The following is a 54,543-nucleotide window of genomic DNA, read 5'->3' on the forward strand; positions in this document are numbered from 1 at the left end:
CCGCCACCCCCGCCGCCACCTCCGCCTCCACCGCCACCACTTCCGCCGCCGGCATCACGCATGGAGGAGCTGTAGCGCGGGTCGATCTGCTTCATGTAGGTCGGCGACGTATCGCGGTCGACCCGAACGACGTGACGCCGGGCGGGCGGTGGGTCCGGCAGCGGGATGATGCCGCAGCCTCCGAAGAAATCGACGTCGCAGCGATAGGTATGGAATTGCACCGCATTGGCGCTGGTTGCAGTGAACGCGGTCGTGGCAACGAACGCTGTCAAAGCAAGTTTGGGCAATGTGAGTTTCATCGGAAATCTCCAGCCTCGGTTCGGCGAGACCGGAACGGCTCGCTCGATCCTTCGACGGAGGCTGATCGAAACCAGTTCGAGGGTTGGCTTCACGCCCGCGTGAGGCCGCGTGCGGGGAGGGGCAGCTGCTCGGCAAGCTCGCGCAGCATGTAGATTGCGCCTGCGCCGTAGGACGTCAGTTTGTCGCGCAAGGCCGCATCCGGTCCGACGGCGTGGAAGCCGAGACGCTCCCACAGCACGCGCGTATCGTAGACCGAGACCAGCGCAAGCATCGTGATGCCGGATGATCGCGCGAGCTGTTCAATGTCGGCGACATAGCCGCGCGCCACGCCGCCGCGGGCGTCGGGCAGCACGGCGACGTCGTGTATGTAGAGACAGTCGGCATGTTCAGGCAATTGGCCGAGGAAACCGTCGAGGGGCGGGATCTGTTGCTGCATCCAGGGATGCGCCAGGCCATAGCCCGCGATCCCGTCGCCTGCAGCGAGCACGCGGCAGCCATCCGGATAGAGCCGCATCTTTTCCGCGAGCACGTCGGGCCGCTCGGGCAGATCGGGATGGATCCGCGCCGCGATCACACTGATCGCTGCGAGATCGGTGGCGTGCGCGCGGCGCCATCGAGGCTTGCTCATCTGTGCTGCTCCGTATTGTCAACCGCAATTTATTCCGCCGCCTTGATGCGCGCAGCCAAAAATATCTTGGCCCGCTTGCGAGGAATAGTGCGTGGGCCGCGGCGTCCTACCTCGTGCAAGCCATCTGCATGACAGGAGACACCATGACGACATCCTCGATCCGCCTCGTGCTCGCGTTCGCGGCAACGCTCGCGCTCGCCTCTGCGGCGCTCGCCGCACCGCCGACCAAGACCGGCAAGACCGACAAAGGCAGCGTGCTCACCGACGCCAAGGGCATGTCACTCTACACGTTCGACAAGGACATGGACGGCAAGTCGGCCTGCAACGGCCCCTGTGCGACGAATTGGCCGGCGCTGAAGGCCGAGGCCAGCGACACGCCCGGCGATGGCTACACCATCATCACCCGCGACGACGGCTCGAAGCAGTGGGCGTACAAGGGCAAGCCGCTCTACACCTTCGCCAAGGACACCAAGCCCGGCGACGTCACCGGCGACGGCTTTCTGAATGGCGCCTGGCATCTGGCGATGCCGTGATGGATCGATGATGCGGCCGGGCATCGCTTGTGCGGGCGATGTCCGGCGCAAGCTTGCGCCGATCTCAAGTTGGCGCATGCGATTGCAGCAACTTCAAAGAGGCGCGATGCAGTCATGCGCCGCTTCGCCGCATGATTCGAATAAAATCAAGCGAAGAGTCTGAAAGCGAACCGAAGCTTCCACTGTCGTTGGCCATAGTTGGCTTCGGCAGGGGGGCGGCGGCGGTCCAGCCGCAGTGGCATCCCACCAACATGAGAGCAAGGGTACTGGTGTCCTGGTGCAGCAAGCACCTGGACGCGTCGGGGAGTCTTAAATCCATTATCTAGTTTCGCTTGAAAGGATGAAAGCCCGTGAGTGATGCCAATCTGAACGCCGAAACGAATGCTGCTCTGCAAAACGGAGGAACCGACGGAAGTGCAAAGCGCCAGTTCGACGTCCCGTTCTTCAACATGCAGACGATCTTCGGCAATCTCGCCGAACAGGGCGCATCACGGGCCCAGGCAAATTTTGCGCAGATCAAGTCGACCTCGGAGGAGATGACCGCAGCTCTCTGCGATGCCTGCTCGACCAATGCCCAGCGGGCCGCCGACTACCGCACCAAGGTCATCGAAATATCCCACGCCAACACCACGTCCACGCTGGAATTTTTTTCCCAGCTTGTCGATGCGAGGTCGTTTGCCGATCTCGTAGATCTCTCCACCGCTCATAGCCGCAAGATGCTTGAAACAGCTTCGGCCCAGAATCGCGAGCTATGGGACCTCGCCCAGAGGGTTGCGACCGAAACGGCTGAGCCGATCAAGCAGAGCTTGGATCGCGTATTGCGTAGCGCTGCTTGAGTCGAAGCGGTTGGCCGCGCGGACCGGCTGGGTGAGCGTCTTCGCAAGAAAAGATGCCATCCAGCCGGTGCGGCCCCCTCATAGTCGAGGTGATGCCAAGCTGGAGGAAATCGGGATGGGTATGGTGATGATCAAGTGCCCGGAAACGGGAAGGGTCATTTCGACGGGCATCGAGATGGATCGCGAAAGGTTTCGGTGCACTGCGGTGTTCTTCTCGCGGACCTATTGCAAGATGTGCGCGGCGACGCACGAGTGGTTCGCCAAGGAAGCCTGGGTCTACGAGTCGGCCTTGGCGAACGGGACGTCCGGCGGCAGGGAATCGTTCGGCGGCGGCGCGGCGTGAAGCACCTTCAAGGCATCCTGCGAAACGATCCGGTCGATCCTGCGGCTCATCACCTTGTAGCACTCGCATGCGACGACTTCGAGGCGCCGCCTGTCGATCTCGAGTTGACCGCGCCGGCTGGATTTCAGCGCCCTTGACGTCCGAAGGGCCCCAATGACGTGCGTGACCGTGGTACGCCGGACGCCGAGCAATTCGGACAGCGTCTCTTGCGTCAAGGGCAGGACGTCACCGCCATCGGTCCGATCGTGGATGTGAAGCAGCCAGCGGGCTAGGCGGGCTTCGACGGAGTGCAGCGCGTTGCAGGCTGCGACATGCTGGATTTGCGTCATCAGCGCCCTGGAGAGAAGCTGAACCAAACCTCTGAGAGCGGGGCTGCGTTCGAGCGCCGTCTGAAATCGCGTGGGTGATATCTGCAACGCCGCGCCGGCGACGCGCACGACCGCGGTCATGGGTGAGCGGAGCGGCCCTAGCGCCGTCATGAGGCCGATGGCGGCGTCGTTGCCGACCACGGCGGTTGCGGCGGTCTGTCCGTTCGGCAGCTCCATGATGAGGGCGATTGCGCCGCTACAGGGGAAGTAGATGTGATCGATCCGGTCGCCCGATCGAACCAGGACTGCGTCGTGCTGGAGCGGTACTTTCCGCAAATGCGGCGCAAGCAAAGCAAAATCGGCTGGCGGTAACGCAGCTAGCAGGCGATTACCAACTCTGGTCGCGCGCTCCATCACGGGTAGTTACCCCTCGACGGAAGCGGCTGGGAAACGCATCGTCTCAGCCGAGCCGCGTTGCCGCGCAGATACTCGCGCGGCAAGACAGACAAACGTATCCTAGCAGGTAAGGTTCCGTTGATCGATCGCAAGCCTTGGGCCTTGAGCCGTCGTCTCTGATCGTCATCTGATTCAGAAAACGATCGTCAGGCCGTTTTCACACGCTGCGCGCACGGCGCGATCGTTGCTCTACCTTAGCCCCTCATACACCATCAATCCGCGGGCGATCTGCAGTTTGCGGATCGCGCGCGGCAGCAGTTTCTCCGGCTGGTGCAGGTAGCGCCAGGAGATGACGGTGAACGGGCCGAGCGCGCCGCATTCATCGTCGAACGGCGCGAGCACGCCGGTCACGCTGACAGGCGTATGCGGGCGGGCGTTGAAGGGCAGCAGCAGCAGCTCGAGATGCGCCTTGCTGCCGTCCTCGCGCTGCGCGGTGAGACCTGCGATCGCGCCTAAGGTCTCGTCGGCGACGATGGTCGTGATCTCCTCGATCTCGCCGCGGCTCGCGTCGGTGAACAGCGCGGCAAAGCCCTGGTCCTTGAGATCGCGGCCGGCCAGCGCGCAGACCCGCGTGCCGGCGACGCGGAACGGAAAGCCAAGTTTTTGCTCGCAAGACAGCACGAAGATGTCGCCGAGCAGCTCGCGCACCGCGGCCGGGTCGATATCGGCCCGGTCAGGGGCCCGCGCGCTGCCGCGCTTGTTGTCCCAATACGCGAAGAATGCGCGGCTCGATGGATGTTTCATGTTCGACGCTTACCCTCGGCGCAACCTCATGGGACAAAGCTGTCCCGCTTCAGCGCACCTGAGATCCCTTTGATGTTGTGCAGGAGGGGAATTGCAGCGTCCATGCCGCGGGCGTGTTTTTGGCATCGGCAGCGATGTCTTTGCGTCGTTAACGTTAAATTAACTATGCGCTTTGCCCGTCCGGCACGCCTGCTATGGTGATCCCGGTCGCAAGCCTCGCCGCTTTCTCCAGGTTCTCGGCGAGGCCTGTACACGGGCGTCAAACAGTTTGGTCACTGGCCGCGGGGAGGGGTGGGGATACTCCTTGTTCTCCCGTCGCGTCGGAAAGGCCGACACGGACAGGCAGGGCTTTCCCAGGGCCCTGCCTTTTCCTTTGGTACACTTGCGCAAGGCCGGTAAAGGCGACTATCTCCAGATCCCTTGCTTCGAGAAGCCCTCTGCCTCGATCGCGCCTGAAAGCGAAACCGCCTTGGATTCCCCGTCACAACCCCCGTCGGACCATCAGGTCGTCGAAGAGGCCCCGCGCGAGCCGATCCTGACCCTGCCGTGGCCGCTGACGGCCTATGTCGCCCTGCTGGCGCTGATCCATCTGCGGGTGCTGCTGCCGCCGGAGCTGGAGAACTGGACTATCGACGTCTTCGGCTTCATTCCGAAGCGCTACGATTCCTCGCTGGTCAATCTGCAGTTCGAGGGCGGCGCCGGCGCCAAGGCCTGGACCTTCGTCACCTATTCGCTGCTGCACGCCAATCTCACCCATCTCGCCTTCAACGTGTTGTGGCTGCTGCCGTTCGGCAGCGCGCTGGCGCGGCGCTTCGGGGCTTTGCGCTTCTTCGTGTTCCTGGCGGTGACGGCGGCGGCCGGCGCGCTTGCCCATCTCGTCACCCACGAGCATGCGGTGGTGCCGATGATCGGCGCCTCGGCCTCGGTCTCGGGCGCGATGGCGGCGGCGATCCGCTTCGCCTTCGTGCGCGGCAGCTTCCTGTCGTTCAGCCGTTCGGATGCCGATACCGCCGCAAAAGTTCCGGCGCTGCCGCTGTTTCGGGCGCTGCGCGATCGACGGATCGTCGGCTTCCTCGCCGTATGGTTCGCCCTCAACATCATCTTCGGCGTCGGCGGGATCGGCGTCGAAGGCGACAGCGCAGGTGTCGCCTGGGAAGCGCATATCGGCGGCTTCTTCGCAGGCCTGTTGCTGTTCACGCTGTTCGATCCGGTGCCGCGCGTGCGAAGCCATGATGCTGCGGATGCGTCATCACAGGACATTTCAGACGGTATTTGAAGCGGCGCTTGCGGCGCAGCCCGAATTCATCCATCATTTGCGGGAAGAATGTTCCGAAGCAGCAAGCTGATGGAGGCTGCACTTCGCAAAGCGCTCGAGCCTGCAACCGGCGCTGAAACTGTTAGTTGAAGACTCGCGAACAAGTCCGGACCGCGCAAAGCGGACGGATCCGATTCAGGGAGGCAACAATGACGGTACGTTCCATTCTCAATACCAAGGGCCACCAGATCATGAGCGTCGCGCCCGACGCCAAGCTCGCCGCCGCCGTCAAGCTGCTCGGCGAGAAGAAGATCGGCGCGGTGCTGGTGATGGACCAGAGCCGGCTCGAGGGCATCCTGTCCGAGCGCGACATCGTTCGCGTGCTCGGCGAGCGCGGCGCCGGCGTGCTGGACGAGCCGGTCTCCCAGGTCATGACGCGCAAGGTCGTGACCTGCAAGGAGGCCGACACGGTCGCCGAGCTGATGGAGATGATGACCACAGGCAAGTTCCGCCACTTGCCGGTCGTCGACAACGGCAAGGTTGTCGGGCTGATCTCGATCGGCGACGTCGTCAAATGGCGCGTGCGCGAATACGAGTCCGAACAGGAAGCCCTGCGCGACTACATCAAGACGGCTTGAGGAGCTTGATCCGGAAAAGTGCGCAGCGGTTTTCCGAAAAGATCATGCTCAAACAATAACCTGAAGCGCGCTGACGATCCCTGATCTCAACGCGCGTCGGGTCTTATTCGACCGCTTTCGGCGCGGCGCCTTCGGGCGCGGGCGCCAGCACCTGGATCGTTTCCTGGATCTGTTCGAGCGCGCGCTCGGCGGCGCGCGCGCCGAGCGCGATCAGGTCCTCGGCACGATGAAAGTCGAACCAGCCGAACTGGCCGACCCGCGGCGTGATCAGAAAATCCGGCGGATCGCCGGCGAGCCGCGCCCGGGTGATGCGGTCCTGCATGATGTTGAAGGCATCGATCATGACCGACGAGATGCCTGGACGGCCGGCAGTGCCGAAAAACTCGCGCTTGACGGTTCTCTCCGCCGAGAAGATGCGCGGAAAACGCCGCTTGGCGGGGGTCTCTTCAGTGACAGGGGTGGCGACAGGCACGGGCATCGCCCCATGCGCATGGATCGTCGTCGAATGGGTGAAGATGTCGGTGGACAGATTGACCGCGATGACGATTTCGGCACCGAGCGCCCGCGCCGCCGACACCGGCACCGGGTTCACCAGCGCGCCGTCCACCAGCCAGCGATCGCCGACCATTACGGGCGCGAAGATGCCGGGCAACGCATAGGAGGCGCGCATCGCCTCGACCAGACGGCCGCGTGTCAGCCAGATCTCATGGCCGGTCCGGACCTCGGTCGCGACCGAGGCATATTTCATCGGCAGGTCCTCGATCAGGGTTTGGCCGATCGATTGCTCCAGCCGGCTTGCGAGCTTCTCGCCGCCGATCAGACCCGAGCCGTTGAGCCGGATGTCGAGATAGCCGAGGATGTTGCGCACGCCCTGCAGGCTGCGGGCCCAGTCTTCCAGCGCGTCGAGCCGGTCGGCCGCATAGGCGCCGCCGACCGCGGCGCCGATCGAGGTGCCGACCACGACATCGGGCACGATGCCGTTGGCCAGCAGCGTTCTCATGATACCGATATGGGCAAAACCGCGCGCCGCGCCGCCGCCGAGGGCAAGACCGATAACGGGCCGGCGGATACTGCCGAGACCGACTTTCTCGCCATTTGCGCCGTTCACACCCCGACCTCTCAACATATCCAGCACCGAAACTCTCCTACTCCGGGCCTTCCTCACTCCAGAGTAGGCGCCGCGCTTCCGCTTCGCCAGAAACAGGGCAAAGCATGGTTTATAGCGTTCGGGACGCAGGGGGCAGGAGTGTGGCGAGAGCCCGTTGCCTGAGATCTAATCACGCAGGCGTCAACCGGGTTCCACAGAACCGTAATCCATGGGATTTCAGAGGCTTGAATTTGCCGCGTTTTCGGTGAAAAGCAGGAAGCATGACTCCAGGGGGTGACGGCATCATCAGATGGCGGCGCGGCGGCAGGCTGCTGCCGGCGCTTGTCTTTGCCGCATCCTTGGCCGCGTGCCTCGTTACCTCGGGCCAAAACGCTGCGCGGGCGCAGCTTTTCTCCGATCGTCCGCCGCCGGTGCCGCCAGCCTCGGTGCCCGATCCCGGCGGCGCCGTCAGCCTCGCCCCGCCGTCCGGTCCCGGCGCCGGTCCCCCGAGCCTGCCGCCGACCCTGACCCAGCCGAATACGCCGAGCATGCCGCCACCGGCCGTGTCGACGGTGCCGCCGTCCGCGCCGCTCAACGCGGCCGTGCCGGGCCAGGGTGTGCTGTCGCTGACCGCGAGATACGGCAAGGATTCTCCGGCGATCAACGGCGGCCTGGTCTGGCGCGTCTTTTCCGACCGTCCCGACGAGAACGGCACCTTCAGGCTGATCAAGGAGGACCGCAGCGCCACCCCCAGCATCGTGCTGCCGCCCGGCAATTACGTCGTGCACGTCGCCTTCGGCCTCGTCAGCGCGGTGCGCACCGTCAGTCTGAAGGCCGAGACCGACCGCGAGTCCTTCGTGCTGCCGGCCGGGGGCCTGCGCATCGAGGGCCGCGTCGGCACCAGCCGCATTCCGCAGAACCAGATCTCGTTTGCGATCTACAAGGGCAGCCAGTTCGAATCCGGCGAGCGCGCCGCGTTGGTGCCGAACGTCGCCGCCGGCGACGTCGTGCTGATCCCGGAAGGCACCTACTACATCATCTCCAATTACGGCGACGCCAATTCGGTGGTGCGCTCGGACATCCGCGTCCAGACCGGCAAGCTCACCGACGTCACCATCACCCACCGCGCTGCCGTGATCACGCTCAAGCTCGTCAGCGACAAGGGCGGCGAGGCGCTCGCCAACACCGCCTGGTCGGTGCTGACGCCCGGCGGCGACGTCATCAAGGAATCGATCGGCGCCTTCCCGCGCGTCGTGCTCTCCGAAGGCGAATACCGCGCCATCGCCAAGAACGAGGGCAAGGTCTACGAGCGCGGCTTCAACGTCGTCAACGGCGTCGACGGCGAGGTCGAGGTCGTGGCGCGGTAGTTGCGGCTTCCGCAACATCGCACCGCGCTTCTCATCCAGCGCATCTCCAGACGCGAGTTGGCCGCTAACATTTGTTGTGAACGTCCGGTGAGCGTCTGCTTACCGCGCGTTTCCACTGTGTTTTGATTTGAATACCGCTGTGAGCGCCGCGCAGCGAAGCGAAGGAAATAGGAAACACCGGCGGCATCGGCTTATTCCAGCCTCACCGCGACGTCGTCACAACCTTTGCAAGATACGCATTTCCGATAATCAATTTCATTCGCTTTCCGTCCTGCTGGGTTATATGTCGGGCATCCGTCCAATGGGGACGCCGGCGCGGCCTCGGGTAGGCTCGCGTGGCCGGCAAGGAGCAGGGGACCAAGCGCGTCGGCATGTTCGAAGTGATCCTCACCAGGCGCAAACGGCTCGGTTGGCGGTGGCAGGTCTGCGATCAGTCCGGCAAGGTTTTTGCCGATGGTTTCGAGCGCACGCGTCCGTCAGCCAAATATCACGGCGAGCGGGCCCTGTTTTTCCTGTTGTCGCAGGCCTATCTGCGCAACCGCTCGGCGGCGTCGAGCGAGGATTAGCGCCAGTTCTGCGGCGCTAGATATCGACCACCAATTTGCCCTTGGCGGCGTGATCCCTGATCAGCGCATAGGCCTCGCCGACGCTCTCCATCGTGAAGCGCCTGGCATCGAGCAACGGCACCAGCTTGCCGGCCTCGGCGAGGCGCGTGGCTTCCGCCATGATCTCCCCGTGATGCGCACGGCCTTCGCCTGACAGCAGCGGCAGCAGCGTGAACACGCCGGAATAGGTCGCGGCGCGGAACGATAGCGGCGCCAACGCATGCGTGCCCCAGCCGAGCGCGCTGACGACGTGGCCGAAGCGGCGCACTGCCGCAAAGGAGGCATCGAGCACCTTGCCCCCGACGGTATCATAGACGATGTCGAAGCCGCGGCCGCCTGTGTGCTCAGAGATGTAGGCCTCAATTGAAGTGTCGCGGTCGATGAATACAGCGCCAAAACCTTCGATGGTCGCGCGCTGCGAGGCCGAGCCGGTCGCGAACACGTCCGCGCCGAATGCGTGTGCGATCTGGATCGCGACATGGCCGACGCCGCCCGCGCCACCATGGATCAACACCTGTTGGCCGGCCTTCAACGCGGCGCGGTCGATCAGGCCTTCCCACGCGGTGATGAAGATCAGGGGCAGGGCGGCGGCCTCGCGCATGCTCAGATTGGCCGGCTTGAGCGCCAGCAAGTCGGCATCGACGGCAGCGAATTCGGCAAGCGATCCCTGCACGCCACCGACGCCGCCTGTCATACTGTAGACCTCGTCGCCAACCTTGAACCGCGAGACCTCGCGTCCGGTCTGCTCCACCACGCCGGCGAGATCGATGCCGGGGATGGCCGGCAGCGGATGGCGCGCATGCGCGGCCGCGCCGGCATGGATCTTGGTGTCGAGCGGATTGACCCCGCTCGCGCTGATACGCACCAGCACCTCGCGCGGGCCTACCTCGGGCATGGAAATGGTTGAGATGCGCAAGGGGACGTTATGGGTCTCCAGTACGCCTGCGCGCATCGTCGATGGCTTGCTCATGATCGTTCTGCTCCGTTGTCGACCTCCAATATGCCCATAATTTTTTGTATGGTAAGTAAGAAGAACTGTACGATGACTGTGCATTTTTGAATGGGCGGGATTCCGATGGAATGGAGCGATCTGCGCATCTTCCTGGCGATTGCGCGCGAAGGCACGCTCGGGGCGGCCGCGCGCAAAATTGGCCAGACCCAGCCGACGATGGGACGGCGGCTGCGTGCGCTCGAAGCGGCACTTGGGCAGACGCTGTTCCAGCGCACGGCCGATGGCTTTGTGCTCACCGACGAAGGCACGGCCGTGCTGGCGCGTGCCGAGCGGATTGAGGAGGAAGCCATTGCGCTGCAGCGGCAGGCGACCGGTGCCGAGACGCAGCTCGACGGTACCTTGCGTCTGTCCTCGTCGGACTGGTTCGGCACGCTGATGCTGTCGCCTGTTATCGCAGCGTTCGGCAAGCGCCATCCCAAGGTGATCGTCGAGCTCCTGACCGATGCCCGGCTCTACAGTCTGCCACGGCGGGAGGCTGACCTCGTCTTTCGCATCAAGCCATTTAGTGAGCCCGAGGTCATTTCCCGAAAGCTGCTTCACATCCCATATGCGCTCTACGGCAAGAAGGGCAGCAAGGCACCGCGAGCGGGCGACGGCGGCGGCGTCCGCATCGTGACCATGAACGCGGAATTCGCCGAGATGCCCGACGCCGCCTGGCTCAAGCGCACGCTGCCGAAGGCGGAGATCGCCGCGCGCAGCAACAACAGGCAGGCGCAGGCCGAGCTCTGCGCCTTCGGCGGCGGGCTTGCTGTGCTGCCGCGGCCGCTCGGCGATCGCGATCGCCGCCTGGTCGTGCTCGACATCGGCGCGAGCCCGCCCGGCCGCGACACTTATGTCGGCTATCACCGCGATCTCAGGCGGTTGGCACGGCTGCGGGCGCTCCTGGATCTCGTGATCGAGAAGATGGCGGGGTGATGCGGCCACAATCGCTTGCGTTGCCCGACGGGCAAAACACCAAGGCATGGGCAATATCCGCCGGCAAAAATATTCCACTTTACCGAAATTCGGAAATAGCGTATGTATCGCGCAGCCCGGCCCATGGAAGAGGGGCGTATCGCGATCGTCACGACGCGGGCCGGACGGCGGTGGGCGTGGGCCACATCGGCGCGAACGGGCTTTGCAGGGCGGGCAACCGTGAGCGAAACCATCGCGCAAACGACCGGTGTGGTCCGCGTACGGCAAAATCGTGTGGTCCTGGCGCCCGGAGCCTGTGCGCCAAGGCTCGTGGTGATGCGTGTGACCCGACCGGGTCCTTGCATCAGTCATCTGCGAGACGACGGGGGCAATAGTGCATCGCTCCCCGGGGAGATCACGCCATAAGCCGACAAACCACTGCGCAGGGAAGGCCGGATGTTTCGGCTTCACCTGTATGCCGCTGTGCAGCCTCTTGTAGCGCAACCTATCGCACAGTGGACCGCGGGTGCCGGTCGGGCACCTGGTCTTCCCTGCGCCCTCTTTCACTTGAGGGTGACGTTGCAGAGCAAAGCTCGGGCGAGATCAGCCGCGAGGATGCGATGGTGTGTCTACAATGAAGATGCGGATTGAAGGAGCGACGCCGCCGCCACACACTCCGTCATTGCGAGTGCCGCGAAGCAATCCAGAATCCCTCCGCGGAAAGACTCTGGATTGCTTCGCTGCGCTCGCAATGACGATGTGGAGAGAGTTTCGCACCAAACTTCAACCGCGTGCCCATGGAAGCCGGAAGTTCGGCCAGCGCGCCTCACGGGCGGCTTAGCCCGGGGGGAAAGCAGCCATAGACCAGTTCCTTGAAGGCGGGCGTGATGCGGCCGCGTTCGTTCTGGGTCTGCTGCATCAGGAGGTAGACCATATCGAGCTTGGGATCGACGCCGAAATAGGTGCCGCTGCCCGAGTCCCATTTCAATTCGCCGATCGAGCCCGCCGGCGGCGGCTTGGCGTTGCCGGGGTCGGTTCGGACCGCAAGGCCGTAGCCATAGCCGAAGCCATCGCCGGGGAAATAGAAATAGTCGCGTTCGACGCCGGAGCCGGGCCCGATCTGATCACTCGTCATGGCCCTGAAGGCGGCCGGGCTGAGGTAGCGCTTGCCGTCGAGCTCGCCGCCGTTGAGCAGCATTTGCGCGAAGCGTTGATAGTCAGTGATGGTCGAGAGCAGGCCGCCGCCGCCGGATTGCCATTCCGGATGGTCGAGACGTTCGCGCTCGCCATCGAGCAGGATCTGGTCGCTCGGCAGCGGTCGGGCCAACCTTTCGATCTCGTCTTGTGTCGACAGCAGGAATTTGGTGCTGGTCATGCCGAGCGGATCGAAGATGCGCTGCTTCAGCGCATCGTACAGCGTCTGCCCGGTGATGATCTCGATGACGGCCCCGAGCACGTCGGTCGAATGACCGTAGCGCCAGAGCGTCCCCGGTTGGCGCGCCAGCGGCAGCCGGGCGATACGGTCGGCGAATTCCCGGTTGTTGAAGGGGCCTTCGAAGATATGCGCCGCCTTGTAGGCGAGCTCGACCCATCTGCCGCCGATATAATCGTAGGTGATGCCGGAGGTGTGCCGCATCAAATCCCTGATGGTCACCGCATGGACCGGCGGCACCACCTCGAGCGCCATCGAGCCATCGGGCTTGGTGATTTCCATTCCCACCTTCGTGGCAGCGAAGAGCGGGATGTATTTCGACACGGGATCGGTGAGCGCCAGCTTGCCCTCGTCGATCAACATCATTGCCGCCAGGCTGGTGATCGGCTTGGTCATCGAATGGACAGCGAAGATCGTGTCCGGCGTCATCGACAGCCGGGTCCTGACGTCGCGCACGCCGAACATCTTGAAATAGACAGGCTTGCCGTGCTGCTGGATCAGCACGATCGCGCCCGCCAAGCGGCCGCTGGTCACCTCGTTTTCGAAGAATGCGGTCATGCCTCGCAGCCTGTCGGGCGCGGGAGCGGGGACGTCGCCAGCGCGGCTCTGCGCCATCGTGCCGGCCAGCATCGCGGCCCCGGCCAGAAATTCACGACGCTTCATCCGGGCTTCCTCCCTCGCCGGAAGCAAAGCCGCAAGACATCAGGGGCGTCAACGAAACTTCGATTAGAAACGGGTCACGATTTCGGAAAGGACCGGGCGCGGGCGATCCTCGCTCGGCTTGGTCGGTTTGCCGATATGCACGAGGCCTGCGAGTTTCTCGTCCGCCTTGAGGCCGAGTCCATCCAGCACGTCGCGATCGAAGGCGAACCAGCCGGTCAGCCAGGCCGCGCCGTAGCCAAGCGCGGTGGCGGCCGTGACGATGTTCATGGCGCTGGCGCCCGCCGACAGCTCCTGCTCCCACGCCGGCACCTTGGGATGCGGCTTGGTGAAGCTGACGATCCCGATCACCAGCGGCGCATCGGTCAGGCGCTTGCGTTCGGTCTCGATATCGGCTGCGGGGGCGCCGGGATTCTTGCGGGCGAAGACTCTTGCGATCACCTCGCCGGCGCGCTGGCGCGCATCGCCCTCGAAAATGATGAAGCGCCAGGGCGTGAGCTTGCCGTGGTCAGGCACGCGCGCGCCGATCGTGAGAATGGTCTCGAGCTCGGCCGGCGAGGGACCGGGGCCGGTCATCTCGCGCGGCTTGACCGAGCGGCGGGTTTTCAGGAGTTCGATGGCATCAGGCATTGCGATGGCCTCTTCGGATGGACGACGGGCGTGCCATGCCGAGATAGGCATGCACGCCCGCAACCGAAAGCGATTTTAGATCGATTTCAACGATCAGACCGCGCCGCGCGCCCGCCGGACGTCAGGCGGGGTCGCCTCGTCGACGAGGGCGGCGATTGCCTCCTCCGTCGTCATCACCTTCTGGCCGTCGCTGCCGAGCCGGCGGACCGAGACCGAATGCGTCTCGGCCTCCTTCTTGCCGACCACGAGCAGCGCCGGAATCTTGGCCAGCGAATGCTCGCGGACCTTGTAGTTGATCTTTTCGTTGCGCAGGTCGATCTCGACACGCAACCCCGCGCGCCGCGCCTGCTCCAGCACCACCTTGGCGTATTCATCGCCTTCCGAGGTGATGGTGGTGACGACGGCCTGCACCGGCGAGAGCCAGAGCGGGAAGTTGCCGGCATAGTGCTCGATCAGGATGCCGATATAGCGCTCCATCGAGCCGCAGATCGCGCGGTGCACCATGACAGGCGGTTTCTTGCCGCCGTCATGGTCGATGTAAAATGCACCGAACCGTTCCGGCAGGTTGAAGTCGACCTGCGTGGTGCCGCACTGCCAGTCGCGGCCGATGGCGTCGCGCAGCACGTACTCGAACTTCGGCCCGTAGAAGGCGCCTTCGCCCGGATTGATCTCGGTCTTGATGTGGTTGTTCTGCGCCTGGATCTCGCGCAGCACCGTCGCCATCACGCGCTCGGCGTGATCCCACATCGCATCCGTGCCGACGCGCTTTTCCGGCCGCGTCGACAGCTTGACCGTGAGATCCCCGGTGAAGCCGAAATCGGCATAGGTCGACAGGATCAGATCGTTGATCTTCAGGCATTCCTCGGCGAGCTGGTCCTCGGTGCAGAAGATGTGCGCGTCGTCCTGGGTGAAGCCGCGCACGCGCATCAGCCCGTGCATGGCGCCGGACGGCTCATAGCGATGCACCACGCCGAACTCGGCGAGGCGCAAGGGCAGGTCGCGGTAACTCTTCAGGCCATGCTTGAAGATCTGGACGTGGCCGGGGCAGTTCATCGGCTTCAGCGCGAACCAGCGCTTGTCCTCGGCCTCATCGCCGGCCGACTGCGCCGCGAACATGTTCTCGCGGTACCAGCCCCAATGGCCAGAGGTCTCCCACAGCACCTTGTCGAGGATCTGCGGCGCGTTGACCTCGCTGTAATCGCCGGTCAGGCGGCGGCGCATATAGGCGATCAGCTGCTGGAAAATCGTCCAGCCCTTGGGGTGCCAGAACACGACGCCGGGACCTTCCTCCTGGAAATGGAAGAGGTCGAGCTCGCGTCCGAGCTTGCGATGGTCGCGCTTCTCGGCTTCCTCGATCTGCTTGAGATAAGCGTCGAGATCCTCCTGCTTGGCGAAGGCCGTGCCGTAGATGCGGGTCAGCATCGGGTTGTTGCTGTCGCCGCGCCAATAGGCGCCGGCCACCTTCATCAGCTTGAAGGCGCCTCCGACCTTGCCGGTCGAGGTCATGTGCGGGCCGCGGCAGAGATCGAACCAGTCGCCCTGGTAGTAGATCTTGATCGGCTCGTTGCCGGGAATGGCGTCGACCAGCTCGACCTTGAAGGCCTCGCCCTTGTCGCGGAACACCTGCTTGGTTTTCTCGCGATCCCAAACCTCTTTCGTGAAAGGCTTGTCGCGCGCGATGATCTCGCGCATCTTTTTCTCGATCGCGGCAAAGTCTTCCGGCGTGAACGGCTCATTGCGGAAGAAGTCGTAATAGAAGCCGTTCTCGATCACGGGGCCGATGGTCACCTGCGTGCCCGGCCACAGCGTCTGCACGGCTTCAGCGAGCACGTGGGCGCAGTCGTGGCGGATCAGCTCCAGCGCCTCCGGCTCGTCGCGCGAGATCAGCCTGAGCTTGGCATCGGCCTCGATGGGGTCGTTGAGATCGGTGAGCACGCCGTCGAGCATCATCGCCACGGTGCGCTTGGCGAGCGAGGGCGAGATGCCCTTGGCGATGTCGAGGCCGGTGATGCTCTTGTCATATTGGCGCTGGGCGCCGTCGGGGAAGGTGAGGGTGACTTTGGCTGCGGGGGACACGGGCTTCAGATTGCTGAGGGAATATTGGAAGCCGGATTCGGATTTGGGCTGGTCGGACATTGCTTTTCTCCTGAGGCTCACTCCTGCGAACGAGCGCAGGTAAGCGGGAACGAGCGATATATCAGGCGATTCGGCCTGTGCAATCCGGCATTTCCAAGAAAGTGGCGCGCAAAAGCGGAGGCGGCGCGTCAACTATTTCGAGCAGCGCCCTTTAACCGGCCGCCAGCCGCTCTACATGCAAATGCATGGAAACTCCCCGCGTCGGCCGTTTTACGGCAACCGCCCTGATGCTTGGCAATCTCGTGACCGGCTGCTCGGTGCTGGCTCCTGCGGGGATGCTGCCGGAGATGTCGGCCGGGCTCGGCGTCAGCATCCATGCAGCCGGGCTGCTCATCACCTTTGGTGCGATCATCCTGTGCATCGGCTCGCCGCTGACGGCGTGGCTGACCAGCCGCATCGAACGGCGGATGCTGCTCACGACCACGCTTGCGGTGCTGGCCCTTGGCAATCTCGCCTCGGCCTTTGCACCCGACTATGCGAGCCTCCTCGCTATCCGCCTGGTGATGCTCGCCGTCGGCGCGCTGTACACGCCGCAGGCCGCTGGCACGGCGGCGCTGATCGTGCCGGCGGAGCGGCGTGGCAGCACGATCGCCTATATCTTCCTCGGCTGGTCGCTTGCGGCCGCCGTCGGCCTGCCGCTGATCACCTTCATCGCCAGTCGCTATGGCTGGCGCGCCGCCTATGGCACGATCGGCGCGCTCGGATGCGTGAGCTTCCTGTTGCTGCTGGTGCGGCTGCCGGCCGGCCTGAAGGGTACGCCGGTCGACCTGAAGACGTGGAGCGAGGTTGGCCGCAACAGGTCTATCCTGCTGCTGCTTTTGATCACGATGCTGCAAATGTCCGGACAGTTCGCGGTGTTCACCTTCATGGGCCCGCTGCTCAAGAAGCTGACCGACGCAAGCCCGGACGCGATTGGCCTCGTGTTCGGCATCTACGGTGTGTGCGGCTTCCTCGGCGTCGTGGTGGCGAGCCGCATCGTCGATACCTGGGGCCCTTATCGGACGTCATTGCTGTTCACGTGCCTGTTGCTGGCGGGCATCTCGGGGTGGGCGATTAGCGCGGGCAGCCCGGTGTTGATGGCGACCGGGGTTGCGATCTGGGGGCTGGGCTTTGCCTCGACCAATTCGATGCAGCAGGTGCGGCTGGTCGCAGCCGCTCCGCCGCTTGCGCCCGCAACCGTCGCGCTCAATACATCGGTCCTCTATATCGGCCAGGCTATTGGCTCCGCCGTCGGCGGGCTGTTGTTTGCCCGCGACCTGCTGCACAGCACAGGCTTCGTGGCGGTCGGTCTCGTCGTCCTGGCGCTGGTCCTGGTGGTCCTGAGCCGGCCCCGGCCGGCCGCTGTGGCCTCGGTCTGATGGCTGTGTTTGCCTTGCGCAAGGCGCTTGGCAAACGGCGCGGGAGGGCGCTAGAAGGCCAGAGGTGGGGACCAAAGAGAGTTGACTGAAATGAGGATGATTCTGGCGATTGCCGCGGTGCTCTATTCAGCCTCCGCACTTGCGCAAACCGACAAGCCACCGATGGTGGGGGACAAGCCGCTGGTGCAGGTCAAGCCCAAGGGGACCAAGGCTGGGACCAAGGAGGCGGCTGCCAAGCCGGCCGCTGCTGCGGCAGCGAAGGGCAAGCCGCAATCGGTCGCGGCGCGGCTCCAGGCCTGTCTCGACGTGGATGATGGCACAAAGGACCGGCTCAATTGCTACGACGCCATCATCCCGCCCGCGCCCAAGCCGAAGCCGCCCAAGGCCAAGGGCTACGCCGATTGCAAATTCTTCAAGGAAGAGGACGAGCGGCTGGCCTGCTTCAACGGCTTTGCCGAGAGCATTCCGAAGCTGCCGAAGAGCTGAGCGCCCGGTCGCTCGTGTCCGGGCTAGCGGCTCGGTGCCGATGAGCTGGCAGCCGCAACGCGCGTCAGCGCCAGCGCCGGCGTTGCCGACATCTTCACCAGTACGTCCTTGAGCGGGTATTGCGTCCACGCGCGGTTGACGTAGTCGCGATGGGTGATGCCCTCGCCGGTTTCGACGAACACGACGCTGCCCGGACGCAAGGGGCCGTCCATGTCCTCGGAGACACCGATACCCTTTTGCTTGAGCATGCTCATCAGCTCGCGGTCGCGCCGTGCCGTGTAGTGGGTGTAGGAGCTGACGAAGAAGCCGGAGCGGTGGCTCTCGATCCAGGACGCGAACTTGTCCATCTCGCCATAGACCGCATCGAGCAGCACGACGCCGCGGACGCGATCGCTGATGCCGCCGACCTCAAGGCTCCAGGCGGTCGGCAGGAAGCCGCCGCTATAGCCGACGATCACGATCGGCATGTTGGCGAAGGCGCGCGCGCTGTTGGGATCGCCGGTCAGCTGCGCGAGGTGGCTCGCCGATTCCTCCATGAAGCGTTTGAGGCCGCCGGGCTGCCAGAATTTTCCGGCGCTGGAATCGGCGGCATCGACGGCCATCTGCGGCGCCAGCAGCACGGCGTTGGCGCCGGAATCAGTGATTTGCTGCGGCACCAGCTGGCGGTCGCGCACGTCGCGCTCGAGCGTCGCGCCGTTGCCGTGGAAGAACACCACGATCACGCCAGGCTTGCGTACGTCGAAATGTTCGGGGACGTGCACCAGCACGCGGCTGTCGTTGTAGGTCTCGTCCTGCCAGAACACGCGGCCCGAATAGCTGCGATGGCCGCGACGGTCACCCTTGGAGATGTTGAGGAAGGGCGCGTCGGAGGCAGGGTTGTTGCCGAAATAGGGGAAGGCCGAGGACTTCATGCTGACGAGGGTCGTCAGATCCTGGCGCGGCGGACGCTGAAAGGGGACCTGCGGCGCGAGCGAGGCGACCTTGTAGGGCGCCTGCTCCGGCTGCTGCTGCACGGCGCGCTTGGGTGAGAAGTCCGAGATCTGCCGCTGCAGGAAACTCTCGCTCGCCGAGGGAAAGCGCTCTTTGAACTGCGGGGCAGGGAAGCGATCCTCGAACGTGTCGCCGCTTGCGACGCGCTGATTGGCGACCTGCGGGTTCGTCTTCGCAACGACCTGGACGTTGGCCTGCGAGCTTGCCGCAAGCGCTGTCGGATTGGGCGACTGACCGCATTGAACCAGCGTGAGCGACAGTGGCACCAAGCCTGAGCTCAGGGCGATCCGAAGCGCGCGACCGCGCGCCCCGGACCCCCAGGTCCGGTCAGCGCGCATGTCTGCCCTCAATTTAGGAACGGCCCCGACCATCCACCCATGACCCCAAGCATGACCCCATCCAAGTCACGAACCATCAGCAATCTTTAAGACCATTGAGCCGACTGGCGTTTAGGCGACGTTAAGCGTCCGGAGAAACTTCCCCACCTCCGGAATGACCGAAAATTGCCACGCAATCGTGTCGCGATTGTGGGAGAGACAGGCGCATCAGCGCGGCGGACTGCGGGTTTGTTGGGCCAAAGCGGGGAGAGAAGGTGGCTAGTTACCGATTTTGGCCGCCTCATTTAACCCTTGTTAACCCTGCTTGAATTGACTGAACCAATCTGCACGATGCCTCCAACGAGGCTCGACGCCTGAGGCTCAAGGACCAGATGACGGCATCAGATGCGGGAACTGCGCCCTGGAGCGGGCGACTGACCGGCGGCTCCGGCGTTTCCGTTCTGGTCGCAACCGCGATCGTGGTTGCGGACATGATCGGGGTGGGCGTCTTCACCAGCCTCGGCTTCCAGGTCAAGGATATCCCCTCGGGTTTCTCCATCCTCGCGCTATGGACGGTCGGCGGCATCGTCGCGCTGTGCGGCGTGTTTTCCTACAGCGAGCTGGGCGCGATGTTTCCGCGCTCGAGCGGCGAGTACAATTTCCTCGGTCGCGCCTATCACCCGGCCTTCGGTTTCCTTGCCGGCTGGGTCTCGGCGACGGTCGGCTTCGCAGCGCCCGTGGCGCTCGCGGCCATGGCGTTTGGCGAATACGCCAAGTCGGTGATGTCAGATCTTCCGCCGATCCCGCTTGCCATCGGCGTCGTCTGGCTGGTCTCGATCGTGCAACTGACCGGCGTGAGGCATTCGTCGACCTTTCAGTTGATCTCGACCATTCTCAAGGTCGTGCTGATCATCGCTTTCCTGATCGCCGGCTTCGTCATCGGTACGCCGCAGCCGATCTCCTTTGCTCCGCACGCTGGCGATCTCGCCCATATCGTGAGCGCGCCTTTCGCGATCGGGCTCGTCTTCGTGATGTACTCGTTCTCCGGCTGGAATGCCGCGACCTACATCATCGGCGAGATGAACACGCCGCAGCAGAGCCTTCCGCGCGCGCTGCTTGCGGGTACGCTGATCGTCTTGGTGCTGTATGTCGCGCTCAATGCGGTGTTCCTTTATGCGACGCCGATCAGCGCGCTGGCGGGCCAGCTCGATGTCGCAAGCGTCGCCGGCAGCGCTATCTTCGGCGCGCTTGGCGGCCGGATCGTCGGGGCAATGATCTGCGTCGGCCTGATCTCCTCGATCAGCGCGATGATGTGGATCGGCCCGCGCGTGATGATGACGATGGGGGAGGACATTCCCGCGCTGCGCGTGTTCTCGAAGCGATCGGTGAGAGGCGCGCCGGCCTACGCCATCCTGTTTCAGCTCGCGGTCGCCAACCTGCTGCTGTTCACGCGCAGCTTCGAGGCTGTGCTCGACTTCATCCAGTTCGCGCTCTTGTTCTGCTCGTTCTTCACGGTGGCCGGCGTCATCAAGCTGCGCATCACCGATCCTGATTTGCCGCGGCCTTACCGCGCCTGGGGATACCCGTTCACGCCGCTCATTTTCCTGCTCGTGACCGCGTTCATGATGTACTACCTCCTGACCGAGCGGCCCGTGCAGTCGCTGTCGGGGATGCTCGTCATGCTCGCGGGCCTGTTGATTTATGCTGTTTTCCGCAGGCGGCCGGTCGCCGCAGCCAATTCACACAATCGCGAATAGACATGTTTCGACCCATGAGATTTGCGGCCGTCGCTCTTGCCCTGCTGGCCGCGACCATCTCGTCCGTGCGTGCGGCCGAGGTCACCTATGACGACACCGCGCGCTTCCTCGCGGGCATGCAGCCTTCGGCGGATTCGCCGCTGATGGCGCTGACCAGGGACCCCTCCTGGCAGCATCACGCAAAATTCTTCGACGGCGCCTTCGCCCAGCTCGAGCAGCGGCAGCTATCGAAGATCCGGAGCTGGGCCGACGTCAATCTCGCCGCGCCGCGGCCGACGATGTTCTATTTGTTCAGTGGGCCGGATTTCCTTTACGCCAACGCCTTCTATTCCAAGGCCAGCACCTATGTGCTGGGCGCGCTCGAACCTGTTGGCGCGGTGCCTGATTTGACCAGGCTGTCGCGCGGCTCGGTCGACGCCGCGCTGTACAATGTCGAGCGCTCGCTCGGTTCGATCCTGAGCTTTTCCTTCTTCATCACCAAGCAGATGAAGGTCGACCTGCACACCAATCAGGTCAACGGCACCTTGCCGATCCTCTACGTTTTCCTGGCGCGCTCCGGCAAAACCATCCGCAACGTCGAGATGGTCGCGCTGGACGACAAGGGCGGAGTACACGTCGGGAATGACAATCCTGGGCCGAACGCCACGCGCGGCGTCCGCATCACCTTCGCGGGCTCCGACGGTGAGGCGCGCACCCTGTATTATTTCTCGACGGATCTCTCCAATCCTGGTGCACGCGCCGCCGGCTTCCTGAAATTCTGCGAGACGCTCGGCCCGGGCAACAGCCTGATCAAGAGCGCGTCCTATCTGCTGCACTCCGGCAACTTCACCGTTGCGCGCGACTGGCTGCTTGCCAACAGCGCGACCATCATTCAGGACGATTCCGGCATTCCGCTCGCCAACTACAATCCGCGGCAATGGCGCTTTTTCCCGTTCGGCCGCTATCTCGGTCCGATCAACGAATTCCCGGGCCGCTATCAGGACCGTTACGCCGAGTTGTTCACGCGCGCGCAGCCGATCGATTTCGGCGTCGGCTATCGCTGGCGCATGCACGAGTCGAATTTGCTGCTGTCGGTGAAGGTCGCGGGGGGCGATGCGCTGCCTGCCGCGGAGACGTCCTCGTTCGCCGAGCCGCCGCCGAAGCCGCTGCGCCCGAAGCGGCCGCGTCCACCCGAACCGATCCCGCCGCCGGGACGATTCTTCTGGTTCCGTTAGCTACCAGTGCACGCTCTGGCTGGGCTCGATGAATGCCGTCGTGCTTGGCGGCGTTGCAAGGCTTGTGGCCAGATACCACCCGGAGCCGATGACCAGCACGAGCAATGCGACGATCGCGATCATGTCGACGGTACGCGGATCGTGGTCCCTGGGATTGAAGTTAAGATGCAGACCAGGCCTGAAATGAAAATGACGGCTGATTTTCCAGCGCATTGTTGTTTCCTCCCGTGGGAGCATCACGACAACGCGAGGGGGAAGTTCCGGTTCCGCTCAAGGCAGCGATGCGCGAAGCACCGCAGCATGGTTACGAGGCGTTGACGCCGCGCCAGCGGCCGTAGCGCCACGGCAAATACCAGCGTGCGCTTTGCGGGGCAGCGAGAGGCACGTTGTCGATGCCTGATGTGCCGAAGGGATTGCAGCGCAACAGCCGGGCGATTGTCATCCAACCACCGGCCCAGAGTCCGAAGCGCTCGATGGCTTCGTCGCCGTATACGGAGCAGGTCGGCAGATGTCGGCAGTTATAGCCGACCAGCGGCGACAGCGTATGCCGGTAGAGCCAGATCAACGCGCGACCGAATCTGCGCGGCAGCCGCAGTGCCTGGGCAACGGGTGCGGAACAATGCTCGCAGGCTGAGTGCTTCATGTGCGATGTGCCGACGTCCTGTGCGCACAAATGCGCGGTTCCAGCGCAGGGAACAGCGAGCTGTTGTACGCGCGCCATATTTTGCCTGCTTTCAGGGAGCAGTGCAGCAAGTACCTATGGACGATCTGTATTCCCCCGGATACCATTTTTGTGACGTCCGTGTGTAGACTCGCGGGAACATCGATACGGGGCTTGCCTGAATCGCCTTGGGGCTTGGGGAAGGAACCAGTTTGAAAGTTCTGAAGTCGTTCAACCTTCGTGGCTGGTTGCTGGTGGGAACCGCCGCTTGTGGCGTCGTGTTGGCGGGGGCCATCGCGATCCTTGGCTCGCCGGCCAGCGCTGGCGCCTCGCTCGAAGAGCGCAAGCTGCCGATGAAGTTTGGCTGGGTTGCCTGCGAGCCCAATTGCCGCGGCTGGGTCAGCGCGGTCGGCATTATCACCGCAGATACTCCGAGGGACTTTGACGATTTCGCCCGCGGCCGGCAGCTCGGCGGCGCTACAGTGGTGCTCGACTCCAGCGGCGGTTCTGTCAACGACGCGATCACGCTGGGCCGGCGCTTCCGCAATCTCGGTCTCCTGACCACCGTTGGGGTCACGCAGCAGAACGGCGGCGGGAAGGCCGCCCGTCCGAGGGTCGCCTCGGAGGCCTATTGCGAATCCATGTGCGTGTTCCTGCTGCTGGCCGGCAAGAAGCGCTACGTGCCTGATGCGGCCCATGTCCGCGTCCATCAGATCTGGATGGGCGATCGCGCCGACGACGCCAAGGCGGCAAGCTACAGCGCGCAGGATTTGATGATCGTGGAACGCGACATCGGCCGGCTCGCCAAATACACCTTCGACATGGGCGGGGCGGGGGATCTGCTGTCGCTCGCTCTGAACGTGCCGCCGTGGGAAGATCTGCATGAGCTCGATGCGTCTGAGCTGAAGCTGACCAATCTCGTCACGACCGATCTGGTGTCCGACGTCCTGCCGCATGTGGACGTCGCTGCGCCTGCAATGGCGGACCTTGCGCCAAAGACGCAGGCAAGGTTCGGCGAGGAACCGGAGCCTGCCAAGTCGACCAAGACGGCGGAAGCGCTGGTCCCGACCGGCGGCGTGGCGACGCCGGCCGCGGCGACGCAGAAGTAAGAGCCTCAGTCTCAGGCTTGCACGGGGGCCGGGTGCTTCGCCTTGGCCTCGATTTGGCCGATCGCATCGACCACGGCATCGAAGGTGAGGAGCGTCGAGGCATGACGCGCCTTGTAGTCGCGGACCGGCTCGAGGAATTTAATCTCTTCCCATTTGCCTTCAGGAGGAGCGCCGTTCTCCTTGAGCATCTTGCGAACGGTTTCGCGTAACTCACGGAGTTCGCTCGCAGTCGAGCCGACCACGTGACTTGCCATGATGGATGAAGAGGCCTGTCCCAGCGCGCACGCCTTCACGTCATGCGCGAAGTCGGTGACGGTGTCGCCCTCCATCTTGAGGTCGATCTTCACGGTCGAGCCGCACAGCTTGGAATGGGCGGTCGCGGTGGCATCGGGGTCCGGCAACCGTCCGAGGCGCGGAATATTACCGGCCAGCTCGATAATCCGCTTATTGTAGATGTCGTTCAGCATGTGATGGAGTCCAACACTTACCTGCCGGATCGGCCTTGGCTGGCGCGGTCCAGGGTCCTATATAGGGGCGGAACTGGCGGAAAAACAGTCCGGCGGTGCGTCGGCGGTGATCCATATCCGCTCAGCCGGCGTTGTGCCGAGTGGCCTTTTTCGTCAAAACCGCTCTCTTCAGGCGTCCGGCGGCTTGTCCGCCCCGTCTGCCGGTGACACTCCGGCCGCAAGGCCGTCGAACGGAGTAGACATGGACGCAACGATCAAATCCATCCGCCCGAACAAGCCTTCCGACCGGCAGCTCGAGAGCCGGCCGGCCGAGCTTGACCCCGCTGAATTCCTCGCGGCCGCTGTCCGCGCCGACCAGCCGCGCCCCGCGCGTGCCGAGGCGGAAGCGGCGGTGAAGACGCTGCTCGCCTATATCGGCGAGAACACCGAGCGTGAGGGCCTGCTCGACACGCCGCGCCGCGTGGTCGAGGCTTTCGACGAGCTCTATCAGGGTTATCACCAGTGCCCGGCCGAGGTGCTCGATCGCACCTTCGGCGAGACCGCCGGCTATGACGACTTCGTGCTGGTGCGGGACATCGAGTTCACCTCGCAGTGCGAGCATCACATGATGCCGTTCTACGGCAAGGCGCACATCGCCTATACGCCGGTGGAGCGCGTCGTCGGACTGTCCAAGCTTGCGCGCCTGACCGACATCTTCGCCCGCCGGCTCCAGACCCAGGAACATCTGACGGCGCAGATCGCAGCGGCGATCGACGAGATCCTGAAACCGCGCGGCGTTGCCGTCCTGATCGAGGCCGAGCATACCTGCATGTCGGTGCGCGGCGTCGCCAAGCATGGCGCCTCGACCTTCACCAGCCGCTACACCGGCATGTTCCGCGACAATCCTGCGGAGCAGGCCCGGTTCCTGTCCATGGTGCGAGGCATGACGCGCTGACCTCGCGAACAACTGGCGAGATTTGTCGTGTCAGCTCACTCCCATGAGATCGAGGAAGGCCTGGCTTTCCTTCCCAAGTTCGATGCGAATGGCCTCGTGACCTGCGTGGCGACGGACGTCGCCACCGGCGACGTCCTGATGGTCGCGCATATGAATGAGGAGGCGTTGCGCAAGACCATTGGCACCGGTGAAGCCTGGTACTTCAGCCGTTCGCGCAATGCCTTGTGGCGAAAAGGTGAGACCTCGGGTCAGACCCAGCGCGTGGTCGAGATCCGCACCGATTGCGACCAGGACGCGGTCTGGATTCGCGTCGAGCAGATCGGCGCGGCCTGCCACACCGGCCGAAGGTCGTGCTTCTATCGCAAGATCGAGGCCGAAGGCGGGGGCGCAAAGCTGGTGTTCGTCGATGCGGACAGGCTGTTCGATCCGAACGCGGTCTACAAGAAATAGGCCCCCGTCATTCCGGGGCGCGCGAAGCGCGGGCCCGGAATCCATTGTACGGCATCACCCGCGATTCGATGGATTCAGGGCTCATCGCTGTGCGATGCCCCGGAATGACGGCGGTCCCGGAATTAACCCCGCATTAACCATACATGTCCCACGGTGGGACGATCAGGCGTCCGAATTGCCGGCGCCGCTCAAACGCCGCGCGGGGCGGGCGCTACATCATGTCGGTCGACAATTCCAGTGCCACGCAGATAGCCGCGAGCGACGGCTTGAAGCGCGTCGCTGGTGCGATCAAGCAGGGCTCGAACCAGACCGGCGTCAGCTTCGAATACATGCTGACCACCGCCAAGATGGAATCGGATTTCGATCCATCGGCCGGCGCCACCACGTCATCCGCCCACGGCCTCTATCAGTTCATCGATCAGACCTGGCTCGGCACGGTGAAGGAGGCGGGTCCCCAGCTCGGCTATGGCAACTATGCCGATGCCATTACCAAGACTTCGTCGGGCAGCTACACCGTCGACGATCCCTTCATGAAGCGCTCGATCATGAAGCTGCGTGACGATCCAGAGGCCGCATCCAGCATGGCGGCGGCGCTGACGCAGTCCAACAGCTTCAAGCTCACCGGTCTGCTCGGCCGCAGGCCATCCGACAGCGAGCTCTACATGGCGCATTTCATGGGTGTCGGCGGCGCGGCGAAACTGATCGCCAATGCCGAAGACAATCCGCAAGCGGTCGGTGCGCGGCTGTTTCCCAATGCGGCATCCGCCAACCGCTCGATCTTTTACGCCAGGGACGGCCGCGCGCGCAGCGTCTCTGAAGTCTATTCGGTGCTGAATGCGCGCTACGCCAGCGCTTCGAACGCGAAATCGACGCGCAGCGCGATGGCGATGTATGGCGACACGCCCTCGACCACGCAGGTCGCCGCCGCCAATGGCGTGCAGCCGATGGTCAACAGCGCCGCCTATCTCCAGACCTTTCCGGAGGCGCGCGGCATGACACCGGTGAGCGCAACATCGGCAGCCAGCGTCGCCGACAACACGCCGGTCACGCCGGCTTTCCGCTCGATCTATCAGCCCGGCGATGCGACGCAGCCGGTCTCGACGACGGTGCAGAAATTGTGGGGCAACAACGCCTCGCTCACGTCAGTCGCCTCGGCAACACCGGACGTGCGCCCGCCGCAACCGCTCGATCTCTTCAGCGATCGCAGCGGCGCATACTCCAGCTAGCGCGGCCGCGCCCGCTCGGCGACTTTCAGCCCTTAACAAATCATCAATAAAACCAGCGAGTTATGGTGAACGCTTTGTTAAGCGTCGTGGTTTATTTTGTGTTGCAGGTGACATCCAGTCACCGCTTCGTTTTCCGTTGCGTAAGCCGGAAGCAACATGATTGTTCGGCAGTTCATCAATTGGATCAGGACCGCGCCCGCCGGTGAGCGGGCGGAGGCAACGCGGGCGTTGGCCCGGGCCTGGCTCATCTCAGATCTTTCCCATGACGACCGCGTCGCCGCTGAAGGCGCGCTTTTGATGCTGCTCGACGATCCTTCGCCGCTGGTGCGGCAGGCGATGGCCGAGGCTTTTGCGCGCAGCACGGACGCTCCGGCATCGATCGTGCGGGCATTGTCAGCGGACCAGCCGACCGTGGCGCTCCCCGTGCTCGAACATTCGCCGCTGCTGATCGATGCCGATCTCGTCGACATCGTCGCGACCGGCAATGACGAGGTGCAGTGCGCGGTCGCCCGCCGTATCAACCTGCCGGTCTCGGTCTGCGCCGCCATCGCCGAGGTCGGCTGCGCGGCTGCGGCCCTCGAGCTGATCGAAAATCCCCATGCCGAGCTCGCCCCGTTCTCCTGGACGCGCATCGTCGAGCGCCACGGCCATCTCGCCGCGATTCGCGAGGCGATGCTGGTGCTGGATGATATTCCGGCCGCAACGCGCGCCGCGCTGGTGGCAAAACTCTCCGATACGCTGGCCCAGTTCGTCGTCGCGCGCAACTGGCTGAGCGCCGATCGCGCCGAGCGCATGACGATCGAGGCCCGTGACCGCTCCACCATCAACATCGCGGCGCGCTCGCGCGGCGATGACATGCAGGGCCTGGTGAAGCACCTGCGCGTCACCGGCCAGCTCACCGCGGGCCTGATCCTGCGCGCGCTGCTGTCGAGCAATCTCGACCTGTTTGATGCAGCGCTGGCCGAGCTCGCCGACCTGCCGCTGGCGCGGGTCTCGGCTCTGCTGCACGATCGCGGCGGCAACAGCCTGCATGCGCTGCTCCGTCGTGCCGGGTTGCCGGAAGCAACCTTCGCCGCATTTCAGGTCGCGCTCGATGCCTGCCACGAGCAGGGCTATGTCGATACCGACGACACCGCGGCGCGCTTGCGCCGGCGCATGGTCGAGCGCGTGCTCACCCATTGCGAGAGCGACCGCGGCGCCACCGAGCCGCTGATGGTCCTGCTGCGCCGCTTCGCCACCGAATCAGCGCGCGAAGAGGCAAGGCTGTTCTGTGACGAGCTGGTCGCAGAGGACGCGATTGATCCGATGTATGACGATCTGATCGCGGCGTAACGAGACGCCGTAGGGTGGGCAAAGGCGCATGGCGCCGTGCCCACCCTTTTTATCGGTACAATCAAGTTTTGGTGGGCACGCTTCGCTTTGCCCACCCTACGGTACTACAATCTTCGCAATGATGAGAGCGTACTACTCCACCGGCACGATGCTCGGCGCCAGGATCACCTCGAGATGCTCGGGGCGGTCGCGGTTGACGTCTGTGAGATAGTCGTCGGCGACCTTGCGCAGACGGCGGCTGAGTTCGGCGGAGACGCTGATGCTGTCGAGCCTGGTGTTCTCGTGCACGATGGCGAGGATGGCGTTGATATGGTGCGTGAACAGCTCGGCCGGAACCTTCTCGAGGTCCGGGGCATGCTCGATGATGCGGCACAGGCTCTCGGCAACTCCCGCCGCGGCCGGAAAACCGAACGTCGCCGCGTCGCCCTTGATGTCATGCGCGGCGTGGAACAGTTCGTCGCGTCGTTCCTTGCTGAAGCCGTCGTTACGAATTGCGACGTAGGCGGTCGAGAGACGGTTGACCTCGGTCGTCATCCAGCTCTTGAACTCGCCGGATAAACCGGCCAGCGCCTGCTCGGCGCGGCCGATCGGATCATCCATGTCCTTTTCCTCGACCCGACGCAGGACTTTGCGCAGCGGATTGGGCTGCGTGATCACGTGATGCGTGGCAAAGGCCTTGACCTCGATGTCCTTTGCGCTGTTCTTCGCCATGATGCCTGCCTCGCCTGATGAGACGTTGCGCTAGATGGTGGAGCGGGCCTTGTCGAGCAGTGAGGGCTGCTGGAGCACCTCGTGCTTTTCGCCGACACGGCGCTCCGGACCCATATAGGCGGAATTGGTGTTGCGGCGCCGGTCGGGGCCGAAATAGGTCTTGGTCTTGATGAAGGGCCGGGGGCTGGCGACGACGTTGAGGATGCGCTGGTAGAGGCCCTTGGCCGATATCGGCTTGGCGAGGAATTCGGTGACGCCGGCATCGCGCGCGACCGTGACGCGGCGCTTCTCGGAATGCCCCGTCAGCATGATGATCGGTGCGTAGGGATTGCCCTTGGATTCCGGCTGCCGGATCATCTGTGCCAGCTCGAGCCCGTCGAAGATCGGCATCGCCCAGTCGGTGATGACGATGTCGGGCACGTAGTGGCTGTACATTTCCAGCGCAGTGGCGCCGTCCTCGGCCTCATAGACCTCGCGGGCGCCGAATGAATGCAGCAGCGTCCGCAGGATGCGGCGCATATGGGGATTGTCGTCGCAGACGAGGAAGCGCAGCTTGTTGAAATCGATGCGGAACATGGCGCCCGAGCTGAAGCGGTCAATCTTCGTTAACCATATCGCGCCGGGAGTTAATGAAGGGTTGCGGCTGTGTTCGATGAGCCTTTGAAGAGGGGGACTTGTGGATATCGTAATTCCGCCATTTTTTATCGCAAAACAATAAAAATACTGAATCGAACGGGAGCCCAGTCCAATGAGCGTGATCGCGTTTCCTTATCCCGTGCCGGCCGAACCGCGATTGCGGCGCATTGGACGCGTCGTGGCCATCGGCGCACTGCTCTGTGCCGCGGGGGCGGTGCTGGCGGTGCCGCTGCTGTGGTCGAGCGACGAGGTGCTCCGACACTGGATCGCAACCCAGTCTCCGCTCGGCGCGCGGCCGTTCACGCTCAATCTCGATACGCGCTTCGCCGGCGCGCTGATCAGCCTGATCGGACTTGCGCCGGTACTCTACGCATTGCTTCAACTCTCGATGCTGTTCTCGCGTTTTGCGCGGGGCGAGGTCTTCGCGACCGACAATGCCGGGCGCATTCGCCGGATGGGTCTCGCGCTGATCGTCAATGCGCTGATCTCGCCGCTGGTGCAGATGCTCACCACCATCAACCTGACGCGGGCCAACCAGCCCGGCCAGATCGTGGTGATGTTCGGCATCGAGCAGTCGCATGTGCTGTCGATACTGAGCGGCCTTGCGCTCATCGCCTTCGCGACGGTGATGGCCGATGCCGTCCGCCTCTGGCACGAGAACAGCGAGATCATCTGACCATGCCGATCATCGTCAATCTCGACGTCATGCTCGCCAAGCGCAAGATCAGGTCGCGCGAGCTCGCGGCGCGCATCGAGCTCACGGAAGCGAATGTCTCCCTGCTGAAGTCGGGGAAGGTGCGAGGCATCCGTTTCGACACGCTGGAGCGGATCTGCGCCGTGCTCGACTGCCAGCCCGGCGACATTCTCGAGTACGTCCCTGACAAGGCGAACGACGCGCTGGAGCCTCGCGCGACCGGCCGGAAATCGGCTTAGCGCCAACTCCTCGATTTCAGACTGGAGATGTCTGCAATGGACCGCCTTGCGCGCGTTCTAATGAGCGCGGCTGCGCATCTGTTGGCCGGGTGTGGTTCGGTGCCGCTGACCTCGATCCCGCCGATGGCCCGCATCGATGCCAAGACGACCGATCTGTCGATGCTGCGCGTCGCCGTGCAATTGCCCGACGCGTTGCGGCCTCGTTCGGGCGGCGTCAAGCTCGATGTCGTCACCAAATTGGCGGGAGAGGCGGAGGTCAAGACCAGCTTTGCGATGATGGAGTTGAGTGCGCGCGAGCGGGGCGGCCTGCCGGCTCCGCCGCAGAACTCCTCCATCTACGCCTATCGCTTGTCGCCAGAAGACACCGCGCGCTTCGAGGCGTTGCGCGCCTCGATGGTCGAGCAGGGGACGAATGGCAAGCGCGGATCGATGGGGCTCGGCGTCGCAGCCAGGGAATTCTGTCGTGCCAACGCAGAGCCGCAGGCGGCTCTGCCCGTGACCATCTACTTGATGACATCGGAGACGAAGAGCTTCATCCCCGTCATCAGGGACTTCGATTTGCTGAGCGATCCGGCCATGGCGGTGGGTGGGAATCGATTCAGCCCTGCGGCCGGTGATCCGCGCGGCGCTCAATAGCCGAACTGCTCCCGCAAAATTCGCTCTTCCAGGCTGTGGCCGGGGTCGAACAGCATGCGCATCGAGATGGATTTGTCGGACAGGACTTCGACGCGCCGGACCCTGCGCACCTCCTCATGGTCGGCGACCGCCGCGACCGGGCGCTTGTCGTCCTCCAGCACCTCGATCACGACATAGGCGGTGTTGGGGAGCAGGGCGCCGCGCCAGCGCCGGGGCCGGAAGGCGCTGATCGGCGTCAGTGCCAGCAGCGCCGCGTTGATCGGCAGGATCGGGCCTTGGGCGGAGAGATTGTAGGCCGTCGAGCCCGCCGGCGTCGCAACGATGATGCCGTCGGCGATCAGCTCGGGCATGCGCTCGCGCTCGTCGATCAGGATGCGCAGGCGCGCCGCCTGGGAGGTCTGCCGGAACAGGTAGACCTCGTTGATGGCGTGGTGCAGATGGACGCGGTCGTTGACATCAGTCGCGCGCATCAGCAGCGGATTGATCTCGGATTCATGCGCCGCCTCAAGCCGCGCGCGCAGATCATGCGTCGAGTACTCGTTCATCAGGAAGCCGACCGTGCCGCGGTGCATGCCGTAGATCGGCTTGCCGGAGCGCATGTGGTGATGCAGCGTCTGAAGCATCAGCCCGTCGCCGCCAAGCGCGACCACGACGTCGGCCTCGTCAGGATCGCAATTGCCGTATTGCGCCGTAAGCTGGTGGAAGGCGGCCGCGGCCTCGCTGCCCGGGCTGGCGACGAAGGCGATCCGTTCGTATCGCGATGGCTTGGTCATGGCTTCCAGGCAGGTGCCGCTGGCTCGAGAAAGGTCCGCCGAGGTCGTCTATACGACCTGGGCCCGTATTGTCGAGGATGACCGGTTGGCAAGGCAAACGCGGGAGGCTGACCGGACGTCCCGTCCGAGGGCAAAAGCCGACTTCATCGGCCCCGGAAAGCCAATCCGGGGTCTCCGATCCCCCAAACCGTCGCAATTGGCGGCTATTTCCGGGATTGAAAGCAGCGAGCGGGGGCAGGGAGAACAATCATGTTTATGAGCTTGTCCATCCAGCGCCGTGCGGGGCTGGTGCTTGCGGTCGTTGCTTTCGCGCTTGCGGGCCCGGCGCGGGCGGACGATCCGCCGCAGCCACGCAACGAGGCGTCAACGCCCGCCGGACAGAAGACTGGGCGCGGCGGCAATGCACAAAATGCGGCGCAGGCTTCGCCAGTGGCTTCCGATCGTCGCCTCCCTGATGACTCGACCACCAAACAGACCCTCGATCTGCCGGGCCGAACCCTCAACTTCGCCGCGACCGCCGGCTCGATCCGGGTCTTCAATGAGAAGCGCGAGCCGCTCGCCGACGTCGCCGTCACCTCTTACGAGCTCGACGGCGCCGACCGCGCCACGCGTCCGGTGACGTTCCTCTTCAACGGCGGGCCCGGCGCATCCTCGGCGTGGCTCCAGTTCGGCGCGGTCGGGCCATGGCGGCTGCCGCTTGACGGCGAGGGGCTGTCGCCGTCGGCCTCGCCCGAGGTGAAACCGAACGCGGAGACCTGGCTCGACTTCACTGATCTCGTCTTCATCGATCCTGTCGGTACCGGCTACAGCCGCGTCATCGCGAGCGATGAGGATGCGCGCAAGCGGTTCTACTCGGTCGACGGGGATGTCAACTCGATCGCGCTCGTCATTCGCCGTTGGCTCGAAAAGCACAACCGGCTGACCTCGCCGAAATATGTCGCGGGCGAAAGCTATGGCGGTATTCGCGGGCCGAAGGTCGTGCGTCAGTTGCAGATTCAGCATGGCGTGGGCGTCAGAGGCTTGATCCTGGTGTCACCGCTGCTCGATTTCCGCGAGTTCACCGGCACCAGCCTGCTGCAATATGTCGCGAGCTTGCCGAGCTACGTGGCGGTGGCGCGCGAAGCCAAGGGACCGGTCAAGCGCGCTGATCTCGCCGACGTGGAGGCCTATGCGCGCGGCGAGTTTCTGGCTGATCTCGTCAAGGGCGAGGCGGACAAGGAAGCCACCAATCGCCTCGCCGACAAGGTTGCCGAACTCACCGGCATCGACCAGGCAGTAAGCCGCAGGCTCGCCGGCCGCTTCGATGTCGGCGAATTCCGTCGCGAGCTCGATCGCAAGAACGGCATGGTGACCGGGCGCTATGACGGCTCGGTGCGTGGTCTCGATCCGTATCCGGATTCGGGCAGCTCGCGCTTTGGCGATCCTTCCGGCGATGCGCTTCAGGCGCCGCTGACGAGCGCCGCGGTCGATGTGCTCACGCAAAGACTCAACTGGCGGCCCGACGGCTCTTATGAAGTCCTCAATGGCTCCGTTGAGCACAACTGGGACTTCGGTGGCGGCATCAACCCACCGCAATCGCTGTCGGAGCTGCGCCAGATTCTCGCCACCGATGCGAAGCTGAACGTGCTGGTCGCGCACGGTCTGTTCGATCTCGCGACGCCCTATTTCGGCACGAAGCGGGCGCTCGACCAATTGCCGGCCTTCGTGACAGCGCGCGTGAAATTCGTCGTCTATCCCGGCGGTCACATGTTCTATTCGCGCGACGGCTCGCGGCAGGCGCTTCGCGGCGAGGTCGAGGCGCTGATCAGGGAGTAGGCCGTCGTTTCCGCGGCGGATAGCGCCGCGCGATCTCGCGCGCCACGACGCTTCCGGGTTTGAGGTTTGCTCCGCCAAGCCAGACGTCGCGGATCTTGCCGCGCTTGTCGCGATCGCGACGCACCGGCTCACCATGGCTGGAATAGCCGGCTGCCCAGACGAGCTTGCCGGTATCGCGGCCAGTGACCTCGATCTCGCCGGCGTCCATGAAGGGATTGTTGAACTGCGGGTTGGCGACCAGCACGCGATTGCCGGCCGGCACGAAGTCTGTCGCGCCCCAGATCGTCCACCAGCGGCCGGTCCAGTCGCGCACGCCTCGATCGGGTGCGCCACGTGTTTTGAAGACGCGCAGGATCTGCATCGCGCCGTCCATCCAGAACGGTGCGGCGCCGTCGATGGAATTGCTGAAAATGCTGATCGCGAGCTCGCATTCGGGAATTGAGCAGGTCCGCGAGATATAGCCCTGGAAGCCACCGCCGTGGCCGAACCAGTCCCATCCGTCGGTCTTGCCGGCGTTGACGCCGAGGCCGTAATAGGCCTCGAAGCTCTGCGGCACGCGCCAATGATGCCGTGTCATCTCGCGGCGGCTCGCGACCGACAGAACGCTTTTCTTCGCGTTGGGGGCAAGCTGGGCAAAGAATCGCGCGGTGTCCGCGGCGGTGGCAACGAAGCCCGCGGCTGACGCCAATGCATGGGCCGGATTGTCGCCCGGGATCACGCAGCGTTTGCCCAGCGGCAGCTTGCGTGTGTGGCCGCGCGCGAACAGCGCGCCCCTGGGAAGCGGCGTATTCGGCTCGGTCTCGCGAAGGCCCGCAGGCTCGATGAGCTCGCGCTTGATCCAGGCGGAGTAAGGCTCCTTCGTCACGGCTTCGATGAGGAGGCCCATCAGGGCAAAGCCGTGGTTGGAATATTTGAAACGCGTGCCTGGCTCGATCGCGGTCGGCTGCTTCAGCTCGTCGAGCAGCTCTTTGGCGTTGAGATAGGGGCGGCTGTCGATGAACTGGCCGGAATCGACGCCGTCCCGCGTCAGCCCGGCGCTGTGCGAGAGCACCTGCGCAATCGTCGTCTCGGCGACGCGCGGATGCAAACCGCCGACATACTGGCCGACGGGATCGTCGAGCCGGAGCTTGCGCTGCTCGCGCAGTTTCATGATGCCGGCCGAGGTAAAGCTCTTGGAGTGCGAAGCGATGCGGAAGCGATGGCGCGGGGTGAGCTTCTCGCCGGTATCGAGATTGGCAAGCCCAAATGCATGCTCGGCGACGACCTCGCCGCGATGGACGAAGGCAAGCAGGACGCCTGGCTGCTGGAAGGTCGCCTGTTGGAATTCGATCCAGGAGCCGATGTAGTCGATCGCGGATCGCAGCCACGTGTCCATTGCGCCACCGGTTTGTGAGGGAGGATGGGTGTGTGAAAGCTAGCCGAGAAAGCAGAACGGGCACAACCGGAAGGTTGTGCCCGTTCGCGTCCTCAGAAGATGCGATTTCTCAGTAGACGAGCGTCGCGCCGGTCGGCTTGTCGAGCGCGGCAGCCAGCGAGCGATATTCGGAGCTGTCGGTGCCGGCGAGCGAGGCGATCTTGTTCAGGTGATACTGCGCCTGTTCGCGGTTACCCTGCTCGAGCTGCCAGAGGCCGTAATACTGCCAGGTGCGGACGTGGTTCGGATCATCCTTCAGCGCGATCTCATAATAGACCTTCGACGACTGGTAGTCGCCGAGCTTGCGATAGGAGTAGCCGATCAGGTTGGCGACGTCGGCGACGTCGTCACGCTTGAGCTGCTTCAGTTGCCCGATCGCATCCGTATAGTCGTGCTTGTCGTAGATCGTGGTGTACGCGGTCCGGTACGCCGCGAGGAATTTCGGATCGCTGACGGAAGAGCTCTTCTTCTTGCCCTTCTTGGTCGATGTATCGGACTTCGGCGGCGAGGAGGGCTCGTCACTGCCGGCGGCATAGGCGCTGGTCAGAGCCGGTCCGGCCGCCAAGCTCATGGCGACAAGTCCCGGCACAAGAAGCGTTGCGAGTCTGCGCATCTAAGTTCTCCCGAATGGAACGTGGCGATCCTACACGATTGCCTAAAGACCGGAACACCCGGGCGGCAAAAACATTCCCTGCCGCCTCTGGGCGGTTCGGCGGCCGCAAGATGACAAACTTGTCATCCAGATGAACGGAAGCCTGCTACGCGCTTCAGAACGGGTTCAGCGCGCGCCGTCTAGGCTCTCCCCCATGATCGAAGAGTTGGCGAGAGGGCGCCGCCTCAAGATCCTTCCAAGAGGAGACCACCATGTTGAAGACCATTTCCGCAGCCTTGCTCGCAGCTTCCGTCATCGCCGCTCCGGCCTTCGCCAAGGATGCAGCGAAGGATGCCGCCAAGACCACCGCGACTGCCCCGGTGATCAAGGCGGACCAGACCCAGAGCAAGGTCTCGACCCCCGCTGCCAAGCCCGACGCCGGCGTCAAGGCCGATGCCAAGACGGCTGACAAGACTGCCGACATCAAGTCGCCTGCCAAGGTCGATACCAAGACCAAGGCGATGAACGCCAACGCCGCGGTCACGCCGGACGAGCACAAGACCGTGCGGACGCATCGTCATCACCACAAGCATCTGTCGGTCAAGAAGTCGCTGAAGACGCAGTCGGGCCTCACCAAGCCGGTGACGACCGAGAAGCGCAGCTAACAACTGACCCCAGCGAGGCGGCGTCCCTGGCATTGCCCCGTCGTCTCGCGCGGAGTTCAGGCCCGGCCCGTTCGTCATGCTTCGCGTCATAGCGCGAGGTGCTGACGGCGGGTCGGTGCGCCGTTTGCGGAAGCGAATTCCCTTTGTGCAACCTTGGGGCTAGAACGTCTGCCGAACCGACTGACTGGAGAACTTGATCCCTTGGGGCAATTGGCGAAACGCGCGATGGTCCTGTTGCTGCCTCTGGCGCTCGCGGCCTGTTTTGGCGATGGTGACCGTCCGTCCCTGATGGAAGGGGCCCAGGCCGGCGGCCCGCAGCCGTTTCCCGACAATTTTCGCGCCGACGCACTCGCTCTGATTCACGCCTATCTCAACAATCCGGTCGGCGTGCGCGACGCCAGCATGGCGGATCCGGTGCTGCGTGAGATCGGTGGACGGCAATTCTACATCAGCTGCCTGCACTTCACGCCGCGGGAGACTGACGGCAGCTACAAGGCCATGCGCGAGCGCGCCGTCGTCTATGTCAATGGCAGGGCCGACCGTGTCGTCGATCGCGCCAGCGAGCTCTGCGCCGGCGCGGTTTACGCACCCTTTCCAGAACTGGAAAAGATGACGCGGTAGCGCAAAGCCCGCCTTCATCGCGGACTGCTAGATCAAGAGCAGCCGGAGCTGCTGGATCACATTTTGGCGAGCTTTGAACGAGGCGAGTATGCCTTGCGACAAATCGTTACGGCAAGTTTTGCGCGAACGAAAATCGGTCGCGGCAAGCGGACGTGACGGAACAAAATCGCGATGTTGCCGCCGCGTCACAGTAACGAACGATCAACGTTCCGGCATCGCCGCGAAGCAACCAAATTCAAGCCACGTTGTTTCCCGAGGGTCGAATTTGAAAGAACGGGGATGATCATGAAGAGGTTTTTGCTGGGCGCAGCAGCTCTGCTGGCGCTAGCCGCACCGGCGGCCGCGGCAGACATGCAGCCGCGCCCCTACACCAAGGCTCCGGCCTACACGCCGCCGCAGGTGATCTACAACTGGACCGGCTTCTATATTGGAGGCCATGTCGGCGGCGCCTTCGCAGGCGACACCACCTTCCAGTCGAGCGACGCCCGCTTCCTGGGTGGCGTGCAGGGCGGCTTCGACTACCAGTTTGCGCCCAATTGGGTGGTGGGTATCGAGGCCCAATATTCCTGGCTGCCGACCAACAACAGGGGCGTCACGTTCCCGCTCGGGACGCAGGTGACATCGAACACGGACCAGATCGGGTCGGTGACCGGCCGCCTCGGCTACACCTGGGGCCCGGCCCTGCTTTATGCCAAGGGCGGCTACGCCTGGCGCAATGGCGGCCTCGGCGTCAACGTCGCCGGCGTGCCGCAGCCCTTCACCGCCAGCGGCAACAGCAAGGACGGCTACACCGTCGGCACCGGCCTCGAATACATGTTCGCGCCGAACTGGTCGGCCAAGGCGGAGTACCAGTATTACAATTTCGGTAGCACGACGATCACCTCAGGTCCGGCCGACGTCGTCGGCGTCCGCGGCCGGGACGACGAGCATACCGTCAAGGTCGGTGTGAACTACCGCTTCGGCTGGGGTGGCCCGGCCTCGCGCTACTGAGCCGCCCGGAGCGACCACGATCCGACAAAGGCCGGCTTTCCGCCGGCCTTTTGTTTGTCGGCGCCTGTTGTTTTCATTGTGTGAACCATCTGGCGCGTCATTTGCAAGCCAACGGTCTTGCGGGCGCATTCTCTCGCGTGTCACGGGCATCGGGTAAAGCAAAAATAATTTTTGCGACTTACGGAACTCGTGCTCCGGTACGCGGATTATGGCAATAACCGGGCTGGTGGGATGACGAACATGCGTATCTTGGCGTCGGTGGTGGTCGTCGCGTGCTTCGCCGCGCTCCCCTGCGCTGCCCAAACAATCCTCAAATCCGAGCCTCTGATGTTGGCACCTTACGAGGTCGCCTTCGTGAAAGACGCCTCCTGTCCCTCCGGCAAGGTGCTGAAGGTTACCGGAGCAATCCGCGGGCTGCATCGCCGCAAGGCTTGCGTGTCGCTCGCCGGTGAGCAGGCATCGCTGGCGATCGCGACACCCTGAAGTGCGCTTTGCACCGAAGCACGTCTTAGCCGGAGCTCACGAACTGAGCTGAAGCTCCATCCTGGATTCCCGCTCGGCGTCCGCCTTGTTCTTGGCGGGATCCTCGCCTTGGGCGGCCCGGCAGGATTTGATCTCGTAGTCGTTGTCGAGCACCCGGCGCGGACCGTGCCGCTCGTCGTCGGTCCCGACGTCCACGACCAGCCCGCTCCGTTGCGCGAGCTTCCAGACGTCGGCTTCATCAGGATAGGCCTTGCTGATCTGGCTGTCGTTGCAGAACAGGGCGTAGGGCATGCTTCCCGCTCCCGGAAAACGCGTTAACGGCTTACGGGCGCGGCCGGTTCCTGAGCGATCACGGGCCCGTGATCGGCTATGGGTACTTGGATGCAAGGCGGGACCTGAGTCCTTAACGAGTCCTGAATCCTCCAAAAAAGAAACCTTGGGACTCGTTTGGCGGAATCAGCGGATGTTTCCGGCCATGACGACCGACCTCAAAACCTGCTGTGGGCACCTGCTCCTGCCACTGACGCTGGCACTGATCGGCGCCTGTGCAGCCAATCTTTGGCTGGTGTGGTCCTGGTTGTAGGGGACGGTCCGATCCTACTTGCGAGCCGTCGGGGGCGCGTCGGTATCGCGGATGGCGGCGCGGAGCTTGGTCAGTGTCGCCACACAATATTCCTCGCGTTCGCGCTCGAACCGCTCCTGATGCTTCCTGAAATCGGCGATGCGGGTCTGCATCTCGCTGCGGAAGTCGCTACCCATTCGCGGTGCGGGGGTGAGCAGGGGCTGGGGCGCCGGGTTGATCGGCGGGGGCGGATCGGCCTGCGCCTGTTCAAGCGTCACGGTCGTGGCCCGGACGGAGACGATCTCCGTTGCCAGGACCGGAGCAGCTGCAGCGGTATCCGGCTGACGGAAATCGTCCTTCTTGCCGGCAACCGATTGCACGAAGGCCAGCGTCTGCGCGATCAGAGCGTCGCGCTCCCTGATCCACTTCATGATCCACCACCCTGTTTGACCTATTCCACCAAAGCCGGGGCACCGAATCAAGAAGGTTGACCGGGGGTTGCATATTTTTCCCAGTCGCCTGACATTAGCCGGATGGATTCCAGGGCCGACCCGTCGGGCGAAGTGCAGGGCTTGCGCCTTGTGCGCGCCTTCCTGTCGCTGCCGCCCGAGAAGCGGGCGGAGGTGATTGCGTTCGTCGAGGATCTGGTGCGTGCCCATGTCCGACCAGATGACTGCGGGGAGGCCTCCCCGGATCACTAGCGCTGGCGCGGATGCCCGTTCGCTAGCCCGCGGAACGCCTTGAAAGAAGGCTCAAGCTTACGCAGGGCTTACGGCCAGGCTCTATTCGGTATTTTTCCGTAACCTTATTCACGACCCTTATTATCAAATGTTAATTTCCTCCGGTTCCAATGCGGCCGCCGGGGCAGTTCCGGTGTAGGAACCGGGTATTTGAAGGCGGCTGCGAATGAGCTTTTTGAATAATTTGAAGATCGTGTTGAAGGTTGCGCTGATCGTGACCGTGATGGGCTGTGCCCTGGTTGCGGTTGCGGCCTTTGGCATTCGCGAGTTGTCGGCGACGGTCGACGGCTTCAGCGAAGTCACAGCGATGCAGTCGGCTGCCCTCAACCTCGTACGCGCCCAGCGCCGCGTCGAGACCTATCACGCTGCGCTCTATGCGGTACTCACCGAGACGACCGAGGCGGGCAACGCCAATCGCCTCAGAATCGCGAGCCAGAACCGCAATGAAGTCGGCCAATATATGACCGCTGCGGAACGGGATGACCCGGCACGTGCGGCCGAAACGCGGAGCGTCGGCGAGCAGCTGAAGGCCGCCTTTGCGGGCTGCGATCCGGTGCTCCAGGCTGGCGCGGCGGCAAGCACCCCTGAGGACAATGTCAAGGCCGCGGATCGTGCCCACAAGGAGTGTGACCCGCTGATCGATGCGGCCCTCGAGCGCGTGGCCAAGTTCACGTACACGACCAAGGCCGTGAACCAGCGCAAGGAAGCCATTGAGGCCGACGCCAAATCCGCGACCTGGACTGTGATGAGTGTCAGCGCCGGCGGCCTGATCATTGGCATTGCGATTGCGCTCTTCATCGGCCTCGTGGCGATGTCGAAGCCGATTGCCCGTCTCAAGGCCGCCATGGAGGGCTTGGCGCGCAACGACCTCCAGACGGAAGTGCCCGACAAGGACCGCCGCGACGAGATCGGCGAGATGGCCAAGACCGTCGAGGTGTTCAAGACCAACGCGATCGAGGTCGAGCGCCTCAAGGCCGCGCAGGTGGAAGCGGAGCAACAGGCCGCCGAGCAGCGCCGCCGTGACATGTTCAACCTCGCCGATGGCTTCGAGCGCGCGGTCGGCGAGATCATCGATACCGTCGGATCCGCTTCCACCGAGCTCGAAGCCTCGTCCTCGACACTCGCTACGACGGCGCAGCGCGCCCAGGAGTTGACCTCGGTGGTCGCGGTCGCCTCGGGCGAGGCCACGGGCAACGTTCAATCGGTTGCGACCGCCACGGAGGAGTTGTCGTCCTCGGTCAACGAGATCAGCCGGCAGGTGCAGGAATCCGCGCGGATGGCGAGCGAAGCTGTCAACCAGGCGCGCACCACCACCGAACGCGTCAGCGAGCTCTCGATCGCAGCCACGCGCATCGGCGACGTCGTCGAGCTGATCAACACCATTGCCGGCCAGACTAACCTGTTGGCGCTGAACGCCACCATCGAGGCGGCACGGGCAGGCGAGGCCGGCCGCGGCTTTGCCGTCGTCGCCTCCGAGGTGAAAACGCTCGCCGAGCAGACCGCGAAGGCGACCGGCGAGATCAGCCAGCAGATCTCCGGCATCCAGACCGCCACCCAGGACTCGGTGATGGCGATCCGCGATATCTCCGCAACCATCGAGCGGCTGTCTGAAGTGTCCTCGACCATTGCCGCCGCCGTCGAGGAGCAGGGCGCCGCGACCCAGGAGATCTCGCGCAACGTTCAGCAGGCCGCTCACGGCACCCAGCAGGTCTCGGCCAACATCACCGACGTGCAGCGCGGCGCCGCTGAGACCGGTTCGGCCTCCTCGCAGGTGCTCTCGACCGCGAAGATGCTGGCGACGGACAGCACCCGCCTGAAGGACGAAGTCGGCAAATTCCTGCAGACGGTGCGCGCGGCCTGAGCCCGCGCGAGCACGGCCCGGCGGCCCCGCGCCGCCGGCAAGTCGCATATCTATTGCAGCAGGAACGCCATCGCGATCGCGAACAGGAAGAGTGTTGCGACGACGGCCGTGACGGCTCCGAATATGATTTTGGCGTTTTCTCGGCTGGTGTAGGAAGGCATGCGGTGCGCATGCTACCTCATTCAGACTGTTGATCCAATCTGTGGTCGCTCGCCGTCCCCGCGCTTTTCCTGCGAAGAACATCCACATCATAGGTAGCTGAAGCCACCCTGAAGCGGTCAGGTGGCGAGCCGTGCCTGGAAGAATTTCGTGACCCGATCAATCGCATCCCGAGTCATCGGGTCAGTGTCCGAGAAATCAAAGCCGTGGGCTCTGCCGGGATATGGCACGAATTCGGTGTCGGCGCCGGCCAACTTGCCGAGCGCAACCAGCTGCCGGCCTTCCTCGATCGGGATGTTCTTGTCGGCCTCGCCGTGCAGTACGATCAGCGGCGGCAGGTGCTTGATCTTCGTGGCCATGGCGCGAGGCATGCCGCCATAGAGCACAGCGAGGGCTGCGATGCGCATGTCACGCGCGGCCGCTTCGGCGGCGATGTAGCTGCCGAGCGAGAAGCCGAGGAGGCCGATGCGTCCCGAACTGTCGGGTCGGCCGAGGACATCAGTCACGGTGGCGGCGACCGTGTCGGCCCAGCCCTCGAACCGTTTCGTTTCATAGGCCTCACGTGTCTCGTGTGAGGTCGATGTCAACGCAACCATGTCGGCTGGCGCCATGTAGCTGAGAAAATAGGTGTCGATGCCCCGCGCCGTCAGCGCATCGGCGTAACGCTCGTAAGCGCGCGGTTTGATCTCGACCCCGTGGGCGCCGTGCAGCGCGATTACGGCAGGACGTCTCTCTGATCCGGCCGCCGCATAGCGCGACACGGAGAGGCTGTCCCCGCCGGAGGCGATCTTAAACTCTTCGCTGGGAGCGCCATGCGCGGGGATCGGCAACAGAAGGGTGGCAAGGCCGGTCAGGGCCGTTCGTCGGGTGATCATCAGCGAACTTGCTCGCGGGAGATTTTGGTTTGATATCTCGCCCCTATAGTATGCTTGCGACGGAATCTTGACGCGAGTCCCATCCGATGATCTTCCATCGTCCCGCTGTGCTCGCCCATGAGCGGTTCGTTGCCGACCGTGACAATTTTGCAGGTCTCGACCTCGCCGCGCGTTTTGAGAGGATCGAGCGGACCAATTTGTGGGGAGCTGCGACGTCGGTCTCGGGCTTGGGATCGGAAGATCCTGCCACCGCGGCGATCCGCGAGGCGCTGCCCGGCCTGCTGCATCGGCTGGGCGCCCGTTCACTGCTCGATGCGCCTTGCGGCGATGCCGGCTGGATCGGCAGCATGCAGCTCGATGTCGACTATATCGGCATTGATATCGTGCCATCGCTGATCGCAGCCAACGGCGCCCGCGTCGCGCGAGGCGAACTGCGCGGCCGTTTTCTCGTCGCCGACATCACGCGCGATTCCCTGCCGCGCTGCGAGCTAATCCTGTGCCGCGACTGTCTCGTGCATCTGAGCTTTCAGAACATCGCGCGCGCTATATCCTGCTTTCGCGCCAGCGGCGCGCAATTCCTGCTGGTCACGACCTTTCCGGAATGGGACGATAACAGCGATTGCGAGGACGGCGATTGGCGGGCGCTCAACATGACGAAGCCGCCGTTCGGCTGGCCGCCGCCGCGCGAATTGATCAACGAGCGCTGTGGCGAGGGCGGTGGCGGCTGGCGCGACAAGAGCCTCGGACTCTGGCGGCTGGATGAGTTGCCCGCTAGCTGAGCGCGCCTGACGCCCGGCCATCATCGCCGCGGCTTAAGCGGACATCGAAGCAATGAATGCAAGGAGTGGAGTCTATGATCGACGCCAGATGCAGCTGCGGCGCGCTTGCGCTGTCGCTTCCGGGACCGACCAACCTGGTCGCGGCCTGTCACTGTCTCGAATGCCAGCGGAGGACCGGCGCGCCGTTCGGTGTTGGTGCTTTCTATCCGGTCGATGCGGTCAAGATCTCAGGAGCGCCGAAGGAATATGTTCGCGCCGGCGAGAGCGGCGGCAGGGTCCGGTGCTATTTTTGTTCCGATTGCGGCTCGACGGTCTTTTGGAAGCCGGACAAATTACCGTCGATGATAGGCGTTGCCGTTGGTGCAATCGCTGACCCCAATTTCCCGGCGCCGATCAAATCGGTATTCGAGCGGTCGAAGCATGCATGGGTCAATATCGACGGCACGGACGTCGAGCATCTGCAGCACGGCAGCCTAACGAAGACTTCGAGCTGAGGGATGCGCATCGCGCGCTGGTGCCGGCTGAGGGGATTGAACCCCCGACCTTCGGTTTACAAAACCGCTGCTCTACCGCTGAGCTAAGCCGGCGACGCCTTGAGAAAGGCAGGCGGGGGGCCGGCATGCGCCGGGCTGCGCGCCCGCGCGTGGCAATACCAGACTTGATCGGAAAGTGCCAGAACCGAGCGCGGTCCCGCGGGCACGAACCAGGCGGCTCTGGGCCGCCTGTCCGCTGCCTGAACGGCTTGGCTTACTGGCAGATATGCCGGCGGCCGTCGTCACCCTTGAACCAGGTGCCGGGCGTGCAGACGAACCCGTTGCGCTGGGCATAGGTGCGGTGATCCCAGCCGCGATTGTCGAAAGAATTATCGTAGGCGTAGGAGTTGTCCATGGCGCGGAACGGGGTGGTCGCAATCGCGCCGGCGGTCCCGATCGCGGCGCCCGCGACATCGCCCGCAACGTCGGTCGGCCAGAAGCCGGTGTGAGTCCTGTTCCAGTCGCCATTGCTCTGTCGATAGCTCACCCGGTGATGGCGATATCCGTGGCGTCCGAGATTCTGGCAGGAGGGATCAGTGGATTGCACCGAGCAGCGCTCGGGATTGGTGACGACCGATTGCGCCATCGCGGAGCCGGTCACCATGGTTGCTGCAATCGCCGTCGCGCCGAGGAGTTTCGTGATCGTCATTAGTCGTCTCCCTTCGAATTGACGGGGAGCTAAATGTCGTGCCGCGGCGGTCGTTCCGACGCAGCAGGCTGATTTTCCGCAAACGTCGGTCAAACGCACGTGAGTGAATGGAACAAGGTCTGCCGCCGTTAACACTTCGCTAGTGCGCGTCGCAGCATTTGAGCAGCGCGAGATCCTTACGCGTTAGGCTTACCTGAATTTGGTCAACTGTCCTTAACCCTCTCTGCGTCGCGATCGGATAGTTTGCGGGCCGGATAACCGGGGCTCTTCCATGCGCGCATCTGCGCTCGCAATCTTTCTGATCGGACTGCCCGCGACGGCCTTTGCCGGCGGCGGCTTCGATCTCGTCGTGCCGGGCCGTCCCGGCGTGCCCATCATCATCAACAACATCGATGCGTCCTACGCCGTGGTCGAAGGCGTCTGGGGCCTTGGCAAGAACGTCCAGGTGCAGCCCACGATCTATGGCGGGGTGTACGTCCCGGAACGGCAGCCCTCCGATGTCGGCCATTATTATCCGAGCCTGGGCCTGCAGCCCGGCTACGGCCGCCTCGAGGTCGAGCCGCCGGCGAATCGCAAATTGCCGAAGCCGGCGGAGAGCTACCACCAGAGCTGGGGCGCATCGTCCGCGCCGCTGCCGCCGCAAATGGATGTGCCGGTCAACCCACCGCCGGTGATCCTGGCGCCCGAGATCAACGACTATCCGCGACCACCACGGCCACGGCCGCGTACAGGAATTCCCGGCAGGCCGCCGGGTTAAGAAACGTCGGAATCCAACAAGACGGAAATCAACAGGAGAGAGTAATGCGTCAGATGATTTCGGGACTGGTCGCGGCGGCTGCCGTGATGTTTGCGGGCGCTGCGCCCGCGATGGCCTGCGGCTTCAGCCCGTGCCAGCCGGTTGCGCCGGTCTATTCCGGCTGCAACACCGGTTGCGGTGGTTATGGCTACGGCGCTGCTTACGGTTATGGCTATGACCGCCTCGCCGCGCCGACCTCGCAGTACTACTACGTCAACCAGGGTCCGACCTACACCGGTCCGGGCGCCTTCGCGCCGTATCCGACCTACCAGGAAGACGCGGTCGTCGCCCCCGCCAATTATGGCTACGGCTACGGCTATCGCGCGGCTGCCGTCGAAGCGCCGGCTGCCTATCCCTATCGCCGCCCGTACTACCGTCCGTATCGCTACGGCTACGGCCCGCGCTACGGCTATCTGCCGCGCCCGCATTACGGCTATGGCCCGCGCTATGGCTACGCCCATCGCTATCAGCCGTACTATGGCGGCCATCGCGTGCTGCGCCGCTATTACTGATCTCTGATCGGCTGAGCCAAACAAGCGCCCGTTCGCTTGATGCGGACGGGCGCTTTGCTTTGTCTCGAAAACAACCCCATGCACAGTAGCCGGGGACAGCGAAATCAAACACTTGAAACGCAACGAACTCGCGACGCGCGATCATCGCCCATGGGCGCGCTGCTCGAGCTCGATCTTTCAGAAAATCCGAAATAAACTTGTCCCGTCGGGCAAAACAGATGTATTATGGCATCGTCGGGATGTGCGCCTGGCGCTTCATCAAGCCAAGCCTGACAGCACCGACATAGAGCGAGAGCACCGCGGCATTCGAGACGTTGAGGCTCTTGATCTCCCCGGGCATGTCGAGCCGCGCCACCACGCTGCAGGTCTCGCGCGTCAATTGCCTGAGGCCCTTGCCTTCGGCGCCGAGCACCAGGGCCAGCGGCTCGCGCAACGTCACGTTCGAGAGATCCTCGCTGCCCTCGCTGTCGAGACCGACGGTCTGGAAGCCGCGCTCGTTCAGGGCGGTCAGCGCGCGCGCGAGGTTTTGCACTGTGACCATGGGCACCAGCTCCAGCGCGCCGGAGGCGGCCTTGGCCAGCACGCCGGTTGCTTCCGGACTGTGACGCGCGGTGGTCACGATCGCCTTCACCGCGAACGCCGCGGCCGAGCGCAGGATGGCGCCGACATTGTGCGGATCGGTGATCTGGTCGAGCACCAGCACCATGCCTTCCTGCTTCAAGGTCTCGATGTCGGGCGAGGGCAGGGGATCGGCCTCGGCGAGCAGCCCTTGATGCACGGCGTCGGGCGAGAGCAGGCGGTCGATCTCCTGGGGACGGACGATCTCGGGCGTGATCGGGCTCGCGATGTTTTCATCGGCCAGGCGCCGCGCGGCGTTCTCGGTCAGCGTCAGCTTGCGGATCCGCCGTTGCGGGTTGGCGAGCGCCATGGTGACGGTGTGCCAGCCATAGAGGATGACGGGGCCGTCGGGGTGCGAATCGCGTTCGCGCCAGGCCGGCCGGCCAGCCGATTTTCCTGTTCTGTTGAAGGGCTTAGCCCCGCCGCGGGGCCCCCTCGGAGCAAATTTTTTGTCCTTCATGGGCTCGCTTGTGTCACGGGTGCCGGAATATGGCAATTTGGGTGGCTCCAAGGGCGATTTTAGCTGTTCGCCTCGGTTGACTTTGCCCCACCGCTTCGCCCATAAACGCGCCCGGTCGCGCCCCCATCCGGGCTGTCGCGGCCTTCACGTTCCATGGCCGTCTTCGGTCCGCCGGCAAGGTCCGGCCCGATTGTGCTGCCGTCGAGCGGGGGAGTGTCCCGAGTGGCAAAGGGAGCTGACTGTAAATCAGCCGCCTCATGGCTTCGCAGGTTCGAGTCCTGCCTCCCCCACCAGCCTTCGCTCGCTTCGCGAGCTACGGCTGGGCAGGCCAGCACAAGTGCTCGTGGCGCGAAGCGAGCGAAGGCTGCCGCGCCGTAGCCCGACAGGGCGCAGGCGGGCTGTCTTGAACAGCTAGACTACCCCCTCATCTCCCTGACCATCGGCACCACCTTCCGCCCGTAGAGCTCGATGCTCTTCATCAGCTCTCGTGCGGCAGCGGTGCCGCCGAGTATTCAATTGAAACCGCGCAAGGCCGAATGTCTTGGCCGGCTTGTGGTGCTGTCGCGCAGCAGACTCTCGATCCACTCCCGGCAGAGCCGGCGATCGCCTCGATGATTTTCTCACGACTACCTAAGGTAGCGATAATGGCAGTCTGCACGCATGTTGATCACCGGCTGCAGCCCGACATTCATTACACTGGAAATAGTGGGCCATGTGTGAGCTAGCCGACACGCACTGATGTCCGGCGCTCCTAACATTCCGGACGGTCAACACGCGGAGTGACGATACGAGAGAGGTTATCAGTCATGCCAACCAGAGAGCAGCTCGCCCACATTAGCCCCGTCGATGGCGACGGCGCATCTATCGTTCAGAACGACGACGGCTCGGTCACGACATCCTGGCCTGACGGTACCGTCCGCGTCGACGAATCCGACGGAAGGGCAATGGTCACCTTCCCTGACTTCGCGGTTCTCAATATCGAGACCGACGGAACCATGACCCTCAACGACGTCAATGGCAATCCGCTGGACGTTACTACGGGAGAGCCGCTGTCCGGCTCATCCGACGATCCTCCCACACCACCGCCGACGACAGTCGAAGAGCTCAGCGAAGTCCTCGAGGGGGTGAGTGCAATTCGCGACCTGGCAGCAGCCAAAGGCATCCTGCGCGCATTCGGGGTCGCCGCCGTGGTCGACAAGCAATATGGCGCGCTGTTCGAGCTTGCGTCCGCTTTCGGCGAGTCGCTCAAGGGCGAACTGTCGCCAACCAGCTGGTTCATCCAGCCGGTGAAGATGCTGCTCGCGGTGATCAAAGCCCTCCAGACGGAAGAGCGCGGAGCGGCCATGCGGTCATGGTGCTACACCGTGGCCTATGACGCGATGGCCATGGGGGTCCCTCCGGAGCCGAATTTTTCCGGCAGCCTCCAGGGCGCTGACCAGGACGCGTTGGACAAGCAGTGGTGGGATGACGCCCGCAAGCAGGCCCAGGACCAGCTCGCTGACGGGAAGGCCGGGACCGCCCTTCGCAACCGGGTGACGCTGCTGATTGCCAAATGCAGCGGAGATCCAGCGACCGCGGTCACCGAATTGTGGGCAGCAGCGTGCAAGCAATCGGGTGACGACGGTAACGCCGGACTGCTCGCCGCTTATCCCAATCTGTCCTGGCCGCAACCGACCGGCGCCTGACCGGATTGCCGTGCAGTAAATGCCGAGCCGTCACGCACGCACTTATTTTCGTCGACTCATATTTCATAGGAGCTTGATATGGCCGATTTTATTTCCGGCGTCGGACCGCTGTTTGGCCCCGATTTCGTTGTGGTCACGGTCAACGATGAGACAGGAACGAGATTTGATGTGCAGGTCTATCCTGATGCGCACAATCCCGAGCTGAGGCAAGCCGGGTTGCCCACCCAGTACTACTTCCAGCCCGCCCAGGTCTTCCTGGCGCGCAAGCAGAGCTCGCCGCAAGACTTTGATTTCGAGATGACTCTGTTCAAAGGTCTGGGTTCGGAGGAAGCCAACATAACCCCCGAGGAGCTCGCCGGCGCCTCAACCGAGATGGGCGGTGGCTTTTGCACGTTCTCTACCACCTTCGCGATCCCGCCGAGCGTGATCGAAGGTGTCATCGCCAAACTCAAGACCCGCGAGCACCCCGCGCCGATCCCGCGGTTGGGTCGCTTTTTCAATCATCAATCGGGTGACCCCGACCCCGGGCTGGGCATCGTGCCCATCACCAACAGCACCGTGGTGTGCGCGGTGCAAGACCCCAGCGTCACCGGCGGCAAGATCCTGATGACCGCTCAGTACAGCCAGAAGGGCAGCATCGAGCAACACGGCATAAGCACGTTTCTCATCTCCTGCAATCTGTTCGCCGCGGGTGAGATCGCCTCAGCGCTCAAGGCAGGCGCCTCGCCGCCATTCACCGTCACCAACGTCCTCAAGGAGGCGTTCTATGTCAACGCCGTGACGGTCGAGGTCAATGTCGACGTCGACAAGGTCTATGACTCGTTCTCCTTCGCGGTCCAGGCGGGCGGCTTCCTCGGCATCGACGAAATTTCCGCCAGCGCGGCCTGGTCCTCGTGTCTCACCTCAGGAGGTGTCACAACGCACATTACCCAGAACGGATCCGTTCTCGATGCCTCCACGGCAAAGTGGGTCAACGAGAATGTCGACGCCATGAAGAAGACCGCGATGGATCTGGTCAAGCAGGAGATCTTCGACTGGGACCCGTCCAAGGCCGACTCCAAGGCCACGACGTCGGGGCGCGGCTGGTTCAGCGAAGTCTTCGGCGGTGCTGCGGTGTCACTGAAGTCTGATCATGAGCGACGCGGTGTGCATTTCCAACAGACGCTGATCCTCGACGAGACCATCTCGGTCGAAACCGCAGTGACGGGAGACCTCAACGACCTGCTGCCGGCGGTGCGCGCCAACCTCAACAAGTACCTGTTCGTCATTGATATCGGCGAATTCTTCAAGAAAGTTCAGGTGGTCGGCACCTGCGCGGTGAACTTTGGCGAAAAGCTGCCGGATGGTACCGACCTGCGGGACCCGCTCGTCGCTGTTGAGCTCGAGGCCGGTTATCCCGACTTTTCCAGTCCGGTCGAGAACGGGCAACCCAATCTGCGGATGCTGAACCAGGGCCAGCACTATGTTCAGGGACAAAGCGTCCCCAAAGGGCCTGTTTCGCCGGCGATCTGGAAGGCCGAGAACAGCAGCGATTTCGTGAACTATTCTTTCCTGCGTCTGGACAACCCGGTGCAAGGTTGGCCGAAGGACCAAGTCAAACTGCGTCGCAAACTTGTCTTCGATGGACTTGACCCCCGGGTGAACCTTTCCCCGGCGATCGCCCCGCACGATCCCGCCATAGCCGAGATCGAAGAGCTCACCACCGATCATGGACCGATTCTCACCGCTGCGGCAGTCGGATATGTGTTCGTGCGGTTTGCGGTTACGCCGCTCAAGCTTCCGCCGAACGTAAGCGTCACGATCACGCCGAAGATCGGCAACGATACCTACCCGGAGATCGTGGTGACGAAGGCGAACGTGACCAACGCCATCTGGGAGGTGTTCTCGGACAAATACGTCCAGGAGACCAAATTTACGTACACGATGACGGTCGAGGTCGATGGTCCCAATTTCACCGATGACCCGGTGATCTACTCGACGCCCGAGCCTGTTTCGGTTGCGATCCCACAAGGACACATCAAGTACTTCCCGCAGCTGAAGACGCCGTTGCCGAGCGCGCCCGCTGACAAGAAGGCCCTTATCGACGCCTATGTGAAAGCGGCCCAAACCGCACCTGCGTGACGGGTTCTGCCCCGTGCATGGCGCGTCGTGCCTGCGCTGTCGTCAGCTTGGGAGGATGCCGTGGAAGAAGAGATCAACATAGCCTTCGACATGTTCCTGGCCGCAAGGCAGGCGCCATGGATCGTAAGGCGCAACGGCATCGCACTAGCTGATGCGGGTGGCATAAAATTGCCGGCGGGGGCATTGGATCTGCCGCGGCTGGACGAGGTGTTTCCGGCTAATCTGCTGTCGGCGGACAGGCAGAGAGGCTGGTTCTTGCCGGATTTCAAGCTGGTCGACGCGGACCCGGCGTTTCGCTTTGATGTGGTTCAGCAAGCAGGCGAAGTCACCCCCGACGGCAAGCCGGTCAATCAGGCGACGCTGGCACTTTCGTTCCGGACCGAAATTCCCGCCAACGTCAAACATGTGCTGACGACGCCGGACGCCCCGGCGAGCGTGACGATCGTGCCCGACCCGCATCCCATCGCGACTCTGTCGGTGCCGGTCACGGCTCAGGATGGCTCGGTGCACCCGCTGATAACGCAAGGCGCGGTGACGCCTCAATCCGACGGCACCTACCTGGCGACATTTGCTCTGTCACAGGGCGCCGTAGAGGCGGCCTACGAGCGGCTGACCGATCTCGGCGGCGCGACGCTCGAACTGTCAATGAACTACAGCGCCTGGCAAACGGTGTTCGCCTTCATTCCCGACGTCGGGTTTCCGCATCCGACCCCATTGTTCCATGGCTGGCACTTCCAGGCATTCGGCGACGGAACCTCGCCAGTGCTCGAGCAGCTCAATGTCTTCCCCGGCGGCTATCATTTTTTTCCGGTGACGGCGAGCTATCCTCCATCCCCGCCAACGCGGTCACTGCCGCTGGGTCTGTCCTTCGCTACCGATGCCTATCGCGCACGGTTCAGGATCACGACGCGAGACGGCCACGCCCGGCCCATCATCGATGCTGGCGATCTCAGCGAATTCGCCACCGTCCGTTCGGAATATCGCGAGCTCACCTCGCTGGGAGATGTTCAGGCCCAATATCCGTCGCTTCGGCGGCTCTATTTTGGCCAGGTCAGCGGCACCGTCGTCGCGCTGCCGATGAACTACGGTATCGTGCACGGAGCCACGGGCCTTGCCGCCAAATGCGATTCCATCATCGATCCATCCAGCAATCTCACCGGCAGCCGCTTCCACTTCACCTTCACCGTTGCTCCGGTGGTGGACCCAATTGATTGGGCGAGGCTCGCGGCCGCGCTGCCGGGTGCGCCCGAGGCTGCAGGGCGCGGCTTGCGGTTGACCTTGCCGGATGGACTGGACCCGCGCCATCCGGCAATGCTCAATGGATTTCCTTCGGCGACAGCAGCGTTCGCGGACGGAATCACGCCGCACACCGTTAGAGTCTCGGTCGACATCGCCGATGACCATGCCACGCCTGCACTCACGAATGTCAGCCTCTTCCTGGCTGAACTCGAAACGGTCGGGGAGGCACCCCTGTTCGCGAACATGGCCGTACGTCTCGATGACGTTTTCGGCCAGCCGGTTCAGACCCAGGCGACGCTGAACCTGCACCAGACTGCCGGGTCCGACGATCTCAGCTCCGTTATCATGCCCGGATCGCCGCCCACTGCAGTGGTCACCAACAAGGGTCCGTTCGATCTAACCCTGCAGCGATTTGCGCTGTTACCCCAGCTTGGTATCACCGCACTCAACGACAAGGTCCTTGCGGCGGGCCTGTCGACCACGTTGAGCGCAGACGCAACTGGCGCCACCAGCGGCCAACGCACCGTCACCGTCACCCACGATTTCGTCGACGAGCCCACCCTGACCATCACCAACACTACGATCGCGTGAGGCGATCCCGACTGTGTTGCGCCAAACCCGGCGTGCTCGAGATAAAGGAGGAAGATCATGGCGGACGACGTTCTTCCGGCTGGCCCAATTTTCGGTCCCGACTTCGTTGCGATCAGCCTCGACGATGGCAGTGGAACCAGACTCGATGTTCCGATCTATCCAGACGCCAACAATGTTCAGCTGAGGGACGCGGGCCTTGCCGCCATATTCTATTTTCAGCCTGCAAGGGTCTTCCTGGCCACTCGACCGAGCTCGGGTCGTCCTGACTTCTCCATGAGAGCCATGGTCAAGCGCGGCGGCGGTGCCGGTGCTCCCCAGGTCGAATTCGTTGGTGGATCATGCACTTTCAGCACCACTTTCGCGCTCGGTGAGGCGATGCTCGATTCGATTCTGGCAGAACTCATGGCGCATCGTCACGTGCCGCCGCCCGACAGGATTGCTGCGCTATTCAACCATGAGAGCGCCGATCCCGCTCCGGAGCTGCGCATGGTCCCCATTTTACACAACACCGTCTCATGCACGGTCCCGCGGCCTGCGCCCGGGCCGGTCTTCTTGACTGTTCAACCCAGCCAGATCGGAAGTATCGAAATGCACGCGCGCACCACCTTTCTCGTGTCTTGCAACGCGGCTGCCGCGGAAGAAATTGTCGGCAATCTCAGGAACGGATCTTCGCCACCGTTTGTCGTGACCAACACTCTCACCCAACAGTTCAGCACAGGCGGAGCAGCGCTGGCAGTCGAGATCGTTCTTGATGTCGCAAAGCTTTATGATGCGTTCGCGTCTGCTCTGCCACAGGGCGATTCGCGGGCGATCGCGGGGGCGATCACGAATCTGGCTTACAGCATGGGCCTTGGCAATGGTGCGGTCGTCACTCACATCACCGAAGGCGCCAGCCGAAGCATGGATCCGAGCTTGAAAGCCTGGATCGAATTGAGCAACCCCGTCAAGAGCGCTGCGATCGCCGCAGCAAAGGAGCAACTGTTCGAGGTCGGCCCCGAGGTGTCGGCTCCAGCCGATTCTGGTTGGTGGAGCGACGTGTTCGGAGGGGCTACCGCCTCGTTGAAGCCAACGCGTCCCGCGGCGGGAACGACCATCGCACAGACCGTTGCGCTCAGTGGTCCCATTTCCACCGAACAGACAGTTGTGGGCCAATTCGACTCGCTGGCCGCCGCGGCGAAGACCAGCATCGATACCTATCTCACGGTCATCGATATGGGCGAGTTCGCGTGACACATTGGTTCGGGCTGACCTATCGCAAAAGACTACCCCATCATCTCCCTGACCATCGGCACCACCTTCCGCCCGTAGAGCTCGATGCTCTTCATCAGCTTCTCGTGCGGCAGCGGTCCCGCTGAATATTTCAGCTGAAACCGCGCGAGGCGGAGTGTCTTGGCCGTCTTGGCGATCTTGCGCGCCACGGTTTCGGGCGAGCCGACATAGAGCGAGCCGTGCTCGGCTTCGCTGACGAACTCGTCGCGGCCCATCGGCGGCCAGCCGCGCTCGCGGCCGATGCGGTCGCGCATGGCCTTGTAGTCGGACCAGAGCTCCTCACGCGCCTGCTCGTCGGTTTCGGCGACATAGCCGGGCGAATGCACGCCGATCGGTTGCGCCGGGCGGCCGAATTCCTTGAAGGCACGGTGGTAGAGATCGACATAGGGCACGAAGCGCTCGGGATCGCCGCCGATGATGGCGAGCATCAGGGGCAGATCGTAATGCGCGGCGCGCACCACCGATTTCGGACTGCCGCCGACGCCGATCCAGGTTTTAAGCTGGCCGTTCTCGACCGGCGGATAGACCAGTTGGTCCTTCAATGGCGGGCGCAGCTTGCCCTGCCATGTCACCGGCTGCTGCGACAGCAGGGCTGCGAACAGATCGAGCTTCTCCTCGAACAGCTCTTCGTATTCGCGCAGGTCGAAGCCGAACAGTGGG

59 protein-coding genes and 2 tRNA genes (1 of these 61 only partly in view) are annotated in these 54,543 nt (G+C 63.7%); 36 read left to right on the forward strand and 25 right to left on the reverse strand.

The genetic code is table 11. From position 1 onward, the window contains the following. Both XH98_RS19935 and XH98_RS19940 read right to left on the reverse strand, forming a co-directional pair. A partial coding sequence (locus XH98_RS19935) for a hypothetical protein (RefSeq protein ID WP_271619646.1) occupies positions 1–299 on the reverse strand: 299 nt, incomplete at its 3' end. Between the two features lie 89 nt (positions 300–388). Next, complete coding sequence (locus XH98_RS19940) at positions 389–928, reverse strand: GNAT family N-acetyltransferase (protein ID WP_271619647.1); 540 nt, start codon at positions 926–928, stop codon at positions 389–391. A gap of 143 nt (positions 929–1,071) precedes the next feature. Between XH98_RS19940 and XH98_RS19945 the strand changes: the two genes are divergently transcribed. The 3 genes from XH98_RS19945 (at position 1,072) to XH98_RS19955 (ending at position 2,640) form a co-directional block, all read left to right on the forward strand. Continuing rightward, on the forward strand, positions 1,072–1,461 hold the full coding sequence (locus XH98_RS19945; RefSeq protein WP_057744372.1) for a COG4315 family predicted lipoprotein: 390 nt from the start codon (positions 1,072–1,074) through the stop codon (positions 1,459–1,461). A gap of 350 nt (positions 1,462–1,811) precedes the next feature. Continuing rightward, complete coding sequence (locus XH98_RS19950) at positions 1,812–2,297, forward strand: phasin (protein WP_271619648.1); 486 nt, start codon at positions 1,812–1,814, stop codon at positions 2,295–2,297. 31 nt (positions 2,298–2,328) lie between these two features. Further along, positions 2,329–2,640, forward strand: coding sequence for a hypothetical protein (locus XH98_RS19955; RefSeq protein ID WP_333932369.1), 312 nt, complete (start codon positions 2,329–2,331; stop codon positions 2,638–2,640). Here XH98_RS19955 and XH98_RS19960 read toward each other — a convergent pair. Both XH98_RS19960 and XH98_RS19965 read right to left on the reverse strand, forming a co-directional pair. Further along, positions 2,574–3,284 carry a Crp/Fnr family transcriptional regulator gene (locus tag XH98_RS19960; protein ID WP_271619649.1) on the reverse strand — a complete coding sequence of 237 codons (711 nt, stop codon included), beginning with the start codon at positions 3,282–3,284 and terminating at the stop codon, positions 2,574–2,576. The two genes, XH98_RS19955 and XH98_RS19960, sit on opposite strands and share 67 nt — an antisense overlap. 309 nt (positions 3,285–3,593) lie before the next feature. Continuing rightward, complete coding sequence (locus XH98_RS19965; RefSeq protein WP_271599225.1) at positions 3,594–4,148, reverse strand: PAS domain-containing protein; 555 nt, start codon at positions 4,146–4,148, stop codon at positions 3,594–3,596. A 469-nt stretch (positions 4,149–4,617) separates the two neighbouring features. Between XH98_RS19965 and XH98_RS19970 the strand changes: the two genes are divergently transcribed. Both XH98_RS19970 and XH98_RS19975 read left to right on the forward strand, forming a co-directional pair. Then, the gene (locus XH98_RS19970; protein ID WP_271619650.1) at positions 4,618–5,424 is read left to right on the forward strand and encodes a rhomboid family intramembrane serine protease; all 807 of its coding nucleotides are present in this window, start codon (positions 4,618–4,620) and stop codon (positions 5,422–5,424) included. Between the two features lie 188 nt (positions 5,425–5,612). Beyond that, the gene (locus XH98_RS19975; protein WP_271619651.1) at positions 5,613–6,041 is read left to right on the forward strand and encodes a CBS domain-containing protein; all 429 of its coding nucleotides are present in this window, start codon (positions 5,613–5,615) and stop codon (positions 6,039–6,041) included. 103 nt (positions 6,042–6,144) lie between these two features. On the opposite strand, the gene XH98_RS19980 is transcribed toward XH98_RS19975, so the two are convergent. Then, positions 6,145–7,176 carry a patatin-like phospholipase family protein gene (locus XH98_RS19980; RefSeq protein WP_271599226.1) on the reverse strand — a complete coding sequence of 344 codons (1,032 nt, stop codon included), beginning with the start codon at positions 7,174–7,176 and terminating at the stop codon, positions 6,145–6,147. Positions 7,177–7,409: 233 nt separating this feature from the next. Between XH98_RS19980 and XH98_RS19985 the strand changes: the two genes are divergently transcribed. Then, positions 7,410–8,495 carry a hypothetical protein gene (locus XH98_RS19985; protein ID WP_271619652.1) on the forward strand — a complete coding sequence of 362 codons (1,086 nt, stop codon included), beginning with the start codon at positions 7,410–7,412 and terminating at the stop codon, positions 8,493–8,495. 335 nt (positions 8,496–8,830) lie between these two features. After that, a complete protein-coding gene (locus XH98_RS19990; protein WP_271599228.1) occupies positions 8,831–9,061 on the forward strand; it encodes a hypothetical protein in 231 nt (76 codons plus the stop codon). Positions 9,062–9,077: 16 nt separating this feature from the next. Here the strand turns inward: XH98_RS19990 and XH98_RS19995 are convergent, their stop codons facing one another. Continuing rightward, entirely contained in the window at positions 9,078–10,070 is a 993-nt protein-coding gene (locus tag XH98_RS19995) for a zinc-dependent alcohol dehydrogenase family protein (protein WP_271619653.1), read from the reverse strand. A gap of 105 nt (positions 10,071–10,175) precedes the next feature. On the opposite strand from XH98_RS19995, the gene XH98_RS20000 reads away from it, so the two are divergent. After that, a complete protein-coding gene (locus tag XH98_RS20000) occupies positions 10,176–11,027 on the forward strand; it encodes a LysR family transcriptional regulator (RefSeq protein ID WP_271619654.1) in 852 nt (283 codons plus the stop codon). A gap of 805 nt (positions 11,028–11,832) precedes the next feature. On the opposite strand, the gene XH98_RS20005 is transcribed toward XH98_RS20000, so the two are convergent. From XH98_RS20005 to thrS, 3 genes are all read right to left on the reverse strand, one after another. Next, positions 11,833–13,101 (reverse strand): serine hydrolase domain-containing protein, encoded by a 1,269-nt coding sequence (locus XH98_RS20005; RefSeq protein ID WP_271619655.1) that lies wholly within the window; start codon positions 13,099–13,101, stop codon positions 11,833–11,835. Between the two features lie 63 nt (positions 13,102–13,164). Next, positions 13,165–13,728 carry a nitroreductase family protein gene (locus XH98_RS20010; RefSeq protein WP_271619656.1) on the reverse strand — a complete coding sequence of 188 codons (564 nt, stop codon included), beginning with the start codon at positions 13,726–13,728 and terminating at the stop codon, positions 13,165–13,167. Positions 13,729–13,821: 93 nt separating this feature from the next. Further along, positions 13,822–15,864 carry a threonine--tRNA ligase gene (gene thrS, locus XH98_RS20015; RefSeq protein ID WP_271619657.1) on the reverse strand — a complete coding sequence of 681 codons (2,043 nt, stop codon included), beginning with the start codon at positions 15,862–15,864 and terminating at the stop codon, positions 13,822–13,824. A gap of 185 nt (positions 15,865–16,049) precedes the next feature. On the opposite strand from thrS, the gene XH98_RS20020 reads away from it, so the two are divergent. Beyond that, positions 16,050–17,222 (forward strand): MFS transporter, encoded by a 1,173-nt coding sequence (locus tag XH98_RS20020; protein WP_271619658.1) that lies wholly within the window; start codon positions 16,050–16,052, stop codon positions 17,220–17,222. 90 nt (positions 17,223–17,312) lie between these two features. Then, on the forward strand, positions 17,313–17,708 hold the full coding sequence (locus XH98_RS20025; RefSeq protein WP_057744261.1) for a hypothetical protein: 396 nt from the start codon (positions 17,313–17,315) through the stop codon (positions 17,706–17,708). Positions 17,709–17,731: 23 nt separating this feature from the next. Here the strand turns inward: XH98_RS20025 and XH98_RS20030 are convergent, their stop codons facing one another. Next, a complete protein-coding gene (locus XH98_RS20030) occupies positions 17,732–19,036 on the reverse strand; it encodes an alpha/beta hydrolase (RefSeq protein ID WP_271619659.1) in 1,305 nt (434 codons plus the stop codon). Positions 19,037–19,407: 371 nt separating this feature from the next. On the opposite strand from XH98_RS20030, the gene XH98_RS20035 reads away from it, so the two are divergent. Beyond that, complete coding sequence (locus tag XH98_RS20035) at positions 19,408–20,772, forward strand: APC family permease (protein WP_271599235.1); 1,365 nt, start codon at positions 19,408–19,410, stop codon at positions 20,770–20,772. 14 nt (positions 20,773–20,786) lie between these two features. Then, positions 20,787–21,986 (forward strand): hypothetical protein, encoded by a 1,200-nt coding sequence (locus XH98_RS20040; protein WP_271619660.1) that lies wholly within the window; start codon positions 20,787–20,789, stop codon positions 21,984–21,986. Here XH98_RS20040 and XH98_RS20045 read toward each other — a convergent pair whose 3' ends face one another. Next, entirely contained in the window at positions 21,987–22,199 is a 213-nt protein-coding gene (locus XH98_RS20045) for a hypothetical protein (protein WP_271619661.1), read from the reverse strand. Between the two features lie 91 nt (positions 22,200–22,290). After that, on the reverse strand, positions 22,291–22,629 hold the full coding sequence (gene yidD, locus XH98_RS20050; protein ID WP_271599238.1) for a membrane protein insertion efficiency factor YidD: 339 nt from the start codon (positions 22,627–22,629) through the stop codon (positions 22,291–22,293). 230 nt (positions 22,630–22,859) lie between these two features. On the opposite strand from yidD, the gene XH98_RS20055 reads away from it, so the two are divergent. Continuing rightward, positions 22,860–23,756: a hypothetical protein gene (locus XH98_RS20055; protein WP_271619662.1), complete on the forward strand. Its 897-nt coding sequence runs from the start codon at positions 22,860–22,862 to the stop codon at positions 23,754–23,756. Between the two features lie 11 nt (positions 23,757–23,767). Here XH98_RS20055 and XH98_RS20060 read toward each other — a convergent pair whose 3' ends face one another. Then, a complete protein-coding gene (locus XH98_RS20060) occupies positions 23,768–24,223 on the reverse strand; it encodes an iron-sulfur cluster assembly scaffold protein (RefSeq protein WP_271619663.1) in 456 nt (151 codons plus the stop codon). A gap of 241 nt (positions 24,224–24,464) precedes the next feature. Here XH98_RS20060 and folE point away from each other — a divergent pair, with 241 nt between their 5' ends. The 4 genes from folE to XH98_RS20080 all read left to right on the forward strand — a co-directional run bounded on the left by folE (position 24,465) and on the right by XH98_RS20080 (position 28,165). Then, positions 24,465–25,157 (forward strand): GTP cyclohydrolase I FolE, encoded by a 693-nt coding sequence (gene folE / locus XH98_RS20065; RefSeq protein WP_271619664.1) that lies wholly within the window; start codon positions 24,465–24,467, stop codon positions 25,155–25,157. Between the two features lie 27 nt (positions 25,158–25,184). After that, the gene (gene hisI, locus XH98_RS20070; RefSeq protein WP_271619665.1) at positions 25,185–25,607 is read left to right on the forward strand and encodes a phosphoribosyl-AMP cyclohydrolase; all 423 of its coding nucleotides are present in this window, start codon (positions 25,185–25,187) and stop codon (positions 25,605–25,607) included. Between the two features lie 218 nt (positions 25,608–25,825). Next, a complete protein-coding gene (locus tag XH98_RS20075; RefSeq protein WP_271619666.1) occupies positions 25,826–26,833 on the forward strand; it encodes a lytic transglycosylase domain-containing protein in 1,008 nt (335 codons plus the stop codon). 156 nt (positions 26,834–26,989) lie between these two features. Next, a complete protein-coding gene (locus tag XH98_RS20080; RefSeq protein WP_271619667.1) occupies positions 26,990–28,165 on the forward strand; it encodes a DUF2336 domain-containing protein in 1,176 nt (391 codons plus the stop codon). Positions 28,166–28,297: 132 nt separating this feature from the next. On the opposite strand, the gene XH98_RS20085 is transcribed toward XH98_RS20080, so the two are convergent. Then, positions 28,298–28,876 carry an Hpt domain-containing protein gene (locus XH98_RS20085; protein WP_057745881.1) on the reverse strand — a complete coding sequence of 193 codons (579 nt, stop codon included), beginning with the start codon at positions 28,874–28,876 and terminating at the stop codon, positions 28,298–28,300. Positions 28,877–28,906: 30 nt separating this feature from the next. Beyond that, the gene (locus XH98_RS20090) at positions 28,907–29,452 is read right to left on the reverse strand and encodes a response regulator (RefSeq protein WP_057745877.1); all 546 of its coding nucleotides are present in this window, start codon (positions 29,450–29,452) and stop codon (positions 28,907–28,909) included. A 172-nt stretch (positions 29,453–29,624) separates the two neighbouring features. Here XH98_RS20090 and XH98_RS20095 point away from each other — a divergent pair, with 172 nt between their 5' ends. The 3 genes from XH98_RS20095 to XH98_RS20105 are packed head-to-tail and all read left to right on the forward strand — an operon-like array spanning position 29,625 to position 31,081. Then, positions 29,625–30,188, forward strand: coding sequence for a DUF2975 domain-containing protein (locus XH98_RS20095; RefSeq protein WP_271619668.1), 564 nt, complete (start codon positions 29,625–29,627; stop codon positions 30,186–30,188). Between the two features lie 2 nt (positions 30,189–30,190). Beyond that, on the forward strand, positions 30,191–30,445 hold the full coding sequence (locus tag XH98_RS20100) for a helix-turn-helix domain-containing protein (RefSeq protein ID WP_271619669.1): 255 nt from the start codon (positions 30,191–30,193) through the stop codon (positions 30,443–30,445). 36 nt (positions 30,446–30,481) lie between these two features. Beyond that, positions 30,482–31,081: a hypothetical protein gene (locus XH98_RS20105; RefSeq protein ID WP_271619670.1), complete on the forward strand. Its 600-nt coding sequence runs from the start codon at positions 30,482–30,484 to the stop codon at positions 31,079–31,081. Here the strand turns inward: XH98_RS20105 and XH98_RS20110 are convergent. Then, on the reverse strand, positions 31,075–31,854 hold the full coding sequence (locus XH98_RS20110) for an NAD kinase (RefSeq protein WP_220002556.1): 780 nt from the start codon (positions 31,852–31,854) through the stop codon (positions 31,075–31,077). The genes XH98_RS20105 and XH98_RS20110 overlap by 7 nt on opposite strands. A 249-nt stretch (positions 31,855–32,103) precedes the next feature. Between XH98_RS20110 and XH98_RS20115 the strand changes: the two genes are divergently transcribed. Continuing rightward, a complete protein-coding gene (locus tag XH98_RS20115; protein WP_442868611.1) occupies positions 32,104–33,669 on the forward strand; it encodes a S10 family peptidase in 1,566 nt (521 codons plus the stop codon). Here XH98_RS20115 and XH98_RS20120 read toward each other — a convergent pair. Further along, positions 33,659–35,044 (reverse strand): serine hydrolase domain-containing protein, encoded by a 1,386-nt coding sequence (locus tag XH98_RS20120; RefSeq protein WP_271619671.1) that lies wholly within the window; start codon positions 35,042–35,044, stop codon positions 33,659–33,661. The genes XH98_RS20115 and XH98_RS20120 overlap by 11 nt on opposite strands. Positions 35,045–35,153: 109 nt before the next feature. Further along, on the reverse strand, positions 35,154–35,696 hold the full coding sequence (locus XH98_RS20125; RefSeq protein ID WP_220002551.1) for a tetratricopeptide repeat protein: 543 nt from the start codon (positions 35,694–35,696) through the stop codon (positions 35,154–35,156). A 251-nt stretch (positions 35,697–35,947) separates the two neighbouring features. Here XH98_RS20125 and XH98_RS20130 point away from each other — a divergent pair, with 251 nt between their 5' ends. From XH98_RS20130 to XH98_RS20145, 4 genes are all read left to right on the forward strand, one after another. Continuing rightward, complete coding sequence (locus tag XH98_RS20130; RefSeq protein WP_271619672.1) at positions 35,948–36,340, forward strand: His-rich protein BRANT; 393 nt, start codon at positions 35,948–35,950, stop codon at positions 36,338–36,340. Positions 36,341–36,565: 225 nt separating this feature from the next. Then, on the forward strand, positions 36,566–36,961 hold the full coding sequence (locus tag XH98_RS20135) for a hypothetical protein (RefSeq protein ID WP_271619673.1): 396 nt from the start codon (positions 36,566–36,568) through the stop codon (positions 36,959–36,961). 285 nt (positions 36,962–37,246) lie between these two features. After that, the gene (locus XH98_RS20140; RefSeq protein ID WP_220002548.1) at positions 37,247–37,951 is read left to right on the forward strand and encodes an outer membrane protein; all 705 of its coding nucleotides are present in this window, start codon (positions 37,247–37,249) and stop codon (positions 37,949–37,951) included. Positions 37,952–38,191: 240 nt separating this feature from the next. After that, positions 38,192–38,434: a DUF6719 family protein gene (locus tag XH98_RS20145; protein ID WP_057745935.1), complete on the forward strand. Its 243-nt coding sequence runs from the start codon at positions 38,192–38,194 to the stop codon at positions 38,432–38,434. A 36-nt stretch (positions 38,435–38,470) separates the two neighbouring features. On the opposite strand, the gene XH98_RS20150 is transcribed toward XH98_RS20145, so the two are convergent. Together XH98_RS20150 and XH98_RS20155 are read right to left on the reverse strand one after the other, a co-directional pair. After that, positions 38,471–38,725, reverse strand: a complete 255-nt coding sequence (locus tag XH98_RS20150; protein ID WP_220002546.1) for a hypothetical protein — start codon at positions 38,723–38,725, stop codon at positions 38,471–38,473. Between the two features lie 306 nt (positions 38,726–39,031). Further along, on the reverse strand, positions 39,032–39,427 hold the full coding sequence (locus XH98_RS20155; RefSeq protein ID WP_271599250.1) for a hypothetical protein: 396 nt from the start codon (positions 39,425–39,427) through the stop codon (positions 39,032–39,034). A 102-nt stretch (positions 39,428–39,529) separates the two neighbouring features. Here XH98_RS20155 and XH98_RS20160 point away from each other — a divergent pair, with 102 nt between their 5' ends. Together XH98_RS20160 and XH98_RS20165 are read left to right on the forward strand one after the other, a co-directional pair. Next, entirely contained in the window at positions 39,530–39,697 is a 168-nt protein-coding gene (locus XH98_RS20160; RefSeq protein ID WP_220002544.1) for a hypothetical protein, read from the forward strand. A gap of 205 nt (positions 39,698–39,902) precedes the next feature. Beyond that, on the forward strand, positions 39,903–41,597 hold the full coding sequence (locus XH98_RS20165; protein WP_271619674.1) for a methyl-accepting chemotaxis protein: 1,695 nt from the start codon (positions 39,903–39,905) through the stop codon (positions 41,595–41,597). 278 nt (positions 41,598–41,875) lie between these two features. Here XH98_RS20165 and XH98_RS20170 read toward each other — a convergent pair whose 3' ends face one another. Next, on the reverse strand, positions 41,876–42,631 hold the full coding sequence (locus tag XH98_RS20170) for a dienelactone hydrolase family protein (RefSeq protein ID WP_271619675.1): 756 nt from the start codon (positions 42,629–42,631) through the stop codon (positions 41,876–41,878). 86 nt (positions 42,632–42,717) lie between these two features. Between XH98_RS20170 and XH98_RS20175 the strand changes: the two genes are divergently transcribed. Together XH98_RS20175 and XH98_RS20180 are read left to right on the forward strand one after the other, a co-directional pair. Beyond that, entirely contained in the window at positions 42,718–43,410 is a 693-nt protein-coding gene (locus XH98_RS20175; RefSeq protein WP_271619676.1) for a class I SAM-dependent methyltransferase, read from the forward strand. A 74-nt stretch (positions 43,411–43,484) separates the two neighbouring features. Continuing rightward, positions 43,485–43,904: a GFA family protein gene (locus tag XH98_RS20180; protein WP_271599255.1), complete on the forward strand. Its 420-nt coding sequence runs from the start codon at positions 43,485–43,487 to the stop codon at positions 43,902–43,904. Between the two features lie 18 nt (positions 43,905–43,922). Here XH98_RS20180 and XH98_RS20185 read toward each other — a convergent pair. Both XH98_RS20185 and XH98_RS20190 read right to left on the reverse strand, forming a co-directional pair. Next, positions 43,923–43,997: transfer RNA gene (locus XH98_RS20185), tRNA-Thr, on the reverse strand. A 160-nt stretch (positions 43,998–44,157) separates the two neighbouring features. Then, positions 44,158–44,592: a hypothetical protein gene (locus tag XH98_RS20190; RefSeq protein ID WP_271619677.1), complete on the reverse strand. Its 435-nt coding sequence runs from the start codon at positions 44,590–44,592 to the stop codon at positions 44,158–44,160. A gap of 271 nt (positions 44,593–44,863) precedes the next feature. Here XH98_RS20190 and XH98_RS20195 point away from each other — a divergent pair, with 271 nt between their 5' ends. After that, a complete protein-coding gene (locus tag XH98_RS20195) occupies positions 44,864–45,349 on the forward strand; it encodes a hypothetical protein (protein ID WP_271619678.1) in 486 nt (161 codons plus the stop codon). Positions 45,350–45,393: 44 nt separating this feature from the next. After that, positions 45,394–45,900 carry a hypothetical protein gene (locus XH98_RS20200; RefSeq protein WP_271599285.1) on the forward strand — a complete coding sequence of 169 codons (507 nt, stop codon included), beginning with the start codon at positions 45,394–45,396 and terminating at the stop codon, positions 45,898–45,900. Positions 45,901–46,123: 223 nt separating this feature from the next. On the opposite strand, the gene rlmB is transcribed toward XH98_RS20200, so the two are convergent. Next, complete coding sequence (rlmB, locus tag XH98_RS20205) at positions 46,124–46,978, reverse strand: 23S rRNA (guanosine(2251)-2'-O)-methyltransferase RlmB (protein WP_271619679.1); 855 nt, start codon at positions 46,976–46,978, stop codon at positions 46,124–46,126. 207 nt (positions 46,979–47,185) lie between these two features. Between rlmB and XH98_RS20210 the strand changes: the two genes are divergently transcribed. The 5 genes from XH98_RS20210 to XH98_RS20230 all read left to right on the forward strand — a co-directional run bounded on the left by XH98_RS20210 (position 47,186) and on the right by XH98_RS20230 (position 53,844). Beyond that, a tRNA-Tyr gene (locus XH98_RS20210) sits at positions 47,186–47,271 on the forward strand. A 513-nt stretch (positions 47,272–47,784) separates the two neighbouring features. After that, positions 47,785–48,663: a hypothetical protein gene (locus XH98_RS20215; RefSeq protein ID WP_271599287.1), complete on the forward strand. Its 879-nt coding sequence runs from the start codon at positions 47,785–47,787 to the stop codon at positions 48,661–48,663. 78 nt (positions 48,664–48,741) lie between these two features. Next, positions 48,742–50,784, forward strand: coding sequence for a hypothetical protein (locus XH98_RS20220; RefSeq protein ID WP_271599288.1), 2,043 nt, complete (start codon positions 48,742–48,744; stop codon positions 50,782–50,784). A gap of 60 nt (positions 50,785–50,844) precedes the next feature. Then, a complete protein-coding gene (locus XH98_RS20225; protein ID WP_271619680.1) occupies positions 50,845–52,614 on the forward strand; it encodes a hypothetical protein in 1,770 nt (589 codons plus the stop codon). A gap of 57 nt (positions 52,615–52,671) precedes the next feature. Beyond that, on the forward strand, positions 52,672–53,844 hold the full coding sequence (locus XH98_RS20230) for a hypothetical protein (protein WP_271619681.1): 1,173 nt from the start codon (positions 52,672–52,674) through the stop codon (positions 53,842–53,844). 32 nt (positions 53,845–53,876) lie between these two features. Here XH98_RS20230 and XH98_RS20235 read toward each other — a convergent pair whose 3' ends face one another. After that, positions 53,877–54,543, reverse strand: partial view of an LLM class flavin-dependent oxidoreductase gene (locus XH98_RS20235; protein ID WP_271599291.1) — the 3' portion only. Its footprint extends 365 nt past the window's final position; 667 of the gene's 1,032 nt are visible here — the last part of the coding sequence; its start codon lies beyond the right edge, outside the window; its stop codon occupies positions 53,877–53,879.

The organism is Bradyrhizobium sp. CCBAU 51745, from assembly GCF_028128715.1.
Lineage (GTDB): Bacteria > Pseudomonadota > Alphaproteobacteria > Rhizobiales > Xanthobacteraceae > Bradyrhizobium > Bradyrhizobium manausense.

What these genes read in the sequence shown, in the direction of transcription:
- XH98_RS19940 (WP_271619647.1), bottom strand. Translation starts at nt 928, where the DNA reads ATGAGCAAGCCTCGATGGCGCCGCGCGCACGCCACCGATCTCGCAGCG.
- XH98_RS19945 (WP_057744372.1), top strand. Translation starts at nt 1,072, where the DNA reads ATGACGACATCCTCGATCCGCCTCGTGCTCGCGTTCGCGGCAACGCTC.
- XH98_RS19965 (WP_271599225.1), bottom strand. Translation starts at nt 4,148, where the DNA reads ATGAAACATCCATCGAGCCGCGCATTCTTCGCGTATTGGGACAACAAG.
- XH98_RS19975 (WP_271619651.1), top strand. Translation starts at nt 5,613, where the DNA reads ATGACGGTACGTTCCATTCTCAATACCAAGGGCCACCAGATCATGAGC.
- XH98_RS19985 (WP_271619652.1), top strand. Translation starts at nt 7,410, where the DNA reads ATGACTCCAGGGGGTGACGGCATCATCAGATGGCGGCGCGGCGGCAGG.
- XH98_RS19995 (WP_271619653.1), bottom strand. Translation starts at nt 10,070, where the DNA reads ATGAGCAAGCCATCGACGATGCGCGCAGGCGTACTGGAGACCCATAAC.
- XH98_RS20000 (WP_271619654.1), top strand. Translation starts at nt 10,176, where the DNA reads ATGGAATGGAGCGATCTGCGCATCTTCCTGGCGATTGCGCGCGAAGGC.
- XH98_RS20005 (WP_271619655.1), bottom strand. Translation starts at nt 13,101, where the DNA reads ATGAAGCGTCGTGAATTTCTGGCCGGGGCCGCGATGCTGGCCGGCACG.
- XH98_RS20010 (WP_271619656.1), bottom strand. Translation starts at nt 13,728, where the DNA reads ATGCCTGATGCCATCGAACTCCTGAAAACCCGCCGCTCGGTCAAGCCG.
- thrS (WP_271619657.1), bottom strand. Translation starts at nt 15,864, where the DNA reads ATGTCCGACCAGCCCAAATCCGAATCCGGCTTCCAATATTCCCTCAGC.
- XH98_RS20020 (WP_271619658.1), top strand. Translation starts at nt 16,050, where the DNA reads ATGGAAACTCCCCGCGTCGGCCGTTTTACGGCAACCGCCCTGATGCTT.
- XH98_RS20025 (WP_057744261.1), top strand. Translation starts at nt 17,313, where the DNA reads ATGAGGATGATTCTGGCGATTGCCGCGGTGCTCTATTCAGCCTCCGCA.
- XH98_RS20030 (WP_271619659.1), bottom strand. Translation starts at nt 19,036, where the DNA reads ATGCGCGCTGACCGGACCTGGGGGTCCGGGGCGCGCGGTCGCGCGCTT.
- XH98_RS20035 (WP_271599235.1), top strand. Translation starts at nt 19,408, where the DNA reads ATGACGGCATCAGATGCGGGAACTGCGCCCTGGAGCGGGCGACTGACC.
- XH98_RS20040 (WP_271619660.1), top strand. Translation starts at nt 20,787, where the DNA reads ATGAGATTTGCGGCCGTCGCTCTTGCCCTGCTGGCCGCGACCATCTCG.
- XH98_RS20045 (WP_271619661.1), bottom strand. Translation starts at nt 22,199, where the DNA reads ATGCGCTGGAAAATCAGCCGTCATTTTCATTTCAGGCCTGGTCTGCAT.
- yidD (WP_271599238.1), bottom strand. Translation starts at nt 22,629, where the DNA reads ATGAAGCACTCAGCCTGCGAGCATTGTTCCGCACCCGTTGCCCAGGCA.
- XH98_RS20060 (WP_271619663.1), bottom strand. Translation starts at nt 24,223, where the DNA reads ATGCTGAACGACATCTACAATAAGCGGATTATCGAGCTGGCCGGTAAT.
- folE (WP_271619664.1), top strand. Translation starts at nt 24,465, where the DNA reads ATGGACGCAACGATCAAATCCATCCGCCCGAACAAGCCTTCCGACCGG.
- XH98_RS20075 (WP_271619666.1), top strand. Translation starts at nt 25,826, where the DNA reads ATGTCGGTCGACAATTCCAGTGCCACGCAGATAGCCGCGAGCGACGGC.
- XH98_RS20080 (WP_271619667.1), top strand. Translation starts at nt 26,990, where the DNA reads ATGATTGTTCGGCAGTTCATCAATTGGATCAGGACCGCGCCCGCCGGT.
- XH98_RS20085 (WP_057745881.1), bottom strand. Translation starts at nt 28,876, where the DNA reads ATGGCGAAGAACAGCGCAAAGGACATCGAGGTCAAGGCCTTTGCCACG.
- XH98_RS20090 (WP_057745877.1), bottom strand. Translation starts at nt 29,452, where the DNA reads ATGTTCCGCATCGATTTCAACAAGCTGCGCTTCCTCGTCTGCGACGAC.
- XH98_RS20095 (WP_271619668.1), top strand. Translation starts at nt 29,625, where the DNA reads ATGAGCGTGATCGCGTTTCCTTATCCCGTGCCGGCCGAACCGCGATTG.
- XH98_RS20100 (WP_271619669.1), top strand. Translation starts at nt 30,191, where the DNA reads ATGCCGATCATCGTCAATCTCGACGTCATGCTCGCCAAGCGCAAGATC.
- XH98_RS20105 (WP_271619670.1), top strand. Translation starts at nt 30,482, where the DNA reads ATGGACCGCCTTGCGCGCGTTCTAATGAGCGCGGCTGCGCATCTGTTG.
- XH98_RS20110 (WP_220002556.1), bottom strand. Translation starts at nt 31,854, where the DNA reads ATGACCAAGCCATCGCGATACGAACGGATCGCCTTCGTCGCCAGCCCG.
- XH98_RS20115 (WP_442868611.1), top strand. Translation starts at nt 32,104, where the DNA reads ATGTTTATGAGCTTGTCCATCCAGCGCCGTGCGGGGCTGGTGCTTGCG.
- XH98_RS20120 (WP_271619671.1), bottom strand. Translation starts at nt 35,044, where the DNA reads ATGGACACGTGGCTGCGATCCGCGATCGACTACATCGGCTCCTGGATC.
- XH98_RS20125 (WP_220002551.1), bottom strand. Translation starts at nt 35,696, where the DNA reads ATGCGCAGACTCGCAACGCTTCTTGTGCCGGGACTTGTCGCCATGAGC.
- XH98_RS20130 (WP_271619672.1), top strand. Translation starts at nt 35,948, where the DNA reads ATGTTGAAGACCATTTCCGCAGCCTTGCTCGCAGCTTCCGTCATCGCC.
- XH98_RS20135 (WP_271619673.1), top strand. Translation starts at nt 36,566, where the DNA reads ATGGTCCTGTTGCTGCCTCTGGCGCTCGCGGCCTGTTTTGGCGATGGT.
- XH98_RS20140 (WP_220002548.1), top strand. Translation starts at nt 37,247, where the DNA reads ATGAAGAGGTTTTTGCTGGGCGCAGCAGCTCTGCTGGCGCTAGCCGCA.
- XH98_RS20145 (WP_057745935.1), top strand. Translation starts at nt 38,192, where the DNA reads ATGCGTATCTTGGCGTCGGTGGTGGTCGTCGCGTGCTTCGCCGCGCTC.
- XH98_RS20150 (WP_220002546.1), bottom strand. Translation starts at nt 38,725, where the DNA reads ATGCCCTACGCCCTGTTCTGCAACGACAGCCAGATCAGCAAGGCCTAT.
- XH98_RS20155 (WP_271599250.1), bottom strand. Translation starts at nt 39,427, where the DNA reads ATGAAGTGGATCAGGGAGCGCGACGCTCTGATCGCGCAGACGCTGGCC.
- XH98_RS20160 (WP_220002544.1), top strand. Translation starts at nt 39,530, where the DNA reads ATGGATTCCAGGGCCGACCCGTCGGGCGAAGTGCAGGGCTTGCGCCTT.
- XH98_RS20165 (WP_271619674.1), top strand. Translation starts at nt 39,903, where the DNA reads ATGAGCTTTTTGAATAATTTGAAGATCGTGTTGAAGGTTGCGCTGATC.
- XH98_RS20170 (WP_271619675.1), bottom strand. Translation starts at nt 42,631, where the DNA reads ATGATCACCCGACGAACGGCCCTGACCGGCCTTGCCACCCTTCTGTTG.
- XH98_RS20175 (WP_271619676.1), top strand. Translation starts at nt 42,718, where the DNA reads ATGATCTTCCATCGTCCCGCTGTGCTCGCCCATGAGCGGTTCGTTGCC.
- XH98_RS20180 (WP_271599255.1), top strand. Translation starts at nt 43,485, where the DNA reads ATGATCGACGCCAGATGCAGCTGCGGCGCGCTTGCGCTGTCGCTTCCG.
- XH98_RS20190 (WP_271619677.1), bottom strand. Translation starts at nt 44,592, where the DNA reads ATGACGATCACGAAACTCCTCGGCGCGACGGCGATTGCAGCAACCATG.
- XH98_RS20195 (WP_271619678.1), top strand. Translation starts at nt 44,864, where the DNA reads ATGCGCGCATCTGCGCTCGCAATCTTTCTGATCGGACTGCCCGCGACG.
- XH98_RS20200 (WP_271599285.1), top strand. Translation starts at nt 45,394, where the DNA reads ATGCGTCAGATGATTTCGGGACTGGTCGCGGCGGCTGCCGTGATGTTT.
- rlmB (WP_271619679.1), bottom strand. Translation starts at nt 46,978, where the DNA reads ATGAAGGACAAAAAATTTGCTCCGAGGGGGCCCCGCGGCGGGGCTAAG.
- XH98_RS20215 (WP_271599287.1), top strand. Translation starts at nt 47,785, where the DNA reads ATGCCAACCAGAGAGCAGCTCGCCCACATTAGCCCCGTCGATGGCGAC.
- XH98_RS20220 (WP_271599288.1), top strand. Translation starts at nt 48,742, where the DNA reads ATGGCCGATTTTATTTCCGGCGTCGGACCGCTGTTTGGCCCCGATTTC.
- XH98_RS20230 (WP_271619681.1), top strand. Translation starts at nt 52,672, where the DNA reads ATGGCGGACGACGTTCTTCCGGCTGGCCCAATTTTCGGTCCCGACTTC.